Below are 55,749 nucleotides of genomic sequence, written 5' to 3'. Positions count from 1 at the left end.
CCGGGCAGCGCCGGAGCGCCGGGGCGGTCGCGCTGCACCGAGCCGCACCAGCCGGTCGCGCCGGTGCCGGTGCCGACCAACAGACCCGAGGACGCCTGCCGTTCGCTGCGTTCGTCGGGCGTGTCGAGGCGGTAGCGGGCGGTCTGGTGGGTCGGGTGGCCGAGGTAGATCTCGTTGAGTGCGGTCAGCGTCCGGCCGTCGTCCGTGCGCGCTTCCGCCATCGTGCGCAATTCGCACGGTGCCGAGCCGGCCTCGACCGCGCGGAACAGCCGTGCGCAGTCCGCGGGCCGGTGCGGGGTGAGGAGCATGCCGCCGCCCGGGTCGGCGTGTACGCCGATGACCGGCTGGCCGTCGAGGTACTTGGCGGCGTTGGCGACCAGGCCGTCCTGGCCGACGACGACCACGACGTCGTGCTCGTCGAACAGGAACCGATCCAGGTCGCCGCGCTCCACGGTGCCGCGCCGCCAGTGCGGCGGCACGGCGGCGCCCGCCACGGCCAACGCGTCCTGCACGGCGTCGGCTTGCGTCACCATGCTCTTCGCGCTCAGGCCGCGGTTCTTCAGGAAGAAGCTGCCTTGGTTGTAGGTGCCGTGCCGGTTGATCAGCTCCTGCAGCGGCGGGAGGCGGTGGACGAAGACGGCCCTGGGGACCGGCGCCATGCCGGGTCAGCCTCGGGCGGGGGGTTGGCCCATACCCGGTGGGGTCCAGCCGGGCGGGTACGGGCTCGCCGGCATGGCCATGCCCGGCGGGTACGGGCCGCCTGGCGGGGGCATGCCGGGCGGCGGGCCGAATCCTCCGAAGCCCTCGGGCGGGCGGGGCTTGTGCGGGGCCCCGGGGTGCGGGCCCTGCGGCGGTTCGCCGTCGGTCCCGGTGAGCTTGCCCAGCGCGGTGCTCAGCAGATCGGGAGTGATGTTGAGTGTGCCGATCCGCGGGAACTGCTCCGCGAGTTGCTGGGCGGCGAGAGCGAGGAGAACCGTCGGATTCGCGTCCGCGTAGGCGGCGACGTGTGCCGCGTGCGCTTCGGCCTCGGCGGCGCCGAGGGCGCGGCGGTTCTCCGCGGCGGTCGTCGCCGCGAGTCGGTCGCGTTCCGCGCGGGCTTCGGCCTCGATGCGGGCCGCGGCGGCGGCTTCCTCCGCGCGGCGGCGCTCGTTGAGGCCTTTGCGTTCTACCAACTGCTCTTCCCGGCGGGCGAGTTCGATCTGGTTCTGCAGCTCGTTCTCGGCGATCGCCCGCTCGCGTTCGACGGCGAGGGCGCGGCGTTCGAACCCGGCCGCGTCGGCGGACTGCTGGACGCGTTCCCGGGCGGGTGCCTGGAGGGCGCGCTCCAGGTCGGCGTCGGGGCGTATCGAGGTGATGCGTACGCCGATCACCGTCACGCCGGTGTCGCCAAGGCGGCTGTCGTCGGCAAGGCCTTCCGCGATACGGGTGCGGACCTCCGTCGGGCCGCGGGTCAGCGCGTCGGTGAGGTCGAGCGCGGCGAGTACGTCGACGGCGTGCTGCTGGGCGCTCTCCGTGAGCAGCGACGCGAGCTGGTCGAGGGGCGTCGAGCGCCAGCGGCCGGTGGCCGGATCCACGCCGAAGTCGAGCCGGGACGCGGCCAGCCCCGGATCGGTGACGCGGTAGGTGACGGTGCCCTGCACGGTCGCGTCCTGGAAGTCGCGGGTGCGGACGTGGAACAGCACCGGGAGTTCCCGGTCGTCGACCGGCACCTCGCTCAGTGCCGCGGTCAGCGGCCGGAACCAGAACGCGAGCCCCGCCCCCTCGTGGACCACCGCGCCGCTGCGCTGGTGGCGCACCCACTGCACCGGATCGGCCCGCAGGTGGCTCACGAACGGGCGACGCTGGATATGGACCATCGGATCCCCCATCGTTATTTCGTCACAATGACGATAAAAGGCGGGCGGCGGTGCCGTCAACGGTTTTCGGTCGCCGCCTCGGGTGGTGACACCGGGCCCCAGCGGGTATCGGGCCCGTGGACCTGCCTTGACCTGTGGAGAAGCACGTGAACACTGCAGTCCAGACCACGCCCCCGCAGCAGTCGCGCGCCCGGCGCCCCGGCCCCGGCCTGGTGGTCGCCGGCACGGACGGCTCCGAGCCAGGCACCCGTGCGGTCCTGCGGGCCGCCGCCGAAGCCGTCCGCCGGGGTGCCGCGCTGCGGATCGTGCACGCCGTCCGCGTCCCCACCGCCGCCCCGCCGCAGCGCGGCAACGCCGACCCGGCCCCGGGCGCGCAGGAAGCCGGCGCCCGGCTCGTGGAGGCCGTGGCCGGGCAGGTGCTGAACCGCCACCCGGACCTGTCCGTGGACGGCAAGGTCGTCGTCGGCCTGCCCGGCGACGTCCTGCTGGAGGCCGCCGCCGACGCCGAACTCGTCGTCGTCTCGGCCCGTGGCCGCGGCGGCTTCGCCGACCTGCTGCTCGGCTCCGTCGCCCGCTTCCTCGCCTCCCGCACCACCTGCCCCCTGATGGTCGTCCGCGGTGACCACGGCGCACCCAGCGACGCCGGCGACCTGGAGCTCGACGGCGACCGCGTCGTCGTCGGCATCCAGGGCGAAGGCGACGCCCCCACGGCCCGCGCGGCCTTCGCCGAGGCCCGCCGCTGGCAGCTGCCACTGTATGCCGTACACGCGTTCGACTGGCCCGGTTTCGCCGGACTCTCCGGCCCCAGCCCGGACGACCTCAAAGCCGTCACCGAAGCCCACCAGGTCTGCCTCGACTCGGCCCTCGGCCCGGCCCGCGAGCTGTACCCGGACGTCCTCGGCGCCGAAGACGCCATCCACGGCGACGCCGCCGGCACCCTCGTCTCCGCCTCCGAAGACGCCACCGTCGTGGTCGTCGGCGTCCGCCACCACCACGGCCTCCTCCGCCACTGGGTCGGCCACGTCGCCCACTCGGTCATCGAGCACGCGCACTGCCCGGTCTTGGTGGTGCCGCTGAGCTGAGCGGGTGGCGGGAAGTGGCCGGATTCCGGCCGCCGGCATTTTTCAATCAGTGATTGAAAAGGTTGGGGAACCGTGCTCTCATGTCCCGCATGGGCAAGGAACGGGTGCCGAATGCCGCGTCGCCGGTGACGCGGGGGCGGTTGGTGGCCGAGGCCGAGCGGCTGTTTTTGGCGCAGGGGTACGACAAGGTGTCGGTCCGGGCGGTGAATGCGGCGGCGGGGATGAACCCGGCCGCGGTGCACTACCACTTCGGGTCGAAGGAAGGCCTGGTCGCCGTGGTGCTGCAGCAGCGGCTCGTGCCGCTGTGGGCCGATCGGCTGGGGGAGCTGGGCGAGCGGCGGGATGCCGGGTGGAAGCCCGGGATAACGGAGCTCGCCGACATCATCGTCAGCCCGTTCGACCAGCTCGTCGCGGCCGAGGACGGCCGCATGCTGGTGCACCTGCTGGCCCGTGTCGTCCTCGGCAACGTGGAAGTGCCCTGGGACAACCCGTGGTTCCGCTACGAACCGTGGTGCGCGCTGCTGCGCGCGACCCGGCCCGACCTGTCCGAACGTGTGGCGGACCAGCGTTGGCGCCTGGCCTTCGCGCTGCTGCTCCAGACGTACGGGCAGCCGCTCGTGCCCGCCGACCGACTCGGGGCCCTGCCGCCCCCCGACCCGCGCCAAGTCGCCGCGTTCATCGCCGCCGGACTCGACGCGCCCGCTCCCGGAGAGGAATTCCGATGACCACGCCGGACCCCACCCCCGACGTCTTCGCGCCCGCCAAGCTGGGTCCGCTCACGCTGCGGAACCGCATCGTCAAGGCGGCCACGTTCGAAGGCGCGACCCCGGACGCGCTGGTCACCGACTCGCTGATCGAGTACCACCGCAAGCCCGCCGCGGGCGGCATCGGCATGACGACGGTCGCGTACCTCGCCGTCGCGCCGGAAGGCCGCACCGACCGGCACCAGATCTACTGGCGTCCCGAGGCGATTCCGGGCCTGCGCCGCCTCACCGACGCCGTGCACAAGGAAGGCGCCGCGGTGTCCGCGCAGATCGGGCACGCCGGTCCGGTCGCCAACGCGAAGTCCAACGGGCTTCCGGCGCTCGCGCCGTCGAGGTCGTTCAACCCGATCAGCATGAAGGCCACGCGCGCCGCCACCGAAGACGACATCAAGCGCATCGGCGAAGCCCACGCGAACGCCGCCAAGTACGCCATCGAGGCGGGCTTCGACGCGGTCGAGATCCACCTCGGGCACAACTACTTCGCCAGCTCGTTCCTCAGCCCGAAGATCAACAAGCGCAAGGACGGCTACGGCGGCAGCCTCGCCAACCGCGCCAAGGTCGCCCGCGCCTCGGTCCGCGCCGTGCGCGACGCGGTCGGCGACCGCATCGCCGTCACCGCCAAGCTGAACATGTCGGACGGCGTCCCCGGCGGCATCTGGCTCGACGAGAGCATCCAGACCGCCAAGTGGCTCGAGGAGGACGGCGGCCTCGACGCCCTCGAACTCACCGTCGGCAGCTCGCTGCTCAACCCGATGTACCTGTTCCGCGGCGACGCCCCGATCCCCGAGTTCGCCGCGACCTTCCCGCAGCCGCAGCAGCTCGGCGTGAAGCTGATCGGCAAGAAGTTCCTGCACGCGTACCCGTACCAGGACGCCTTCCTGCTGGACTACGCCCGGCAGTTCCGCGCCGAGCTGAAGATGCCGCTCATCCTCCTCGGCGGCATCACCAACCGCGAAACGATGGACCTCGCGATGCGCGAAGGCTTCGAGTTCGTCGCGATGGGCCGCGCGATCCTCCGTGAGCCCGACCTGATCAACCGGATCGCCGCCGACGAGAGCCGCACCGCGGTCAAGTCGCTGTGCATCCACTGCAACAAGTGCATGCCGACGATCTACAGCGGCACCCGCTGCGTCGTCATCGACCCGGAGCCCCCGGCGACGTTCTGACCCCGTCCGGTCCTTTCGCGCCGGGTCGACCCGCCACCCCCCGAGCCCCCGACTCGGGGGGTGGCGGGGTCCGCGGCAGGCCGCGGATACCGGCTAATCTCTGCGGACCGGCCGCTCGGGCCGGGGCGGGCGGGGAGGAACTCGATGGACGGCATGGCGCGCGGCGGCACCCGGACCCGGATACCCGGGAGGGCCCGGCTCGCCGGGGCGGTCGCGGCGGCGCTGTTCGGGGCGGTGGCGTTGAGCGGCTGCAGCGACGACAACGAGAAGCTGGGTGCGCCAGGTGGCGACCCGTTCGGCACGTCGGGCCCGCCCGCTGCCCCGACCGGCGACGCCACCCCGACCAAGAAGCCGAAGACGCCGACGACGGAGGCCTCCACGCCGGCCACGACGGGCCCGACGGGCGGTGCGACCGGTACCGGCGCGGCGGCCGGGTTCCCGGCCGGCCCGGGCGCGGACGCGCCGAAGCTCACCGCGGACGTCACGCCCAAGCAGGTGGACAGCCCGATCGCGGGGGTGACCGGGTACACGGCGTCGCAGCAGCACGACAAGACCAGCAACATCGTCTACCCGCAGACGCCCCCGGTGGGCGGGCAGCACGATCCGCGGTGGGCGAACTGCGGGATCTACCGCGGGCCGGTGCCGAACCGGAACGGCGTGCACTCGATGGAGCACGGGGCGGTGTGGGTGACATACCGGCCGGACCTGCCGCAGGACCAGATCACGGCGCTGGAGACGGCGCTGCGCGGCAAGCCGTACATCCTGCTGAGCCCGTACCCGGGGCTGCCGAGCCCGGTCGTCGCGTCGGCGTGGGGGCTGCAGCTCAAGCTCGACTCGGCGCGGGACCCGCGGCTGGGGCAGTTCGTCACGATGTACGCGCAGGGGCCGCAGACCCCGGAGCCGGGGGCGGTCTGCGACTCGGGGGTCGGGAAGCCGGTGATGTGAGCCGGGCGGGACCTGCCGCGGGGCCCGTACGGTGTCGTACGGGCCCCGCGGCGTTGCCGTCGCGCCGCGCGCTCAGGCGAGGTAGCGGGTCAGCGACTCGATGATGCAGGCCGGCTTGGCCTCGCCGTCGATCTCGATGGTGATCTTGATGGTGACCTGGATGCCGCCGGGGATGTCGCTCACCGCGGTGATCTCCGCGCCGCCGCGGATCCGCTGGTTCACCTTGACGGGGCTGGGGAACCGGATCTTGTCGACGCCGTAGTTGACGCCCATCGAGATGTTCTGCACCTCGACGATCTGCGGCAGGAACAGGTTGGACAGCGACAGCGTCAGGTAGCCGTGCGCGATCGGCGCGCCGAACGGGCCTTCCTTGGCCTTCTCGACGTCCACGTGGATCCACTGGTGGTCGCCGGTCGCGTCGGCGAACCGGTTGATCCGGTCCTGGGTCACCTCCAGCCACTCGCTGTAGCCGAGGTGCTTGCCCAGCGCGTCCTTGATCTGCTGCAGATCGGTGAACGTCGTGACGGCCATGTGCTCTCCCTGTCGGATTCCGGCAGTCCTTGTATAGCAAGGCCCAAGGATCTGACGGTCCGCCAGGTGGCATATGCCACAGGGGAGATGGGGGAGATGGACGGGGAAATGCGGCGGGCTCGGCCGGCGGCGGGGCGATCCTGGCTGAGGGGGAGGGAGGGACCAGGCGCGGGCGGCCGCCAGGCGGGGGACGGCGGAACGCCGGGTGGTGGATTGCGGGGTGGCCGACCGCTTTGGCGGTGCGGGCCCGGGCAGGCGGCAAGCGCGCGGGTCGCCGGGGCTCACTGCCCGTCGGCGGGCAGGCAAGGCAAGCATCGGTCTCCGCCGCCGCGCGTGGGGGTGCCGGGGGCGTCGGCCGGGTTGCGGGAGTACCGGCGCGGCACGCGCGAACAGACCGCTCAAGCACGGCCGACGGCCACGCGGGCCGTGCGGGCACGGGCTGCCGCGGGCTGGTAGCCGGTGGTGTGTGGTCGTCGGCCCGCCATGCTCGTCGGCGACCCGCCCTCGTGTGCAAACCGTCTCCCGCCCCGCGCCCCCGACCCGGGGGCGGCGCGCTCGGCCGCAGCCGTACCGGTCGGACGCCCCCGTCCGCGGCCACAGCCTCGTCCGCGAACCGTCGCCGCCCCGGTTCCGATGAGTTTCGCCGTCCCCGGCGGTCTGTATACACAAGCGGCCCCGAGGTCGCTCGGGGTGTCGTATCCGCCGGTGGGCGCTCCTGGGTGTGGTGGCGCGGCGGCGCGGTTTTGGGGTGGCCGGTGTGTGTCCGGGTGGTTGGAGGGGAGGTGGTCGTGGCGATCGGGCCCCTGGCGCGCGGGGATGTCGCGGGGGTGTGCGCGCGGGTGCGGGCGGTGCTGGAAGGGGCGCCCGGGGCGCCGCTGGTGTGCGACGTGGGCGCGGTCGTGCGTCCGGACCTCGTCACGGTGGACGTGCTGGCCCGGCTGCGGCTCGCCGCCAAGCGGTACGGGCGGGCGTACCGGATACGCGACGCCCCTCCCGCGCTGCGCGACATGCTCGCCCTGCTCGGCCTTGAGCGCGCCGTCCCGACGGACGACCCCGGTGAGCCGGCCGGCCCCGGGCCGGCCGACCGGGCCCGGGCGTCACCCCGCGGCGGCCTCCTCGGCAACCGGCTCCAGCCGGTCCGGGAGCCCGAACAGCGGGAACAGCTTCTCGGTGTCGAGGAAGGCGTTCATGCCGACGATGCGCCCCTCTGAGATCTCGATGACCTGAAGCGCCCACGGCTCGTGCTCGCCGTTCGGCCCCGACGGCCGGTACTGCCCGAACGCGGGCGTCCCGTTCGCCGCGACCACCGGCACCAGCCGCGAGCCGCGGCAACCGACGCCGATGCCCAGCATCCACGCGGCGATCTCGTCCGCGCCCCGCAGCCACAGCTCCCACGGCGGCATCTGCAGGATGACGTCCTCGGACAGCAGGTTCGCCAGCGCCTCGAGGTCGTAGCTCTCGAACGCCGCGACGTACTTCGCGAGCAGCGCGCGCTGCTCCTCGTCGGACGGTTCGTCCAGGTCGGTGGACGCCACGTCGACCGACGCGAGGGTGGCGCGCGCCCGCTGCAGGGCGCTGTTCACCGACGCGACCGACGTGTCGAGGAGTTCGGCCACCTCGCTCGCCTGCCAGCACAGCACCTCGCGCAGGATCAGCACGGCGCGCTGCCGGGCGGGCAGGTGGTGCAGGGCGGCGACGAACGCGAGCCGCACCGAGTCCCGTGCGATCGCCACGTCGGCCGGATCGTCGCCGACCAGCACCTTGTGGTCGGGCGTGGGCGCCAGCCAGGTGGTCTCCGGGTGCTGGACGGTGGACGGCGCCGCCGTCGACCCGACCGACGTCAGGTCCATCGGGCGGACCTTGCGCTCCTTGCCGCCCAGCATGTCCAGGCACACGTTGGTCGCGATCCGGTACAGCCAGGACCGCATCGAGGCGCGGCCCTCGAACTTGTCGTAGCCGCGCCACGCGCGCACCATCGTGTCCTGCACGGCGTCCTCGGCCTCGAAGGGGGAGCCGAGCATGCGGTAGCAGTATCCGGTCAGTTCCACGCGATGCTTTTCGAGTGCCTGCTCAAGCGTCGCGGTTCCCGCGGCGGGGCCATCTGCGTCCATTGCCACAGCCTAAGCGGCCCCTCCGACAAACGGCCCGGATCGCCTCCGAAGCTACGTCAGCGCCCTTTTCCCGCCGGGGAGTTGGCGTCGGGAATCAGCTCTTGACACGGTCCTCTTCGGGCATCGGCGCCCAGACGACGCCGTTGATGTGCGAGCCGCCGCCGACGAACAGCGTGTTGCCGGTGACGTACCGCGCGTCGTCGGAGGCCAGGAACACCGCGACCCCGCCGATGTCGCCCTCCGGGTCGCCCATCCGCCCCATCGGGTTGCGCGCCTCGGCGTCCGCGGCGGCCGCCGGGTTGGCCCGCGCGTACGCCTCGAACGCCTCGGTCTTGGCGCCCGGGCAGATGACGTTCGCGCGGATCTGGTGCTGCGCCCACTCGCGTGCCGCGGTCCGGGTCAGCGCGCGCAGCGCCTCCTTCGCGACGTTGTACTCGGCGGTGTACATGTGCGCGTTGACGCCGTTGAGCGAGCAGATGTTGACGATGCTGCCGCGCCCGGCCTCGCGCATGTGCGGGAACGCCTCGCGCATCGTCCACCAGCCCGCCCACAACCCCATGTGCAGGCCGAACTCGAACTGCTCGTCGGTCTTGTTCTCCAGCCGGTTGACGCGGCCGCCTCCCCACGCGTTGTTCACCAGCGTGTCGATGCGCCCCCAGTGCTCGACCGCGGCCTTGACCAGGCCGGTGGCCTGCTCCTTGTCGGTGACGTCGGCCTCGACGGCGAGGACGTCGGTGCCGAAGTCGCGCGCGATCTCCGCGGCGGCCTGCTCGGCGGCGTCCTTGCGGATGTCGTTGACCAGGACGCGGGCGCCTTCGGCGGCCATCCGCCGGGCGATGCCGCGCCCGATGCCGGCCCCCGAACCCGTGATCACCGCAACGTGGTCCTGCAGCCGTCCCATGGCACGCCTCCCGGTCTCGCAAATACTTGACTGGGTTAAGTTTCTATGACGGTCCGTCACAAACCGCAAGGGGCGCCGGGGTGGCGCGGGGGATTCGGCAACGGCCGCCGACCTTATTATCTTTGTCACGATGGGCAGCTGACGGACGGCTGATGGACCGTATGGACCGCCCACGGACACCGGGAGCGCGCCGCCACATGGAGACCACCGACGGGATGCGCCAGCGGCAGATGCGCCAGCCCCGCCTGGCCGAGATGGTGTCCGACGACCTGCGCGAGGAGATCCTCGCCGGGCGGATCGGCCAGGGCGAGAACCTGCCGCGGCAGGAAGACCTCATGGCCCGGTTCAACGTGAGCGGCCCATCGGTGCGCGAGGCCCTGCGCATTCTGGAGACCGAGGGGCTGGTCACCGTCCGCCGCGGCAACGTCGGCGGCGGCACCGTGCACCTCCCCACCTCGGCGCGCGTCGCCTACACCCTCGCGCTCGTCCTGGAGGCCGAGCGTGCGCCGCTCGCCGACCTCGGGCTGGCGGTGCTGCAACTGGAGCCCATGTGCGCCGCGTTGTGCGCGGAGCGCGAGGATCGGGCGGGCACGGTCGTGCCGGAGCTGCGCGAGGTGCTCGCCGAGCAGCGGGAACTCACCGCGGACGCGCCCGCGTTCAACCGCACCGCGCGCCGCTTCCACGAAGTGCTGGTGGCCGGCTGCGGCAGCGCGACGCTGGCATTGGTCGTCGGCGGGCTCGAACACGTCTGGTCGGCGCACGAAGAGGAGTGGATCCGCGACGCCTCCGCGGCTGGGGACGAGCCCGCGCAGGAGGCCTTCGACGCGGGCCTGCGCGACCACGAGAAGCTCGTCGCGGCGATCGCCGCCGGCGACGCCGCCCGGGCGTCCCGCATCGCGGCCAAACACTTGGATGCCACGCAGCGCTACACCGGCCGGGAGGACGCCGCGCGGCGCGTGCGGTCCCGGCTCGTGCGCTGACCGAAACCGGTTTTCGCTCTGGATCATTCGCTCTCCCCGCGCGAGGATGCCCGCGCACCACGGCGTTCTACGTGCGGAGGAGTTCGCAATGGCCCCGACACCCCGTCAGGTCCGGTTCGGCAGCGAGGAATACGGCACCCGCAACCCCGCGGGGGAGCCGCTCGGGCTCGCCGCCGACCGCTGGGCACCGGACGGCGACCCCGTCGGCGCGGTCCTGCTGCTGCACGGCGGAGGGCAGGCCCGCGGATCCTGGACGCGCACCGCGGCCCGCCTCGCCGCCCGCGGCTGGATCGCCTACGCACTCGACCAGCGCGGGCACGGCGACAGCGACTGGGCGGCCGACGGCGACTACACGATCGACGCGTTCGTCGCCGACGTCCGCGCCGTCGCGGCGCGCATCGCCGCCGACGACGGCCACGTCCCGGTCCTGGTCGGCGCCTCCCTCGGCGGCTGGGTCTCGCTGCTCGCCGAAGGCGAAGAGCAAGGCCACACGCCGGGCCTGGTGCTGGTCGACATCACGCACCGCACCGAACGCGAGGGTGTGGACCGGATCAGCGAATTCATGCTCGCGCACCGGGCCGGCTTCGGGTCGCTGGACGAGGTGGCCGACGCGCTCGCCGGGTACCAGCCGAACCGGCCGCGGCAGACCGACCCGGAGAAGCTCGCCCGGAACGTGCGGCAGCACGCCGACGGCCGCTGGTACTGGCACTGGGACCCGGCGTTCATGGGCACCCTCGGCAGCGAGGGCGGCCGCGGGCCCGACGTGACGCCCGAGCGCCTCGCCGACGCGGCCCGCAAGGTCACCGTGCCGACGCTGCTGGTGCGCGGCCGCCAGTCCGACGTGGTGAGCGTGGAAGCGGTCCACGAAATGCTCGCGCTCATCCCCGGGTCGACCTATGCGGACGTCGCCGACGCGGGCCACATGGTCGTGGGCGACGACAACGACGTGTTCACCGAGGCGCTCGCCGGACTCCTCGACTCCGTCGCGGCCACGGGTTAGCATCGCCCCGCGACCTCTATTCTTATAAAGATAGTCATCAAAGGACCCCGCCACCGAGCCAGCCGATCCCCCAGTTCTCCGTGAACGCCAAGGCCCCGGGAGGGTGCCATGCGCAAGGACGACCTGATCCTCATCAGCGTGGACGACCACATCTGCGAGCCGGCCACGATGTTCGACGCCCACGTCCCGGACCGCTACCGCGACCGCGCACCGCGCGTCGTGCTCCGCGACGACGGGGTACAGCAGTGGATGTACGGCGACGCCCGCGGCCGCGACCTCGGCCTCAACGCGGTGGCCGGCAAGCCGCCCGAGATGTTCAACATCGACGCCAGCCGCTACGACCAGATGCGTGCGGGCTGCTACGACGTCCACGAACGGGTCCGCGACATGAGCGCGGGCGGCCAGCTCGCCGGGCTCAACTTCCCCAACTTCACCGGCTTCTCCGGGCAGGTGCTGTGGCAGGGGCCGGACCGGGACGTCAACGAGGTGATGATCAAGGCGTACAACGACTGGCACGCCGACGAGTGGTGCGGCGCCTACCCCGACCGGTTCATCCCGTGCGGGATCCTGCCGCTGTTCGACGTCGAGCGGGCCACGGCCGAGCTGCGCCGGCTGGCGGCCAAGGGCGTGCACGCGGTGACGTTCTCGGAGAACCCCGAGGCGCTGCAGCTGCCGAGCATCCACACGCGCTACTGGGACCCGCTGTTCGCGGCGGCGTGCGAGGAAGGCACGGTGCTGTGCCTGCACGTGGGTTCGTCGTCGCGGCGGGCCCCGTCGTCGTCGGACGCGCCGGCGAGCGTCAACATGACGCTGTCGTCGGTGATGTCGACGTTCTCGCTCGTCGAACTCATCTGGGCGGACATCTGGGGGCGCTTCCCCGACCTGCGGTTCTCGCTGACCGAGGGCGACATCGGGTGGATCCCCTACTTCCTGTGGCGCGCCGAGCACGTCCAGCGGCGCCATGCGGGATGGACGAAGGCCGAGTTCCCCGAGGGGCTTTCCGGGCCCGCCGACGTGTTCCGCAAGCACATGCTGTGCTGCTTCATCAGCGACGCGGTCGGCGTCGACCTGCTCGACCACTTCAACACCGACAACGTGTGCTGGGAGTCGGACTACCCGCACTCCGACAGCAGTTGGCCGCATGCGCCGGAGGAACTGGAGACCCTGTTCGCCGGACTGTCGGACGACTTGGTGGACCGCATCACGCACGGAAACGCGATGCGCCACTACCGGTTCGACCCGTTCGCCATCCGTCCGCGAGAGCGCTGCACCGTCGCGGCGCTGCGCGCGGAGGCGGGCGACGTCGACACCGTCACCCGCGTCGGGCGCCCGGCCGACGAGCGGGACCTGGCAAGTTGGCAACGACTCACGTCGGCGGGCGCGGCGTCTCCGAGGAGCAGCACGTGACCACCGAGAACACTGCCGTCATCCGTACCGGCGTCCGCCTGCGCAGCCAGGTGTGCGCCACCGAGGTCATCGTCGTCCGCCCGCCCGCGGACGGTGTCGACCTCACGTGCGGCGGGCACCCGATGATCGCTCTGGACGCCGAGGCGGCGGTCGGCCTCGTCTCCGAACCCGAGCTGTCCGGCGGGGCGTTGCTCGGCAAGCGCTACACGCTCGCGGACGACGACACGTTCGAGGTGCTGGTCACCAAGCCGGGCACCGGCACGCTCGGCGACGGCGCGGTGCCGCTGGTCCTCAAGGAGGCCAAGGCACTGCCGGCCAGCGACTGACCGGTGCAGGCGTGCCCGCCGTCCCGGGGGAGCCGGGACGGCGGGCACGGATGCGGCGAGGTGTCCGCCGCGGCACCCCGCCCGTCGAGGACGGTCAGGCGATCACGCGAACGGGATCCAGGCCCGCTCGCCCAGGTCGGCCAAGGCGTTGACCTTGAAGCCGCCGCCGGAGACCGTCCACAGCTCGTCGCCGATGACCAGGGAGCGCCGGATCGAGGAGTTCCCGGGGTGCTGGATCTGGCCGACCTGCGTGAAGGAGCCGTCTTGCAGCTTGAGCACGAGCGCGGCCGGGGTGAAGGACGGCGCGAACGACGAGGTGCCGGGTGCGCTGTTCGGCGAGGCGGACGGCACCGCGGGCATGGCGTGCGTGTTCTGCAGCGGGATGACCAGCGTGCCGGTCTGCGGCCAGTACAGGAACGCGTGCGGGTCCATTTCGGCTTCCGACGAGGCGCCTTGCAGCGCGTAGTTCGCGATGCGCCGCGGGTCGGTGAGGTTCGCGACGTCGAACAGCGAGACCTGGGTACCGAGTTTGCGGCCGCTGTCGGTGGCGTCCTGGCCGACGCCGATGAGTTTGCCGTCCGCGATCGGGTGCAGGTAGGCGGAGTAGCCGTTGATCTTCAGCTCGCCCATGACCTTGGGCGCCGCCGGGTTGCTCAGGTCGAGCGAGTACAGCGGGTCGGTCTGGCGGAACGTCACCACGAAGCCGACCGCGCCGGTGAACCGCACCGCGTAGATCTTCTCGCCCTTGCCCAGGCCGCCGACCCGGCCGACGACGGGCAGGTTCGCGTTCTTGGCGTCGAGGACGTCCACCGCGCTCTCGGCCGGCGCGGCGACGGGGGACAGCTGCGGCTTGCCGACCACGGACGAGGTCGGACTGCTCGCCGCCGAGCCGGAGTTGGCGGCGGAGCCCGGACCGCTGCCCGGCACCGCGGTCGACCGGTTGTCGGACGAGGTCCCGGTGGTACCGCGTGTGCTGCCCGCGCCGGTGGTGGCGACCCGCAGGTGGCCTTGGTACTCGGACAGCGAGTACTGGTTGAGGAGTTGCCCGTCGACGTCGCCCGCGCCGGTCTGCTTCGGCGTGCCGTTGCCGGAGATGGCGAACTGGTAGATCGCGGTGCGCGGGGCGTAGACGGCACCGGACGGCATCTTGGCGTCCGCCCGGTACTCGGGGTACTGCGGGTTGTAGCGCGCCGCGATGTAGAGGTTGTCGGACGACGCGTACACGGTCTCCGCGTCCGCGGCGACCGTCACCGGGCTGCCGGTGCCGAGGTCGCCGTTCAGGTCGAACGACAGGACGGACGTGGTGGATGCGCCGGTGTGGCCGTACGAGCCCGGCGCGGTGGCCGGGCGGCTGACGCCGGTGCAGTCGACCAGGCGGCCCGAGGCGGTGCTGCCGTCCGACTTGGCGAGCGTGTAGCCGGGCAGCCAGTCGTCGATGGTGGTCTTGGTGAGGGCTTTCTCGTAGCGGCTCTTGTAGTTGCCGCCGCCGGTGTCGTCCGTCCGGGGGCCGCGCGGGGTGGACTTGATGACGACGCGGGCGGTGGAGCCGACCTGGCGGGCGTCGAGGTAGGAACCGTCCACGGTCAGCTTGCCGAGCAGCTTGGGCGTGCCGGACAAGTCGACCAGGGCAAGGGTCGACGTTCCGGCAGGCGCGTAGGACTCGGTGGTGCGGGCACTGCCGGGGCCGGCCCCGTAGGCGTACACCCCCGCCGGGATGACCAGCAGGGCGCGGTTGCCGGACAGCAGCATGTCGGTCGCCGAGCCCGCGCCGCCGAGGTCGAGTTTCCCGGTCTCCTTGTGGGTGGCCGCGTCGACGATGTGCAGCTTGCCGTCCGCGACGGTGTAGACGCGTTTGCCGTCGGTCTTCACCAAGTCCGGTTCGTCGACGCCTTGTTCCTGCACGTTCGTACCGGAGAACGCGGGCGCCTGGGAGGATTGGTCGGCGGGGGTCTGCGGGGCGACGGCCTTCGCGGCGTCCTCGGCGGAGTTCGCGCCGGGCGCGGCGTCCACGGCGTTCGGCGCGGCGGCGGCTCCGGGGGGTATCGCCCCGGCACCCGCGGCTTCGCGCGTCGTCACAGCGGCCCGGGACAGCGCGGCCTTGCGGAAGTCGTCGAGGAGCGTCTCGCACGAATCGAACTTCGTGAGCGTCAGCATCTTCGCGCGGGCTTCCGTGGCCGCTTTGCTGAGACCCTCCACGCCTATGCCGCCGGGCGGGGCGCTCGGTTCTTTGCCGGCGTCGGATCCGGCGGACGTGCAGCCGGACACGGTCAGGCCGGCCGCGAGGAGCAGGCCGGCCACGGCCCGGCCGCGGCGGGCGGCGGGCGCAGCGAGGGGCCGGTCGGCGGGAGCCGCCGCCGGTGGCAAGGAGCCGTCGTGGGTTCGCATGGCGGTGTGACGGGGCGTCCCCGGATCCGGTTCCCGTGCCGTCCGGACCGTCCGCCCGCACCGTCCGCCCGGCCCTTCCGGCGCGCCCGCGCGGTGCGCCGCCGACCGAGAGGAATCCGCCCGTGAAGGCGAACCCGGCAACCGGCCCCGCGGCCACCCCGGCGACCACGGCCGAGGACCGCGAGGCGCTGCGCGGCACCTTGCGCGCGTTCTTCACCGAGCACGGCGCCGAGGACGCGGTACGCCGTCTCATGACCGTCGAGTCCGGCCATGATCCCGTGGTCTGGACGCTGATCACCCGTCAACTCGGCCTCACCGCGCTGGGGTTGCCCGAGGAGTACGGCGGCGTCGGAGGACCCGCCGAGCTGGCCGTCGCCTGTACGGAGGCGGGCCGGGCCCTGCTGGGTGCGCCGCTGCTGTCCACGCTGCTGGCCGGGCAGGCGGTGCTGACCGCCGGTGATCCCGCGGCCTGCGCCGACCTGCTCCCGCGCATCGCGGACGGCACGGTGACCGGCACCGTCGCGGTCGCCGAACCGGACGGGCGGTGGCGGCCCGACGCCTATGCCACGGCGGCCCGGCTCGCGGGCGGGGCGTGGGAACTGCACGGCACCAAGACCTTCGTCCTCGACGCGCTGACCGCGGACCTGATCGTGGCGGTGGCCCAGACCGACGAAGGCCCCGGCCTCTTCGCCGTCGAAAACGCCTCCGTCGCAATGGGGTTGACGCGCCGCGGTCTGGCCACGCTGGATCTGACGCGGCGCCAAGGCCGCCTCGACTTCGCGGGAACCCCCGCGCGGCGGCTCGACCGCGGCGACGGGGCGGCGGCCGTGGGCCGGGTCCTCGACATTGCCGCGGTGCTGCTGGCGGCCGAACAGGTCGGCGGGGCCCGGTACGTGCTTGAGCAGACGGCCGAATACGCCCGCACGCGCGTGCAGTTCGGCCGTCCCATCGGCTCGTTCCAGGCGGTCAAGCACAAGCTGGCCGATGTGCTGATTCGTGTGGAGTCCGCCGATTCGGCCGCCTTCGGGGCGGTGGCGGCGTGGGAAGCCGACGATGCCGAGCTGCCGCTGGTGGCGGCGCTGGCGAAGGCCTATTGCTCCGAGGCGTATGTGCATGCCGCGCAGGAAGCCGTCCAGGTGCACGGCGGGATCGGCTTCACCTGGGAGCACTGGGCGCATCTGTATCTCAAGCGTGCCCGGTCGACGCACGAACTGTTCGAGGCGCCACGGGTGCACCGCGAGCGGATGGCGGGACTCCTGGTGAACACCCCTTGAACTCGTGAACTCTTGAACTGTTAATCATTATAAAGATAGCCTCGGGCGACCCGCCCCGGCAGGAGGTAGCGATGCCCGCTCAGCACGGTGTGATCACCGAGGAGGCGATCGCCCGCCTGCGGGCCCGCATCGGGATCCCTGAGCCGCACACCGCGCCGCCGCACTATCTGCGCCCCGGCACGGACGCCTTCCGGCACGTCGCCGAGGCCTACGGCGACGACAACCCGCTGTGGGGCGACCCCGACTACGCGGCCGCCACCCGCTGGAAGGGCGCCATCGCACCGCCCACGCTGGTCGGCGGCGACACGCTGATCGGCGAGGACGAAGTCACCCGGGTCGCCGACGAGCACCGCGACCTGATGAAGGGCGATCCGCTGCGCGGCGTCCACGCCTTCTACTCGGCGAGCCTGCGCGAATGGTGGGCGCCGCTGCACCCCGGCCACCGGGTCTTCCGGCGCAACGCCCTGGTCGGCGTGCACGACAAGTCCAGCGCGTTCGCCGACCGTGCCGTGCACGAGTGGACGGGGCAGGTGTTCGCCGACGACACCGGCACCCTGCTCAGCGCCCAGTACCGGCTGATGATCCGCGCCGAACGGTCCAAAGCCCGCGGAAAAGCCCGCGAGAAGCACGTCGAGCCGGCGACCTACACCGAGGACGACATCGCCGCCATCGAGGCCCAGTACGCCGCCGAACGCCCGCGCGGCGCGGAACCCCGCTGGTGGGAGGACGTCGTGGAAGGCGACCCGGTCGGCCCGCTCGTCAAAGGCCCCTTCACCGTCACCGACCTGGTCTGCTGGCACGTCGGCATGGGCATGGGGATGTACGGCGTCAAAGCCCTCCGCCTCGGCGCCGCCAACCGCCGCCGCATCCCGCGCTTCTACCACCGCGACCCGCAGGGCATCCCGGACGTGATGCAACGCATCCACTGGGACCCGGAGTTCGCCAAGCGCTCGGGCAACGCCACCACCTTCGACTACGGCCGCATGCGGGAGAACTGGCTCATCCACCTCTGCACCGACTGGATGGGCGACGACGCCTGGCTGTGGAAGCTCGACTGCGAGTTCCGGGCCTTCAACTACACCGGCGACACGCAATGGCTAAGCGGCACGGTGGCCCGCAAGTACCTCGCGGACGACGGGCGTCCGGCCGTCGACCTGGACATCGCCGCGGTCAACCAGCGCGGCGAAACCACCACCCCCGGGCACGCCACCATCCTGCTGCCCAGCCGCGAGCACGGGCCGGTGCGGCTGCCGGACCCGCCCGGCGGCGCCACCGACCTGCCCGGGGCGCTGGAAGCCGCCGTCCGGCAGTTCGCCGAGCGCGACGAGAAGGGGGCCGGCCAGTGACCTACCACTCCGTACCGGGCCTGGACGCGGACCTCGACTCCGGCGTGCTGCGCCTCACCCTCGACCGCGCCGCCAAACGCAACGCCCTCGACGACACCATGGTCGCCGGCCTCATCGACGCCCTCGACACCGCCGGACGCGACGAAGCCGTCCGCGCCGTCCTGCTGAGCGCCCGCGGCCCGCACTTCTGCACCGGCGCCGACATCGTGCAGCGCAACGCCGCCGACGAGACCCAAGGCCCCGGTGTGAAGCCGCGCGTCGGCAGCATCCAGCGGCGGCTGCCGTCGCAGGCGCACCGGCTGATCCCGCTGATGCTCACCGTCCAGGTGCCGGTGGTGTGCGCGGTGCGCGGCTGGGCCGCGGGCATCGGTCTGGCGCTCGCGGTGGCCGCGGACGTCACGGTGGCCGCCGACGACGCGCGCTTCTGGGCGCCGTTCGCCACCCGCGGGTTCACCCCGGACAGCGGCGTCACCTGGCTGCTCCCGCGCCGCGTCGGCGAGGTCCGGGCCCGGCGCATGCTCCTCTTCGGCGAGCGCGTCCCGGCGGCCCAGGCCGAGGAATGGGGCCTGATCCACCGCACCGTCCCGGAACCCGACCTGGACAAGACGGCCGCCGACCTGGCCGCCGAACTCGCCGCGGGGCCGACGGTCGCCCTCGGCCTCACCAAATGGCTGCTGCACAACGGCAGTTCGGCGACCTTGGAGCAGCAGCTCCGGGACGAGGGGTTCGCCATGGAACTCTCGTCGCGCAGCCGCGACTTCCGCGAAGGCATGGCCGCGTTCCTGGGCAAACGGGCCGCCGACTTCCAGGGGCGGTGAGCCGGGGTGGCCGATCTCGTCGACGCCGACGGCAAACTGCTGCTGCCGTCCGACCGCACGCGCATCGCGGAGACCGTCGCCGCGTGGGTGGAGCGCTACGTGCCCGCCGCGTGGATCGAGGCGGCGCCGCACGGCCGCGCGGCGATCCGGGAAGTCCGCAGCCGGGCCGCGTACGAGGCCTGGTACCCGGTGTTCGGACGCTCCGGGCTGGTCGCCGCGACGTGGGAACCCGAGTACGGCGGGCTCGGCCTCAGCCGCGCCGAAGCCCGCAGCGCCGACGCCGTACTGCGCCCGTACAACCTCGGCCGCCTCAACCCCCTCGGCCTCGGCAACGCCGCCCCAGCGTTGTTCGCGCACGGCACCGACGCGCAGAAGCTCCGCTTCCTGCCGCCGATCGTGCGCAACGAGGAGTTCTGGTGCCAGCTCTTCAGCGAACCCGGCGCCGGATCCGACCTCGCGTCGCTCGCCACCCGCGCGGAGCGCGACGCGGGCGGGGACTGGCTGGTCACCGGGCAGAAGGTGTGGACGACGTGGGGGTTCCGCGCCGACTTCGGCGTGCTGCTGGCCCGCACCGATCCCGACCGGCCCAAGCGGCGCGGGCTCACGTACTTCCTCCTCGACCTGCGGCAACCCGGAGTCGAGGTAAGGCCGTTGCGGACGATGACCGGCGAGGCGGAGTTCTGCGAGGTCTTCCTGGAACGCGCGTTCGTGCCGGACGCGCACCGCGTCGGCGCGGTCGGCGACGGCTGGAAGGTCGCCGCCGCGACACTGTCCGGGGAACGCCAGATGGTGTCCGGGGCGGGCTCCGGCGGCGTCGACCGGATCGGCGGATCCGGCATCGCCCACCTGCTGGCGCTCGCCCGGCGGATCTCCGCCGAAGGGCGCCCGGGCGGCTGGGACGAGCCGTCCGTGCGGCAGGAACTCATGCGGCTCTACAGCGAGGAACGCATCCGCGCGTGGACCAACGACCGCGTCCGCGCCGGCTTGCAGGCGGGGCGCCCGCCCGGTCCGGAAAGCTCCATCGGCAAGGTCCACCAGGGCGAACTCAACCAGCGCATGCAGGCGTTGGCCGCGGAACTGCTGGGCGCCTACGGGCAGGCCTGGGACGCTGCTGCCGAGGCCGACTATGAGGACACGCTGCCACACGAGGTCAAAGGCATGCTGCGCAGCCGCGCCAACACCGTCGAGGGCGGCACCTCCGAGGTGAACCGCACGATCCTCGGCGAACGCGTCCTCGGGTTGCCGCGCGAGCCCGATCCGTGGCTCGACAGCGCGTGGCGCGACGTGCCGAGGAGCTGACCGCCATGACCGCTCTTGTGACGGGCTCGCCCGGGGGTTTCGAGACGCTGATCGTGGAGCGCGACGGCCCGGTCGGCTGGCTGATCTTCGACCGGCCGACGCACGGCAACGCGATGGACGCCGTGATGCTCGCCGAACTCGAACGGGCATGGCAGGAGTTGGACGCCGACCCGGACGTGCGGGTCATCGTCAACACCGGCTCGGGACGCTCCTTCCAGACCGGGCTCGACGTGCGGCAACTCGCCCGGGAACCACAGGCGTTGCGCGAACAGTCACGGCGGACCAAGCGCTCCGAACTGCGGCTGACCGCGCACCACAACCGGGTCGCCAAGCCGGTGATCGCCGCGGTCAACGGGGTGTGCGCGGGTGGCGGACTGCACTTCGTCGCGGACGCGGACGTGGTGCTGGCGGCGTCGGACGCGGTGTTCCTCGACCCGCACGTCACCGTCGGGCAGGTGTCGGCCTCCGAAGCGATCACGCTGGCGCGGCGGATGCCGTTCGAGCCGGTAATGCGGATGGTGCTGACCGGGCGGCACGAGCGGATCTCCGCGGACCGGGCCCGCGAGCTGGGCATGGTCGGCGAGGTCGTCGACCCGCCCGACCGGCTCCGCGAGGCGGCCCGCGCGCTCGCGGCGACGATCGCCCGCAATCCCCCCGAGCACCTGGCCGCGGTCAAACGCGCCTTGTGGCAGGCCTTGGAAAGCCCCGGCGTCGGAAGGACGAGCCCGTGACCTACCCCGAGTTGGCGTATCTGAAGCTGGAACGGCGGGGCCCCGTAGGGTGGCTGATCAACAACCGGCCGGACCGGCTGAACGCGATGAACAGCGCGATGCGCGACGAGTTCGCGGTGGCGTGGAAGGCGTTGGACGCCGACCCCGAGGTGCGGGTCATCGTGCACACGGGGGAGGGCCGTGCCTTCCAGACCGGGGTGGACGTCGCGGAGATCGCGGGCGACGGGGTGGGGATGGAGCGGTACCGGCAGTCCATGGAGGACTTCGACGTCCACTTCACCGCCTGGCACCAAGGCATCGCGAAGCCGGTGATCACCGCGGTGAACGGGTTGTGCGCGGGCGGGGCGTTCCATTGGGTGGCGGACGCGGACATCGTGCTGGCGGCGTCCGACGCGCAGTTCTTCGACCCGCATGTGTCGGTGGGGCAGGTGGTCGCCATCGAGGCGATCGGGCTGCTGCGGAAGATGCCGTTCGAGGCCGTGATGCGGATGGCGCTGACGGGTCGGCACGAGCGGATGTCCGCGCAGCGGGCGTACGAGCTGGGCATGGTCGGTGAGGTCGTCGACCCGCCGGAGCGGCTGCGCGAGGTGGCGCAGGAGTTGGCGGAGAAGATCGCCCGCAACTCGCCCGCCGCGATGGCGGCGACGAAGCGCGCGCTGTGGGGCGCGCTGGAGATGGGTCTCACCGACGCCTGCAAGGCGGGCGCGAAGGAACTGGTCTCGATGTGGGGGCATCCGGACCAGGAGGAAGGGCCGAGGGCGTTCGCCGAGAAGCGCGAGCCGCGATGGGTGGCACCGGAGGGGGCAGCAGCCGCGGGCGGCGCAAGCGCACCGCGATCCCCCGCCGCCGACTCCGCGCCGCCCGACTCCGCGCCGCCCGACGGCGGCCGCGCCGCCGGGGAGCCCTCGTGAGCGTTGACTCCCCCCGACTCCGGCTCACCGCGCTCCTCGACCCCCGTCCCGGAGACACCGACACGGTCGCGGTCCACTCCGAGGCCCGTGAGGTCACGCGGGCCGAACTGCGCGTCGGGGCCCTCGCGCTCGCCGACCGCTTGCGGGCCGTCGGGGTGCGCCCGGGCCAAGCCGTCGCGGTCATGTCCGCCGACGGGGCCGACACGGTCGCGGCACTGTTCGGCGTGTGGTTCGCCGAGGCCGTGTACGTCCCGCTGAACCCGCGTTTGACCGACCGCGAGTTGGCACACGTGCTCGGCGAGGTGCGTCCGGCGGCGATCGTCGCGAGCGGTGCGGGGACGGAGCGGTTTCCGGGGCGGCAGGTGATCGAGGCGTGCGGGCGCGGCGGCTCGTACGCGTGGTCGGCGCGTGCCGCGGATTCCACGCGGTCCCCGGACGCCGCCGCCCCACCCCCCTCCGCCCACACCCCCGACACCGCCCTCATCCAGTTCACCTCCGGGACCACCGGCCCGCCCAAACCCGTCCTCCTCCGCCACTCCGGCATCTCCGCGCTGCTCGAACCCGTGCTCGCCAAGCTCGTCGGGGCCGGCCGCAAGCCCCGGGCCGATCCGATGCCGAATCTGATCCCGACCTCGCTGTCCCTCTGGGCCGGCATCTACAACGTCCTCTTCGCGTTCCGGGTCGGGGCGCCGGTGGTGCTCATGGAGCGGTTCGACACGCGGCGGTTCGCCGGGTACGTGCGCCGGTTCAAGATCCGGTCCGTGGTCCTGCCGCCCGCCGCGATGATGATGCTCACCGACGACGCGGCCGTCGCCGACCTGGCCCCGCTCGCCTACGTCCGCAGCATCACCGCCCCGCTGTCCCCGTTCCAGGCCCGCCGGTTCCGCGACCGGTTCGGCATCACCGTGCTCAACTGCTACGGCCAGACCGAGATCGGCGGCGAGATCGTCGGCTGGAACGCCGCCGACGCGCGCGCCCACGGCGAAACCAAGCTCGGCGCCGTCGGCCGCCCGCACGACGGCGTGGCGCTCGCCATCCGGGACGACGACGGCACCGACCTGTCCCGCGGCGCCTCCGGCGAACTGTGGGTCCGCACCCCCGCGCTCGCCGACGGCTACGCGAACGGCTCCGGACTCGCCGACCGCCTCGACCCCGACGGCTGGTTCCGCACCGGCGACATCGGGCGCGTCGACGCCGACGGCTTCCTGTGGATCGACGGCCGCGCGTCGGACATGATCAACCGCGGCGGCCTCAAGGTGTTCCCGGCCGAGGTCGCCGAGGTCCTCGGAGCCGCGCCCGGGGTCGCCGAGGCCGCGGTGGTCGGCGTACCGGATCCGCGCCTCGGCGAGGTGCCGTGGGCGGTCGTGGTGCCGCGTACCCCGGGCGGGATCGACGCGGTCGTGCTGGACGCCTGGTGCCGGGAACACCTCGCCCCCTTCAAGGTTCCGGTGCGCTATGCCACGGTGGATGCGCTCCCGCGGACCGAGGCGGGCAAGGTGCGCACCGCGGAACTCGCCGCACTCGCCCGGGACGCGCCCGATGCCCCCACTCCGGGAGGGACTGCTCCGTGAGACAGACCGTCGCACATCTGGTCCGCGCGGCCGGCGACCGTTACGGCGACGCCGAGGCGGTGGTGGACGGAGAAACGGTCCTGTCGTTCCGTCGGCTGGCCGACGAGGTCCTCGAGTTCGCCCGCGCCGCCGGCGCGCACGGCATCGTGCCGGGCGACCGGGTCGGCATCTGGGCGCCGAACTCGGCCCGCTGGCTCGTCGCATCACTCGGGGCGGTGACGGCGGGCGCGACCGTGGTGCCGATCAACACCCGCTACCGCGGCGGCGAGGCGGCGGACCTGCTGCGCCGGTCGCGTGCCGTCGCGGTATTCGCGCACGACGGCTTCCTCGACTACGACTACCTCGGCGCCTTGGCCCGCGCCGCCGAAGACGAGCCGCTGCCCGACCTCCGCCTCACCGTCGACCTGGGCCCCGGCTCCGCTTCCTGGGACGACTTCCTGTCCGGGGCGGACGCCCTGACCGATGACTACGCCCTCGCGACGATGGACTCGATCCGGCCGAACGACCACTCACACATCATCTTCACCTCGGGGACCACCGGCACTCCCAAAGGCGTTCTGCTCAACCACCGGGCCCTGGTGCGGTTGTACGCGGCGTACAGCGGCATCTGGGGAATCCGCGAAGGCGACCGCTACCTCGTCCCGCTGCCGTTCTTCCACACGGGCGGCCAGTCGGCGGTGCTGTCGTGCCTGACGCGCGGCGCGACGATCCTGCCGCTCGCGGTGTTCGACCCGGGCAAGGTGCTGGAACTGGTCGACCGGCTCAAGGTGAGCGTGCTGATCGGCGCGCCGACGATCTTCGCGTCGCTGCTCGACCACCCGGACCGTGACGCGTACGACCTGTCGTCGCTGCGGCTGGCCGCGACCGGGGCCGCGGTAGTGCCCGTCCAACTCGTCGAACGCTGCCGGGCCGAACTGCCGTTCGAGCGGTTCATCACCGCCTACGGCCTCACCGAATGCCACGGCACCGCGACGATGTGCCGGGAGGACGACGACCCGGAGACCGTGGCGACGACCAACGGCAGCGCGCTGCCGTCCGTCGAGGTCCGCATCGTCGGCCCGGACGGCAGCGACCTGCCGACCGGCGAGCCGGGCGAAGTGTGGGTCCGCGGCTACAACGTGACCGAGGGCTACCTGGACGACCCGGCGTCCACCGCGCAGGCCGTCGACCCGGACGGCTGGCTGCACACCGGCGACATCGGCACGCTCGACATCCGCGGCAACCTGGCGATCACCGACCGGCTCAAGGACATGTTCATCGTCGGCGGGTTCAACGTCTCCCCGGCCGAGGTCGAGCAGGTGCTGACCCGGCATCCGGCGGTGTCGGAGGCCGCGGTGATCGGGGTGCCGGACGGGCGTCTCGGCGAGGTGGGGCAGGCGTACCTGATCCCGAAGCCCGGCGCGGCCGTGCCCGAACCGGCGGAGATCGACGCGTGGTGCCGCGAACGGATGGCGAATTTCAAGGTGCCGCGGAGCTTCGTCGTGGTGGACACGCTGCCGCGCAACGCGACGGGCAAGGTGCAGAAGACGGAACTGCGGGAGGCGGCGGGCCGGGACAGGGGGTGACGCGCTCCGGGGCCGCCAGGTTCCGGCCCACGGCCGACCTCCGTGCCTAGAGTTGCTCCGTGCCGCTCTCCTCCCGTATGCCCGATCTGCCCGTCCGGAAATTGCCGCTCGCCGTCGGCCGCCGCGGGCCGCTCGGCCGGCGCGCGACCGGTCCGGCCCGCGAAAATCCGGCACTTACGCTGCGCACAGATCCCGGCTGACCGGCCTCCGGCCGATCACCGCAGGCTCCCGCCCCTGTCCGTCTGTCCGTCCGCCCGCCGCGTTGCGCAAAGGACCACCCATGGCCACCGGCTACTCCGGTACCCCGCTCGCCCGGAAGCTCGGCGTGCAGCCCGGGCACACGCTCGTCCTGCGGCACGTGCCCCGCGGCTGGCTGCTGCCGGACATCCCCGACGGCGTCCAGACCGTCCGCGACGCCGTCGGCGAGGCGGACGTGGCCCTGGCGTTCTTCCGCGAGAGGGCCGCGCTCACCGCCGAGGTGCCCGCACTGGCCGCGGCGCTCCGCGACACCGCCGCGCTGTGGATCCTGTGGCCCCGCAAGGCCGCCGGGCACGTCAGCGACATCACCGAGAACGACCTGCGCGACCTCTTCCTCCCCACCGGCCTCGTCGACGTCAAAGTGGCCGCGGTGGGGGAGGACTGGTCCGGACTGAAGTTCGTCCGGCGCAAGGAGAACCGGCGGCGCTGACCGCCTGGCGCGGTTCAGAGCGCCAACGGCCCCTCGCAGCACGGGCGCCGGGGGGCGCCGTCGTGGTGCGGGTGCGTCTCGACGACGATCGCGCCGGCCGCGTGCAGGGCGTTCGCGACGTCGGCGTCCCGGCCCGGGCGTACCTGGGGGACGACGATGTGGTGGGTGCCGGTCGGGCCTTCGTGGGACGAGTAGCCATAGCTGTGGTTGTGCTGCGAGACGGCTGCGCTCAGCCGGGTGGTCTCGGTGGGCTCGGACGGGAACACGGCGAAGACGTCGGTCAGTTCCTCCACGGGAGTGGCGGTCGTGGTGATGCCGTCCGCGGCCGCGACGAGCGTCGTCACCGTTGTCGTCGTCCCGATGGCGCAGTGCGTCCCGGCGGCGTGGGCGGCTTGGACGAGGCCGCGCGGGCCGCTCGCCTTGGCGATCGCCGTGCCGTCCGCATCGAGGAGGTTGACGTCGAAGGTGCCGACGACCCAGATGCGGTCGTCGTCCGCGGGCATCGCGAACGCCCCGTAGTCGGCGAGGAGCTTCCGCGGTCCGTCCGGGGTGAGTCGGAAGACCAGCGTGTCGCGGGCGGCCCAGCGGGCGGTGGCGAGGACGCCGTGCGCCGTGGCGTAGCCGAGGAGTTCGGTCTCGTCGACGCCGCCCGCGTACCACAAGCCGACCAGGTCGAGGCCGGTGTCGAAGTGCGCGACGACCCCGCGCTGCCCGTCCGCGACGACGATGCCGTGTGCGGTGGCGGTGAGTGTCGGGTCGCCGCCGACCTCCCGGGACACGGGCCGGTCGCCGGTCATCGCCATGCCGACGCCGGGGTCGCGGATGTCGTGCAGGTCGGCCAGGACCACCTCGCGCTCCCACGCCCCCGGCAGGCCGACCGCCAGGCGACACGCCTCGCTGCCCGCGCGCGGCGGCAGGACGGCGGCGAGCCGCCCGTCGCCGAGCGCGGCAAGACGGAGGACCACGTCACCGCCGGCCTCCCACGGGGACGCGTCGGCGAACCGGTACGTGTCCGCGTGGCGGCCGGCCCAGATGCGGTCGGCCGCCGGGTCGACGGCGAGCGGGGTCTTCCACGGGAGCGGGCGTTCCGGAGTGGTCTTGCCGACGCAGGCGCCGGAACGGAACACGCGGATCTCTCCGGCGGTGTCGCAGGCCTGCACGATGGTCGTTCCGTCGGTCCAGATCTCCATGCGCCCGCCTTCCCTCCGTCGTCTGCCGTGAATGGCCGTGAACGGCCGTGAATGGAGCGGGAGACTAGCGAAGCCGTGGGACAACGCGGTTGATTCAGTCCGCGGAGCGCTCGGAGCGTTGCGCCGACCGGACTATGCGGCGCGCGGCTCAGACCTTGCGGGCCACGAAGCCCCAGCAGCCGACGTCCGCCGGGTCCGGCGTCTCCGTGCCGGGCGCCGCGACCGCCGCCCCTCGCCCGGTGTCGGCGGCCTACCGCGGCCGCCTCGTCGGCTGAGCGCGGCCCGCTCCCCGATCGCCCGTGCTGCCGCCCCGCCCTGCTCTGCCGCCGTCGGCCCGGTCCGTCCCACCCCGGATCCCCGCAGGCCGGAGCCGATTTCCTGGTCCCGGCCCGGTCCTGGCCCGGTCCCGGCCCGGTGCCGTGGCCGCCGTCCCTCGCCCCCGATCCCCCCTCCGGGGCCCGGTCCGGAACGATCTTCCGGAAAGGCTTTAGGCTGGCATGCCATGAGGTCCCTCGTGCCGACGCCGCCTGAGGGATCGGCGTTGGCGGAGCCGGCCACCCGGCGGGCTTTGCGGGGGTACCGGCTGCGGGCCTGTGCGCTGATGCTGGTCGGGGCGATGCTCTACGCCGCCGGGTGGAGCGTGGAACGCTACGCCGACCTGCCCGCCGCCTGGACGCTGCTCCTCATCCTCGTCTCCGGCTGCTGCGTGGTCTTCGGTCTCGTCGCGCACGTGCAGGCCACCCGCATGCGCCGGGTCCTCACCCGGCGCCCCTGGGTCGCCTGCACCTGCCGCTTCCACGAGCCGCCGACCGTGCCCGGCGGCGGGAACCAGTCCGTGCTCGTCCTCATCGACCCGGCAGGCGACGGCGCCCAGCACGTGCTGGCCGTGGTCGCGACCGCCCGCCGGGCCCGGCGGCTCCGCCCCTACGACGGCACCAAGGTCTGGTACGCGGGCAACCCCGCCCGCGGCGGCGTCGTATCGCCCCCCGGCGGCGGTTTCCTGCTGTGGACCCGGCCCATCCTGCTGCGCCCGTGGAGCCGGTACGTCAAGCAGAACGCCACCGGCACCAACCCCGCCGGCGCCTGACGGGCGGAAACCACCGCCCCGCCCTACGACCTGACCAGCCGGGCGATCGCCGCCGACGCCTCCCGCACCTTCGCGTCCGCGTCCTCGCCGCCGGCGGCGATCGCCTCCGCCACGCAGCAGGCCATGTGCTCGTCCAGCAGCGCGAGCGCGAACGACTGCAACGCCCTTGTCACGGCGGACACTTGCGTCAGCACGTCGATGCAGTACGTGTCGTTGTCCACCATCCGCTGAAGCCCGCGCACCTGCCCCTCGATCCGCCGCAGCCGCTTCAGCACGTCGTCTTTGTGGTGGCTGTACCCGCTCATCACCGTCCCCCTCCGGTCGCGTCCCCCAAGTGTGCCCGGCCGGCGGAAGAGCGGACGACCCCGGAAACCGGAGTCGCCCCATGACGAACACCCCCGAGGCCCGACCGGCGAAGCCGGGCCTCGGGGGTGCCGCCCGCGTCGGATCCGGATCAGTACGACAATCCGTGTCCGAACTCGAAGACCGCGTCCTGGCCGTCGCTCGGCACGTCCGACCGCTGCCGCTCGACGTCCGCCATCGACCGCGGCAGCTGGAACGGCAGCTTGCCCTCCGGCGCCCGGCGCCCGAACAGCACGTCCAGCAGCGGGCCGTCGGCGGCGCCGTAGTTCGCCACCAGGGCGGCCGACCCGTCGGCGATCTCCGGAATGACGGCCGGGCGCTCCAGGTAGATGTCGACCACCGTCGGCACCTTCGCGCACAGGTCGAGGATGCGCGCCAGCTCCGCGTCGCCGAAGGCGAGCGTGCCGGAGTGGAAGAAGCTCTGGAAGAAGCCGGGGCGCTCGTCGTACGGCGTCCGCAGGCGCACGATCGCCACGTCCGCCTCCTCCGGCGTGGCGACGACCGTGCCGTAGCCGTCGGCGACGTCCGCGGCGACGCCCTCGACGTAGACGCGGGTGCCTTCGGCCAGCGGCAGGACCGGGCCCGCCGGGGTCTCCGCGTTCTTCAGGAGGGTGATCGACCGGCTCTGCGCGATCCGGCCTGCCTCGACGCCCTCCGGCGTGCCGACCACCGCCGCGGTCGCGTCGACGTCGACGAACGGCTCGTCGAACAGGCCGAGCACGAACTTCTCGCGGAGCAGGCGCCGCACCGATTCGTCGATGCGCTCCTCCGTCACCTTGCCGGTCCGCACCAGCCCGACGACCAGCTCGGGGACGTCCTCGCCGCCGAACTGGTCGCAGCCCGCCTCGATGACCTTCTGCACACGCTCGGACTCGCTCAGGTGCTCGACGCCCCACGCGCGGGCCACGTGCATCTCGCCCATGATCGGCGCGTCGCAGATCAGGCCCCAGTCGGTGCACACGATGCCGTCGAAGCCGAGTTCCTCGCGGAGGAGCCCGGTGACGACGCCCTTGTTGAAGCCGAAGCCGACCGGCTCCATGTCGGTGTCCACCGGCATGCCGTAGTACGGCATCATCTGCGACGTGCCGGCCTCGAGGGCCTTGCGGAACGGCGCCAGGTGGTACTCGAAGTTGTCGCCCGGGTAGACCTGTTCGCGGCCGTTGGGGAAGTGCGGGTCCTCGCCGTCCTTCTGCGGGCCGCCGCCGGGGAAGTGCTTGGTCATGGTGGCGACCGACTCGGCGCCCAGCTCGTCGCCCTGGAAGCCGCGGATGTAGGCGGCGACCATGCGGCCGGTCAGCTCGCCGTCCTCGCCGAAAGTGCCGTTGATCCGCGACCAGCGCGGCTCGGTGGCCAGGTCGATCTGCGGGTGGAGCGCCAGGCGGATGCCGACCGCGAGGTATTCGCGGCGGGCGAGGTCGGCGAACTCGCGGACGAGCTTCTCGTCGCCGACCGCGGCAAGGCCGCAGGTCTCCGGGAACTGCGAGAAGCCGGTGGCCATGGCCGCCGTGCCGGGGTTGTCGGTGAAGTGGTGGCGCGGGTCGGTGGAGAGCGTGATCGGGATGCCGAGGCGCGTGCCGAGCGCGATCTCCTGGATCCGGTTGTGCCAGGCGGCGATCTGCGCGGGTGCCGCGCCGCCGAGCAGGTTGAAGTGCGTCATGTTCAGGTCGTCGACCATCTGACGCACCGTCGGCCCCATGCCGGAGGTCGCCGGGTCCTCCGGATCGTCGAGGAGGGCGCCGTCGGGGCCCATCATCGCGATCGTCTGGAACATCAGTCCGGCCTTCTCCTCCAGCGTCATGCGGCCGAGGAGGTCCTCGACGCGCTCGGCGACGGGGAGCGACGGGTCTTCGTACGGGGCTGCGGCGGGGCCGCGGAAGCGGTGGCGAGCGGTGGTCATGGACGTATCGTGACATGAAAACCTAGTGGTCGGTAGGTTTTCGTCGGCGGGTGTCCCCGCGGCAGCCCCCGCCCCGCCCGTACAATCGCCAGGTCACCCGACCCAACCACCACCGAATCCCGCCCGCGCCCGGCCTCAGGGGGAACCGGCCATGCCCGATGCCGTCCTCGATGCCTGGCATGCCGTCGCCGGCACTGCCGACGAGGTGCTCACCACACTCCGCGACTTCCTCGACCACGGCTTCTGGACGCACTATCCGACGCCGGTCGTCATGCTCTTCTTCGTCGCGATATGCACCGTCGGGGTGGCGTTCTTCATCCCGAAGACGCTGTTCGCGCCCGCCGCCGGCGCCCTCTTCGGGGCGTTCCTCGGCACCGTCGTGGCGATGGTCGGCGCGACCCTCGGCAGCCTGCTCGCCCTCGCCGTCGGCCGCCGTCTCGGCCGGGCCCGGGTGCGCCGCTGGCTGCACCGCAAGCAGGCCCTCGCCGACCTCGACGCGCGGCTGACCCGGCACGGCGTCGTCCCTGTCATCCTGCTGCGGCTCGTGCCGATCATGCCGGGCTTCGTCGTCAACTACGGCTCGGCGGCCACCGGCATCCGGACCAAGCACTTCGCCGTCGGCACCGTCATCGGGCTGCTGCCCGCGACGATGGTGCAGGTCGCCGCGGGTGCGTCGGTCCGCAACGGCCTGTCGATGCCGGTCGTCCTCACCGCCGCCGTCGGCATGCTCGCCGTGGTCGGCGCGGGGCTGTGGTTCCGAGGCCGAGGCAAGGCCTCCGCGGCGGAGGAGCCGGCGGACGCGGACGCGGCGGCCGACGACGCGCCGGCTAAGGATGCTCCCGCCTCCGCTGCTTGATCCGGTCCATCGCGACCGAGGCACCGGCGCCGAGGAACACCAGGTTGAACGCGATGTTGATCATCACGGCGATCCGGGCACCCTGGCCGGCCGGATGGATGTCGCCGTAGCCGACCGTCGCCGCCGTGACGAGCGTGAAGTACAGCCCGTCGGTGCGGGTCACCAGGCCGCTGAACTGGCCGGGCTGCTCCGACAGCCGGTAGTACACCGTCGCGAAGAACGCGACCGAGATGAGCGCCGTGATCAGCAGCCCCTCCGCCCGCGCCGGAACGCCCCCGGTCGGCGGCCGCAGGATCAGGTAGAGCATCAGCGCGGCCAAGCCGATCACGCACACCACGAACCCGCCCGCCCGGATGCCGTCCGCGGTGGAGCGCAACTCGTCCGGCAGTACGTAATAGGCGACGACCACCAGGACGACCGTCGCCAGCGACCGGAACAACGCCCACGGCCACGCCGGAGCGAGGGGCGTCCGGGCGGGCGCCTCGCCGGAGGGCGCGTCGTTGCTGTCCATTCCGACCCATGCTCGGACAGCAACGCCCCCGCGGCCAGGCGACACGACGCAGCGAAAAGTGGGAAATGTCCCGGTTTATCGCGTCGGGCGATCACCCGTCGGCTACACCCCGACCGTCACGCCCCGTCGAAGCCCAGGTTGAACGTCTCCGGATCCGGCCCGGTCCGCCGCCCCCGGTCCAGCCCCGCGATCGCCGCCATGTCCGCGTCGTCCAGCGCGAAGTCGAACACCGCGATGTTCTCCCGGATCCGCGACGGAGTGACCGACTTCGGGATCACGATGGTGCCGAGCTGGAGGTGCCACCGCAGCACCACCTGCGCCGTGCTGCGCCCGTGCTTGGCCGCGATGTCCGCCACGACCGGGTCGGTCAGCAGCGCGCCGCCCTTGGCCAGCGGGCTCCATGCCTCCGTGCGGATGCCGAATTCCTCGTGGAACGCCCGGAGTTCCTTCTGCTGCAAATACGGATGCAATTCGACCTGGTCGACCGCGGGAACCACGCCCGAGCTTTCGAACAGCCGCTCGAGATGCGGAATCTGGAAATTCGACACCCCGATGGCCCGGATCCGCCGGTCGGCGTACAGCTTTTCGAACGCCTGCCACGTGTCGATGTACCGGTCGGCGGCCGGCATCGGCCAGTGGATGAGGTACAGGTCGACATAGTCCAGGCCCAGTTTCGCGAGACTGTCGTCGAACGCGCGCAGCGTCGTCTCGTAGCCCTGGTTCCGGTTCCACAGTTTCGTGGTGACGAACAGGTCCTGGCGCGGAATCCCGGAGTCCGCGAGGGCTTCGCCGACCCCGCTCTCGTTCTCGTACGCCGCCGCGGTGTCGATGCTGCGGTAGCCGGCCTCCAGCGCCGTCCGCACCGCCGCCCGGGTCTCGGCGGGCGGCACCTGCCACACGCCGAAACCCAGCTGCGGAATCGAAACCCCGTTGTTCAGAATGATGTTGGGTACGCTCACGCTCGCACTCTACGCACGGGCCGCGGCTCCCCGCGCGGGTCACGGCCGCAGCAATCCCATGCTCCGCGCCCGGTTCAGCCAGTCGGGGTACTCCTCCATCATCAGGTCGAACAGCATCTCGTCCGAGATGTTCGCCGGGTCGGTGACCGCGAAGAACGCCGCGTTGTCGGTGTAGCGGCCGGGCATGTTGTCGAGTTCCTCGAGGAACCCGAAGCCGCCGCCGAGCTTCTCCACGAGCTTGTTCGCCAGGCGCTCGGACAGCTTCATCTTCTTCTTCGGCGCGCCCGGCGCGTCCGCGTCGCCGTCGGCCTTCTGCAGGTCGACCGCCTTCGGCGACGGGCCGATGCCCATGAACTGCCAGAAGAGCGGCTCGTAGCTGGAGTGCATGACCTGCTGGCGGGTGGCCTCCTGCGACGACGTCATGCCGTCCGTGATGAACATGACGTACACCGGCAGCCGGTCCGGCACCGGACCGTGCCGCGGCGCCGACGTCTTGAAATAGCTCTCCCGGACCAGCTGCATCGCCTTCGCGTAGTCCGTGCCGCCTTCCAGCGGGTACTTGCGCAGGATCACGTCGGCCCAGCCCTGGTACTGGCCGAGGCCGAGCGTGCCGGCCTCGTGGCCTTCGACGCCGAACAGGAAGACGTCGACCTCGCCGTTGTCGTCGAACCGCAGCCCGAGCGACAGGACGCGCTCGATCAGCGCCTGCACCTTCCCGCTCTCGAACAGCTTGTGCATCGACGCGGAGATGTCCAGGCACAGCGCCACGCGGGCGGTGTGCTCGCCGAGGCCGCGCTTCTCCAGGCTTACCGCAGCCTGCTTGGTGAGGCTCAGCAGACGCGGGTGCCCCTCGTCGGCGAGACGTTTCTCCATGCTGACGAGCTTTTGCTTCTTGAGACTCACCGGCGCCGAGCCGGACGCCGCGGGCGCGGCCGCCGGAGCCGCGGCCGGAGCAGCGGCCGGCGGTGCGGCGGCGGGCGTGGGCGGGGCCATCGTCGGCCGCGGCGGAGCGGCGGGTGCGGGGCCGCTCGGCACCGCGCGCACCGCCGGGTTCGGCGCGGTCTGCACCGCGGACGGCGGCAGCGTCGGCGGAGTGTACGGAGTCGCCGCGGCGGGCGGCTCCTCCTCGACGTTGATCCCGAAGTCGGTCGCGAGGCCCGCGAGCCCGGACGCGTACCCCTGCCCGACCGCCCGGAACTTCCAGGCGCCCTGCCGCCGGTACAGCTCGCCGAACAGGTACGCCGTCTCCGTGGTGGCGTCGGTGATGTCGAACACCGCGTGCTCGCGCCCGGCCTCGTCGAGCAGCTTGAGCACCAGGCCGGGCACCTGGCCGAACGTCCCGCCGTCCGCCGACGCACCCACGACGATCCGCACGACCTCCGCCGGGACCCGGGTCAGGTCCACCCGGATCGAGTCGCTCGCTGTGCCGTCGCCGCCCTGCTGCTTGCCGGTGTGCGCGACCGCGCCGGACGGGTGCGCGGGCTGGTTGTAGAAGACGAAGTCGTCTTCGCCGCGCACCTTCCCCGCGTCGTCGAGGAGGAGCGCGGACACGTCGACATCCGGCGCGCCCCCGGTGCGCCAGGAGACGACCGCACGCAGCGAGCCGGCGGTGACGGGAATGTTCGCGCCTTTGGACATCGTGGTCATGCACGCCATCATGCCGCGTCCGGGGCGCTGCCGGGCGGACCGGCGCCGGGTCCGCGCACCACGGAGGCGCGGCGCCGGGGCGCGGCTATTTCCAGCGGTCGAACGGCCGGTCGAGGGCGTAGCGGCCGTCCGGGCCGCGCAGCAGGATCCGGGTCTCCGCGTTCCCCGGGTTCGAGAGGCACTCGAACTCCTCGACGCTCCAGTGGAACCAGCGCATGCAGAACAGCCGCATGGTGAGGCCGTGGGTGACCAGCAGGATGTTGCGGTCGGGGCCGTACCGGACGGCGTGCCGGACGAAGTCGCGGTGCATCGTCTCCAGGAAGCCGCTGACCCGGTCGTACACGTCGGCGCCGGATTCGCCGTGCGCGAACCGGTAGTAGAAGTGCCCATACGCGTCCCGCGCGGCCTTCTGCCGGGTCATGTCGGCGAGGTCCTGGATGTTGCCCCAGTCCTGCTCGCGCAGCCGCGGCTCCTCCTTGACCCGGGTGTGCGCGGGGTCGAGGCCGAGCAGCCGGAACGTCTCCCGGGTGCGCCGGTACGGCGACACGAACGCGGTCACGTGCTCCGGCCCGAACAGCTCGCGCAGCCGCTTGCCGGCGTCCGCGCACTGGGCGCGGCCGCGCTCGGTGAGGTCCAGGGCGTGGTCGGGGACCCGCTCGTAGATCTCCGGGTCGATGTTCCCCACCGACTCGCCGTGCCGGAGCAGAACGATACGTTTGGGCCGCGCACCCGCGTCGATGGGCGCCGCCGTGGGCCGCGGCGGCCGGCTGTGATCCATTCCGGCACTCTAGACACGCGGGTCCCGCCGGGGCCGCCTCTCCGGCCGCCCCACTCCGGGGTGCCCCGCGCCGCGACGCTCCGACCTGCGGCGATTCCGGCATTTCGCGGTTCGGCGGGCGGGTGTGCTAATGTCGGAGTCGTTGCAGTTGTGGTTCCCAGCGAAATCTGTGTGCACCTGTCGAGTTGTAACAGACAGGTGCATTTTTTGGTTTCGGTGGATGTATTCGGTGCCGACGTTCGCGTCGTTTCCCGAATTCAGGGTGATCATCACGGCGACACCGGGTCCGCGAGGTGCGGATTCGTGGTTCTCTCCCTGAAGGAGCGGAATATGGCTACCGGCATCGTGAAGTGGTTCAACTCGGAAAAGGGCTTCGGCTTCATCGCCCAGGACGGCGGCGGCGACGACGTCTTCGCGCACTTCTCGGCCATCAACTCCACGGGCTTCCGTGAGCTGGTCGAGGGCGAGAAGGTCGAGTTCGACATCGTCCAGGGCCAGAAGGGCCTGCAGGCGGAGAACATCCAGCGCATCGGCTGAGCCAAGCCACCCTACGCATCCGAAGGGCCCGTTCCGCGACTTCGTGTCGCCCGGAACGGGCCCTTCGGCCGTTCTTGCGCGGCTATCCGGCTATCCGGCTATCCGGCCTTGGAAGCTTCCGTGGCCTCGAGCTCGGCCAGCTCGGCCGCGACCCTCCGCTCGTGCTCGGCGGCGTCCTCCGCGGCCTTCTTCGGGTTCCAGCGTCCGGCCATCAGGAACACGGTGGGCAGGAACAGCGCCTGGCAGACGATGGTGAACCACCACCACCGCATCCACTCGTCGGGCGCGCGTTTCTGCGCGGCCTGCACGTCCCGCCCGTACTTGTCGAGCACCAGCAGTTCGTTCTTGGCGGCCTGCGCCTTCGTCAGGTTGTCGAGGCCGACTTCCTTCAGCGCCCGGCCCAGCAGCTCGGGCGGCATCTTCGCGGGGTCGTCGTACTTGGACAGTTCCGCGAACAGCTCCTGGTGCTCCGCGACGACCTCCGCGACCGGCCCCGCCTTGGCCGCCGCGACCTGTACCTCCTCGCCGTGGTTCACCAGCGGCGTCACCGCGGTCACGATGATCGGCGTGAAGATCGCCGACACCGACACGACCACGCGCAGCACCCAGCCCCACACGGCCAGACCGGTCGCGGTCGCCGCCGGGTTGTGCTTCTCGATGGTCTCGGTGAACGCGGCCATCCACGGCGCGAACGTGAAGCCGCTGAAGATGCCGATGCCGACCAGCAGCCACGCGAAGTGGTGGTACGACGTGCCGACTTCATCGGTGCGGAAGGCGAAGACCAGGGTCAGGACGACCGTGCCGACGCCGCCGACCAGCATGAACGGTTTTCGCACCTTGGCGAGGTCGGACACGATGCCGACGAACACCAGCGACGCGGCGTTGGCGATCCAGTACCAGTTCGCCAGCGCGTTGGTGCGCTGCTCGTCGTAGTCGAACACCGTCGCGTAGTAGACGACCAGGTTGCCGACGGCCGAGTAGTAGAACATCAAGTGCAGCGCGATGCCGAGCGACGGGGCCACGATGTCCAGGCGCAGCATCTGCCGCCACTGGCCCTTGAGCAGGTCCTCGGTATCCAGGCCGCGCGCCTTGGCTTCGATCAGCGCACGGTCGCGCAACGAGACCATGAGCTGGTCGCGCAGCACGGGGGACAGTTCGCGCAGGCCGAACAGGGCGATGACGAAGACCGCGAGGCCCGCGTAGCCGGCGAACCGGAACTGGTCCTCCCAGCCGTGGCTGTCCAGCGTGTGGCTGGTGACCATGGTGGCGACGAGCGAGCCGAGGACCGGGCCCAGCGTCCAGAAGCCCATTGCCGCGGCGCGCCCGACCTGCGGGGAGAAGTCGCGGATCAGGGCTGGTGAGGCGACGAGCACCATGCCTTCGACGAAGCTGACGATCGCCATGTAGATCATCAGCTCGTACTTGCCGTTCGCGTTGGGCACCGCGAAGACGATGAGCAGGCCGACCACGAGCAGGCCGTACACGACGAGGTTCGCGCGGCCCCAGCGGTCGGCGAGGCCCGCGATGAGCGACGCGAACGCACCGGCCAGGTTGCCGACGACGGAGATCATCGTGGTGAACATGTACGTCATGCCGAACTGCTTGATCAGCGAGGTCGACACGGAGTACTGCACGTACAGCTCGTAGTAGAGGACGATGCCGGCCATCGTCGAGATGAACAGGTAGAACACCCGGGGGGCGGTCTCCGGGTAGTGGTTCAGCTGCCGGTCCCAGAGCCGGGCGAGCGGCGTGGCCGCCGGGGCTGCGGGACGGGGTTCGATCGCCGGCGCGGGGGGTGCGGCGACGGCGGTGCCGGCGGCTTCGCCGCCGGATTCCGGCGATGCCGCGGGGGCGGCTTCGGTACCGGATTCCGGTGTGGCGGCCGGGTCGGCTTCGTGGGGTTCTCTGGCGCTGTCGCCACTCGGCGACGTGGACTCGGGCATGCGGCCTCCTCGTGGCGCCGGATCGGAGCGGGGACGGACTGCCGAACAATTGCCGTGCGGAGCGGTGCTGCGCAGAGGTGCCTGCGGGCGTGCGGTGGAGCCGTCGTGCGGCGGAGCCGTGCCGGTGCTGCGTGTCGGGCCGAGCACAGAGCGTGCATGGGGGGCAGCACGCTGTTCCCGCGGAGAGTTCACAAGTTCACGCGGGGGGTGGGGCTCAGCGAGCGTAGTACTCGCGGGTAGCGCGTACCAGAGTCCGAGGGAACGTTCGCTCGGATCGTGACCGTACGGTCGTCCAGGTCGCCGCTTGCGGTCAGTTCGCGGCGACGACCGCCGGGCGGCGCGGGTCGTCCCAGCGGACCACCACGTCGGCGCTGTCCTCGGGCAGGCATTCCTCGGCGTAGCGGCGATACGCGGGCAGCGTCCAGCGCTCGTCCTCCGGAGTGCGGCGCCGGAGTGCGCCGTCGGAGAGGCTCAGGTGCACGGTGAAGTCGAGCGGGAGGCCGCGGCCGAGCAGCACGGGGCCGTCGAGGACGAGGACGCCGCCGGGCGGGAGCTCGACGTAGCCGGCACGGGTGGCGCGGTCGCGGGCCGCGTCCCACAGGCTCGGCAGGACGCGGCCGGTGCCGTCCGGGCCGAGAGGGTCGAGGACTTCGCGGGTGAGGCCGCCTTCGTCGAGCCACGTCCAGTAGAAGGCGTCGGCGTCGTGGCGGCCGTGCTCGAAGCGGATCGAGGCGGGGCGCAGGAAGTCCGTCGCGGAAACGCGCTGCACGGCGTGTCCGGCGGCCTTGATCGGCGCGACGAGCGCGTCCGCGAGCGCGCCCGGGTCGGCGGCGGTGGCGCCGTCGATCGCGGCGCGCAGCCACCGGCCTTCGGGCACCCGGCCGGCGAGCTGCCCGGCCAGGGACTCGGCGAGGGCGTCGGGCGTGGTGGGACGTACCTGCACCGGATCATCCTGCCCGATCGCGGACGCCGGGGTCAGGCGGCGACGAGTTCGGCGACCAGGCGGGGGAGGGCGGTGCCGATCGGCTCGCGGACGATCTCCGTCGCGAAGTCGTCGTACGGGGTCTCCTCGGCGTTGACCACGACGAGATCCGCGCCGGTCTCCACGGCGGTCGTACACAGGCTGGCTGCGGGTTCCACACACAGCGACGAGCCGACCGCCAGTACCAGGTCGCACATCGCGGCCAACGCCACCGCGCGGCCGAACACGTCGCGGTCGAGGTGGTCGCCGAAGAACACCGTGTCCGGCTTGAGCGTGCCGCCGCAGAACAGGCAGAGCGGCTCGGCCTCGCCCTCCCGCACGCGTGCGACGACCTCGGCGGTGGCCACGCGGAGGCCGCAGCGCAGGCAGCTGGTGGTGGCCATCGTGCCGTGGACTTCGTGGACGAGGGCCGGGCTGCTGCCGGCGTCCTGGTGCAGGCGGTCGACGTTCTGCGTGACGATGCCGATGAGGCGGCCCGCCTGCTCCAGGTCGACGAGGGCGTGGTGGGCGGAGTTCGGTGCGGGAAGCGCGCGTTCGTACGCGCCGCGGCACATCTGCCAAAAATCGCACCGGACCTGACGGTCCGCCAGGAAATCCTTCCGGGTGACGCTCCGCACCGCCGCCGGGTTCGTCGTCCAAACCCCTTGAGGGCCACGGAAGTCCGGCACCCCCGAATCGGTCGAGATGCCGGCCCCGGTCACCGCGAGGACTCTCCGGTAGGTCGTGCGCATGCCCGGACGGTAGCGGCCTTCGCGGGAGGTTTCGACCCCTTTCCGGGCCCGGCGCGCGGTGCGGGCTGCGTTGTTTCTCTCACCGCGGTGTCCCCGACCGCCTCGCCCGGGCACAATCGTCGCCCATGACCACGCCCCCGCGCCTCCTCGCACTCGGTTTCCCCGGACCCCTGCGCGACCGGCTGGTCGCCGCGGTCCTCGACGGCACCAAGACCTCCACGACCGGCCTCGTCGAGGACTATGCCCACGAAGGCGAGCCGCTGCCCTGCAGCGGCGACCGCTACACCGTCGTCGACTCCCACAACCGCCCGGTCGCCGTCGTCGAGGTCGCCGAGGTCCGCACCCTCCGCCTGGCCGACGTCGACTGGCCCCACGCCCGCGACGAGGGCGAAGGCTTCGCCTCGGTCGCCGAATGGCGCACCGACCACGAGTCCTTCTGGCACAGCGACGCCATGCGCGACGCGCTGGACGACCCTGCCTTCACCGTCACCGACGACACCCTCGTGGTAGCCGAACGCTTCCGCGTGGTCGAGGTCCTCTGACGACTGCCACCCTGGTTGTCCGGCAGGCCGAGGCATCCTTCGACTGCTTGTTCGACGCCCACGACCTTGGGGAGCCGCAAGGTGACGACAGCGGTGGACGACGCGACTCGATCCGTGCCCCGCACTTCCGGGCGTCGAGCCCGGGCGCTGCTGCACACACGTCTGGAGCGTCAGGCTGCCCGGCCGCCGGAGATGCAGGCGGCCTACGACGATGCCCGTGCCGCGGCGCGCTTCGGCGAAGCCGTGTACCAGCTTCGTACGGCGAAAGGCTGGAGCCGGCGGCAGCTTGCCGACGCGGCCGGAATGAAGCAGCAGAGCATCTCGCGGATCGAGGAGAGCGCCTCCGCGCTGCCCACCTTGGCGGTCATCCACAAGATCGCCAAGGCGCTCGGCGCGGACGCGCGCGTCGATATTCACACCGGCGAAGGTGCGGACACCTTCGAGTTCACCCTGACCCCGCAAGCCGCCTAGGCGTCCGGCGCCCAGCGCGGGGGGCGGTGTTCGGCGAAGGCGCGCATACCCTCGGCGGCTTCTTCGGAGCCGAAGAGTTCGGTGGAGAGGCGGACCACGCCCGGGCCCTCGTCGGCCACGCGGGCGGTGAGGGCGGTGTTCAGGAGGCGCTTGGTTTCGGTGAGGCCTTGGCGGGAGGCGAGGCGGAGGCCGGACAGGAGGTGCTCGGCGGCGGCGTCGGTGCCTTCGATGCCCTCGCCGCAGAGGGTGAGGAGGCCGATGCGCTGGGCCTCGAGGCCGTCGAATTCCTCGCCGGTGAGGAAGTAGCGCGACGCGGAGCGCGGGTCCAGGCGCGGCAGCGTGGTGAGCGAGATGATCGCGGGTGCCAGGCCGAGGCGGACCTCGGAGAACGCGAACGTGGTCGCGGCGGGCGCGACGGCGAGGTCGCAGGCGCCGACCAGGCCGAGGCCGCCCGCGCGGGCGTTGCCGCGCAGGTGGGCGAGGACCGGGACGGGCAGGTCGACGATGCGCTGGAGCAGGCCGAGGAGCCGCCCGGTGCCCCGCTCCATGCCGCCGTCGGCGGCCTCGCGCAGGTCGGCGCCGGCGCAGAAGGTGGGGCCGGTGTGGGTCAGCACGACCGCGCGCACGGACGTGTCGACCGCGACCGCGGACAGCACTGTGTCGAGTTCGTCCATGAGTGCCGCGGACAGCGCGTTGCGGTTCTTCGGGGAGTCGAGCGTGATGGTGGCGACGGCCGCGTCGTGCGAAAGGGTGACGAGAGGCATGCGGACTCCGTGAGTGGGTGGGGACTGGGTCGGTGCCGCGGGACAAGTGAGGGGCGCGGTCCGCGTTTGAGCGCGCGACGCGGGCGCGACGCGAGCACCATCGCCCGTCCCTAGGCCGCGCCGGCCGCCGCGAACGCTCCCAGGGCGAGCGTCCGCAGGAGTTCCCCCATCGCCTCCGGCGACGGGGGCCGCGGACCGCGGGCCGCGGCGCTGTGCGGGGTGGAGTTGAGCAGACCGAAGACGGCGTGGACGGCGGCGCGGGCACGCGCTTCGCCCTCGCGGGACGTCTCCGGCGCCGCGGCCGCAGCGGCCGCGCCGTCGTCGAAGCCGGGATAAGCCTCCCGGACCACGTCCACCCATATCTCGACGTATGCCCGCTGCAGCCGCCTTACTCGCCGCTGATCCGCGTCGGACAGGCTCGCCAAGTCGCGGTCGTGCAGCACGATCAGCGCCCGCTCGTTGAGCGCGAAGTCGATGTGCCCGCACACCAGCGCGTCCAGCCGCGCGGCCGCGGACTCCGCCTCGGCGACCCGCTGCCGCCCGCCCGCCAGGAGCTGCTCGCTGATGCCGACCAGGAGTTCGGCGAGCATCGCGTCCTTGCCGCGGAAATGCCGGTAGAGCCCCGGCCCGGTGATCCCGGACGCCGCGCCGATCTCGTCGACGCTCACCCCGTGGAAGCCGCGCGCGGCGAACAACTGCGCCGCCTCGCGCAGGATCTGGGCGCGGCGCGGGCTCGTGGGGGCGGGTTCGCGCACCTGGTCGACCGACATGCCCACCATGCTAGACAGCGACGTTAACGATCGCTAACGTCGGGGGCATCAAGTCTTGTTAACGATCGCTAACGTACGCCGCTCGGGGCGGTACCGCGGCGGTCGACACGCGGAGGCAGGCGGCATGCGGGTGACCCCCACGAACCCCGGCATCCGGGCGGCGGACCCGGGCGGGCAGCGCCCCACGATCGGACCGCGCCTGGCCACGCGCGCGGACGTGCACGGGGACGCCTATCGGAGCAACGAGAAGGCGCACCGCGCCGAGGCCGACGAACTGCGCGAGCGGCTCGCGCAGGCGGCCGAAGGCGGCGGCCAGGCCGCCCGCGACCGGCACACCGCACGCGGCAAGCTGCTGCCCCGCGACCGGGTGGACGCGCTGCTCGACCCGGGCTCGCCGTTCCTGGAGATCGCCCCCTTGGCCGCGTACGGCATGTACGACGGCGCCGCCCCCGCCGCGGGTGTGGTCGCCGGGATCGGCCGGATCGCCGGCCGCGAAGCGCTCGTGGTCGCCAACGACGCCACGGTCAAGGGCGGCACGTACTACCCGCTCACCGTGAAGAAGCACCTGCGCGCGCAGGAGATCGCGTACGAGAACCGCCTGCCGTGCGTCTACCTCGTCGACTCCGGCGGCGCCTTCCTGCCCATGCAGGACGACGTGTTCCCCGACCGCGACCACTTCGGCCGGATCTTCTACCACCAGGCCCGCATGTCGGCCGCCGGTATCCCGCAGATCAGCGCGGTCCTCGGATCCTGCACGGCGGGCGGGGCGTACGTCCCGGCGATGAGCGACCAGACCGTCATCGTCCGCGACCAGGGCACGATCTTCCTCGGCGGCCCCCCACTGGTGAAGGCCGCGACCGGGGAGATCGTCACCGCGGAGGAACTCGGCGGCGGCGACGTGCACGCCCGCGTCTCCGGCGTCGTCGACCACCTCGCCGAGGACGACGCGCACGCGCTGCGCACCGTCCGCGACATCGTCGCCGGGCTCGGGCCGCGCGCGGCGCGCCCGTGGGACGTGGCACCGGTCGAGGAGCCCGCCGTCGACCCGGCCGGGCTCTACGGCGTCGTCCCCGCGGACAACCGCACGCCCTACGACGTGCGCGAGGTCATCGCCCGGATCGTCGACGGCTCCCGCTTCGCCGAGTTCAAAGCCGAGTACGGCACGACCCTGGTCACCGGCTTCGCCCGGATCCACGGCCACCCGGTCGGCATCGTCGCCAACAACGGCATCCTGTTCTCCGAATCGGCGCTCAAGGGTGCGCACTTCATCGAACTGTGCGACCAACGCGCCATCCCCCTGCTGTTCCTGCAGAACATCACCGGCTTCATGGTCGGCAAGGCCTACGAGAACGGCGGCATCGCCAAGCACGGCGCCAAGATGGTCACCGCCGTCGCGACGACCCGGGTGCCGAAGCTGACCGTGGTGATCGGCGGTTCGCACGGTGCGGGCAACTACTCGATGTGCGGGCGCGCGTATTCGCCGCGCTTCCTGTGGATGTGGCCCGGCGCGAAGATCTCGGTGATGGGCGGCGAACAAGCCGCGACCGTGCTCGCGACCGTCAAACGCGACCAGATCGAAGCGCGTGGCGGGGAGTGGCCCGCGGACGAGGAAGCCGCTTTCCGGCAGCCGATCCTCGACCAGTACGAACGGCAAGGCAGCGCCTACTACGCGACCGCCCGGCTCTGGGACGACGGGATCATCGACCCGCTCGACACCCGCACCGTGGTCGGACTCGCCCTGTCCGCGTGCGCGAACGCGCCGCTGGCCGACCCGGGCTTCGGCCTCTTCCGGATGTGAGCGCGATGCCCGAGAACCCCACCCCCCGCAGCATGTTCACCACGGTCCTCATCGCCAACCGCGGCGAAATCGCCTGCCGCGTCATCCGCACGCTGCACGCGAACGGCATCCGCGCCGCCGTCGTCTACACCGACCCCGACGAACGCGCCCGGCACGTCCGCGACGCCGACATCGCGGTGCGCGTCGGCGACTACCTCGACATCGACGCCGTCGTGGACGCCGCGGTCCGCGCGGGCGCCCAAGCCGTCCACCCCGGCTACGGATTCCTCGCCGAGAACGCCAAGTTCGCGCGCGCCGTGAGCGAGGCAGGGCTGACCTTCATCGGCCCGCCCGCCGAGGCGATCGACCTCATGGGCGACAAGATCCGCGCCAAGGAGACCGTCGCCGCGTTCGGCGTCCCGGTCGTCCCCGGCAGCCGCGGATCCGGCCTGACCGACGAGCAACTCGCGGACGAGGCCCGCAAAGTCGGTCTGCCGGTGCTGATCAAGCCGTCCGCGGGCGGCGGCGGCAAAGGCATGCACCTGGTCCGCGACGAAGCGCGCCTCGCCGACGAGATCGCCGCGGCCCGCCGCGAAGCCGCGGGCGCGTTCGGCGACGACACGCTGCTGATCGAACGCTGGATCGACCGGCCCCGGCACATCGAAGTCCAGGTCGTCGCCGACACGCACGGCCACGTCGTGCACTTCGGCGAACGCGAATGCAGCCTCCAGCGCCGCCACCAGAAGATCGTCGAAGAAGCCCCGTCCGTGCTGCTCACCCCGGCACAGCGTGAGGCGATGGGCACCGCGGCGGTCGAAGCCGCCCGCTCCTGCGGGTATGTCGGCGCGGGCACCGTCGAGTTCATCGTCCCGGGCGGCAACCCCGACGACTTCTTCTTCATGGAGATGAACACCCGGCTCCAGGTCGAGCACCCCGTCACCGAAATGGCCGTCGGCGTCGACCTGGTGAAGCTGCAGCTCGACGTCGCCGCCGGACTGCCGCTCGACTGGGACCAGAACGAGGTCTCCTACGACCGGCACGCCGTCGAAGTCCGCGTCTACGCCGAGGACCCGGCCCGCGGCTTCCTGCCCAGCAGCGGCCGCGTCCTCGTCCTGCACGAACCGGAGCTCGCCCGCGGCGACGGCGACACCGAAGTCCGCGTCGACTCCGGCCTGGTGCGGGGCTACGAGGTCGGCACCGGCTACGACCCGATGCTCGCCAAGATCGTCGCGTGTGCCCGGGACCGCGAGACCGCGCTGCACGCGCTGCGCCAAGCCCTCACCCGCACCACCGTGCTCGGCGTCCGCACCAACATCGGTTTCCTGCACCGTCTCCTCGCCGACGACGACGTGGTCGCCGGGCGCCTGGACACAGGGCTCGTGGAAGCCGTCCAGGACCGCATCAGCGGCACCGACCTGCCGCCCGGCGCGGTCGCGCTCGCGGCGCTCGTCGGCCAGGCCGGGCTGGAGCCGGAGGCGGACGCCGACGGCTGGGTCGACCCGTTCTCCGTCCCCACCGGCTGGCGCATTGGCACCGCCGCACCCACCGTCCACGAGTTCCGCGTCGACGGCGGCGAACCCGTCGAGGTGCGCGTGTACGGGCGCGGCCGGCACACCACGGTCGCCGTCGCCGGGCGGCCCGCCGAGCCCGCGCACGTGGCGTTCGACGGCCCCGACACCGCGCGGCTCACGTTCGGCGGCCTGACCGAGACCTACCGCCACGCGCGCGCCGACGACGGCAGCCTGTGGCTGTCGCGCGGCGCCGACACGTGGCGGGCCGTGCCGTTCGACCCGGTCGAGGCCGGGCCGGGCGCGGCCGGAGCGGGCGGCGACGGCACGCTCGTCTCGCCGATGCCCGGCACCGTCACGGTGGTCAAGGCGGCCGCCGGCGACCGGGTGACCGCGGGGCAGGCGGTCGTGGTCGTCGAGGCGATGAAGATGGAACACGCCGTGGCCGCACCGTTCGACGGCACGGTCGCCGAACTGCGGGTCGACGCGGGCGCCCGCGTCGCGCTGGACGAAGTCCTCGCGGTCGTCCACCCGGTGGAGAGCGACTCCGCGAGCGCACCCGACGAGGAGGTGGCCGGATGAACGGCCTGCCCATGGTCGTCCCCGAGCCGGGGCTTCCGGCGGAGGTGACGATCCACGAAGTCGGCCCGCGCGACGGGCTGCAGAACGAGTCGGGGATCGTCGCGGCGGCGGACAAGGCCGCGTTCGTGCGGCGCCTGGCGGACGCCGGGCTGACGACCATCGAGGTCACCAGCTTCGTCCCGCCCGCATGGGTTCCCCAACTCGCGGACGCCGAAGAGGTGTTCACCGCGGTACGAGACGATCCGGCGGTCTCGCCCGCGCTGAACCTGCCGGTGCTGGTGCCGAACATGCGCGGGCTCGACCGGGCGCTCGGGCTCGGTGCGCAGCAGGTCGCGGTGTTCGCGAGCGCCACCGAGACGTTCGCGCAGCGCAACCTGAACCGGTCGTTGGACGCGGCCCTGGAGATGTTCGAGCCCGTCGTGCGGCATGCGTCCGAAGACGGTGCGTGGACGCGCGGCTACCTGTCGATGTGCTTCGGCGATCCCTGGGAAGGCCCCGTCGACCCCGCCAAGGTCGTCGACGTCGGTGTGCGGCTGCTGGAGATGGGCTGTTGGCAGCTGAGCCTCGGCGACACGATCGGTGTCGCCACTCCCGGCCAAGTCGGCGCATTGATCGGCGCGTTCGCGCGTGCCGGGGTCGGCGTCGGCAAGCTCGCCGTGCACTTCCACGACACCTACGGCCAAGCGCTGGCCAACACGCTCGCCGCGCTCCGGCTCGGCGTGACGACGGTGGACGCGTCCGCGGGCGGCCTCGGCGGCTGCCCGTACGCGAAGAGCGCCACCGGAAACCTCGCCACCGAAGACCTGGTGTGGATGCTGACCGGTCTCGGCATCGACACCGGCGTCGACCTCGGCCGCCTCGTCGCCACAAGCGCGTGGATGGCCGACCGATTGGGCCGACCCAGCCCGTCCCGTACCGTCCGCGCACTCGCGGGGGCCTCCGCAGGGGAGAAGCAGTGACCATGCTCGACCACCGGCTCGGCGAAGAACACGATCTGTTGCGCGAGACCGTCCGCGAATTCGCGAACGACGTCGTCGCGCCCGTGATCGGGGACTACTACGAACGGCACGCGTTCCCGTACCCGATCATCCGCGAGATGGGGAAGATGGGGCTGTTCGGCCTGCCGTTCCCCGAGGAGTACGGCGGCATGGGCGGCGACTACCTCGCCCTCGGCATCGCGCTGGAGGAACTCGCCCGCGTCGACTCGTCCGTCGCCATCACCCTGGAAGCCGGCGTCTCGCTCGGCGCCATGCCGATCCACAAGTTCGGCACCGAGGAGCAGAAGCGGACGTGGCTGCCGCGGCTGTGCGGCGGCGAGATCCTCGGCGCGTTCGGCCTCACCGAGCCCGACGGCGGATCCGACGCGGGCGCGACCCGCACCACCGCGCGCCTCGACGAAGCCACCGGCGAGTGGGTGATCAACGGCAGCAAGTGCTTCATCACCAACTCCGGCACCGACGTCACCGGATTCGTGACCGTCACCGCGGTGACCGGCACGGACGCGGACGGGCGGCGGCAGATCTCGACGATCATCGTGCCGTCGGGGACACCGGGGTTCACGGTGGCGCCCGGTTACTCGAAGGTCGGATGGAACGCGTCGGACACGCACGAGCTCGCGTTCGACGACTGCCGGGTTCCCCAGGCCAACCTGCTCGGTGAACTCGGGCGTGGATACGCCCAGTTCCTCAACATCCTCGACGAAGGCCGGATCGCCATCGCGGCATTGGCGACCGGTCTCGCACAGGGCTGCGTCGACGAGTCGGTGCGCTATGCGGGCGAGCGCAAGGCGTTCGGCAAGCCCATCGGTGCGAACCAGGCCATCGCGTTCAAGCTCGCCGACATGGAACTCCGGGCGCACACGGCGCGGTTGGCGTGGCGGCATGCCGCGTCGAAGCTCGTGCACGGGGAGCCGTTCAAGCACGAGGCGGCGCTGGCGAAGCTCTACACCTCGGAAGCGGCCGTCGACAACGCGCGCGAGGCCACCCAGATCCACGGCGGCTACGGGTTCATGAACGAGTACCCGGTGGCGCGGTTCTGGCGGGACAGCAAGATCCTGGAGATCGGCGAGGGCACGTCGGAGGTCCAGCGGATGCTGATCGCCCGCGGGCTGGGCGTCGGCGGCTGACGCTGCCGGGGAGACTGCGGGGAGTGCCGTCGGGGGTGCTGTCGGGAGGGCAGACGGGAGGGCAGACGGGAGTGCCCCGGCCGAGTGGTGCTCGGCCGGGGCACTCGCGTGTTCACCGGGCGGCGATGACCCGCCGCAGTCGGGCGCAGATCACCGCCGTGACCACGGACAGGCCGCACAGGACGGCGACGACCGTGAGCGTGCCGGTGCGCCAGTCGCCGTCGTCGGGGTGGTCGCCGATGACCGCGAACAGGGTGGAGCCGACGGCCGCGGCACCGGTGGCCAGGCCGATCTGCATGGCGGTGGTGAGGACGCCGCCGGCGAGCCCGGCCCGGTCGACGGGGAGCGCGGAGAGCGCCAGCCCGAGCAGCGGCACCAGGACCAGGCCCCAGCCGAGGCCGACGACGAACAGCGGCGCGAGCGTCTCCGGGAGCGTCAGTGACCCTTCCGCGTTCGCGGCGACCGCGGCGAACGCGGCCAGGCCGCCGCCGAACAGCAGGGCGCCGACGACCAGCACGGCGGCGCCGAAGCGGGCCACGAGGGGCTGGGCGTACACCGCGACCGCGAAGAAGCCGATCGCCGTCGCGGTCATCGCGAGCCCGGAGCGGATCGGCGTGAAACCGTGGCCCACCTGGAGCACCATCGCGAGGCTGAACATGAAGCCGCCGATGGCGATGGCGAAGATCAGCATGGCGCCCAGCGCCAGGCGGGCCGCCGGGAGCCGCAGCAGCGACGGCGGGAGCAGCGGCGTGCCGCCCGCGCGTTCCATCCGCCCTTGGGCGAGGGCGAACGCGGCCGCGGCGGGCAGGACGAGCGCGAGCGCGACCCAGGTCCAGACCGGCCAGTCCTCCGCGCGGCCGAGGGTGAGCGGGATCAGGAGGAGGGCGATGGTGGCGGCCAGGGCCAGCGCGCCGCGGATGTCGATCCGGGCCGCGACGGGTGCCTTGGTCTCCGGCACGAGGCGGAGCGCGAGGAGGAACGCGGTGATCCCGATCGGCACGTTGACCAGGAACAACGGGCGCCAGCCGGTGCCGAAGAGGTCGGCTTGGAGCAGCAGGCCGCCGGCGATCTGGCCGATCGCCCCGGCGGAGCCGGCGACCAGGCCGAAGATGCCGACCGCGCGCTGCCGGTCCGCGCCGTCGAACCCGGCCTGGATGGCGGCCAGGACCTGCGGGGACATGAGCGCGGCGGTGAGGCCCTGGAGGATGCGGAACACGATGAGCGAGGTGACGTTCGGGGCGAGCCCGCAGGCGGCGGACGTCACGGTGAAGCCGACGAGGCCGGTGAGGAACAGGCGGCGGCGGCCGAAGCGGTCGCCGAGGCGGCCGCCCGCGACGAGCGTACAGGCGTAAGCCACCCCGTAACCGGACACCGTCAGCTCGAGCTGGGCTTCGCTCGCGTGCAGGTCCTTGCCGATGTCGGCGAGCGCGACGTTGACGATGAACGCGTCGAGGATGGGGAGGAAAGCGCCGAGGAGAAGGATGGGGAGGGCGCGCCACCAGGTCGAGGGGGCGCCGTTTCCGGCCGCGACCGGGGGCGGTGCGGCGGGGAGGACAGTGGTCGAGTTCGCCATGGCGTCGAGCTTGGCCGCGCTCGGTAACTGGTACCGAGAGCCTGGCGATACTGGTAGTGGCCGAACCTGGATACCTCGGCGGGAAGGGGTGAGGATGGTCGGGTACCCCGTCACCGCTCCGGAGGCTTTTCACCATGCCGCAGGAATCCACTCGGGGAGAACCCGCACCGTTGACCGCCGACTGGGGCGGCTCGCCCGCCGACTGGAGCGGTGGTGCGGCTCCTCCCGCATCGCCGGCCCGACGCGTCCGGCCGACCCGTGAGCAGACCGCCGGGCGGCGGCGGGACCTGGGCGACTTCGTCCGGTCGCGGCGGGAGCGGACGACGCCGGAGATGGTCGGACTGCCGCCGGGACCGCGGCGGCGCACGCCCGGACTGCGGCGGGAGGAAGTGGCGCTGCTCGCGGGTATCGGCGTGACCTGGTACACGTGGCTGGAACAGGGCCGGTCGATCAACGTGTCGGCGCAGGTGCTGCTGTCGGTGGTGCGGGTGCTGGGGCTCGACGACGTGGAGCGTGCGCACGTCTTCCGGCTCGCCGAACTGCCCGATCCCGAGCTGGTGGTGTCGGTGCCTCAGGTCGGGGAGGGGGTGCAGGCCGTCCTCGACCAGCTGTCGCCGTTCCCGGCGGCGGTGATCGGGCCGCGCTGGGAGATCCTGGCGAGCAACCGGGCGCACGTGGGGTTGATGGGGGACTACCCGGCGTTGCCGGCCTGTTCGCGCAACATCATCTGGCTGGTTTTCACCGACCCGGGGTGGCGCGCGTTGACCGCGAACTGGGAGCTCGCGGCGCGGTCGCTGGTCGCCAAGATGCGCGGGGCGAGCGCGGCGGACGCGGGCGATCCGGGGTGGGCGCAGTTGCTGGACCGGCTGCGGTCCGCGTCCCCGGAGTTCTGCGAAATGTGGGACCGGCAGGACGTGTTGGGCTTCGACAACGCGATCAAGTGCTTGTACCACCACGAGCTGGGGACGCTGAACCTCCAGACCGTGAACATGGTGATGGGGGATCAGCGGGGGGTGCGGGTCACCGTGTACACGCCCCGGGACGAGGAGACGCGGGAGAAGCTGGCGGGGCTGCCGACGGTGACGCCGCGGAAGATCGAGCAGGCGCCGGAGGCGGTGGCCCGGGAGTATCTGCGGGGAGAGGTTTTGGTGTCGGCTTAAGGGCGTGGCGGTCCGTGGTCGGCGGGTTTCGCCGGCGCGGGCCAGGTCCCGCGGGACTCTTGATTCCCGTAGCGAAAACAGGTTGTCTCTAGGTGGGCGTGCGGTACCCGGGCCGCGCCACGCTTACGGAGGTCAACCGTGTCTGAGATCCGCTTCGACGGGCAGGTCGCCTTGGTCACCGGCGCGGGGCGCGGCCTCGGCCGCGAGCACGCGCTGCTGCTGGCGGCACGTGGCGCGAAGGTCGTCGTCAACGACGTGCGCGATGCCGCGGGGGAGAGCCCGGCGGACGAGGTGGTCGCGGCGATCGTGGCGGCGGGGGGCGAGGCGGTCGCCGACACGCACAGCGTCGCGGAGGAAGCCGACGCCGTGGTGGGGACCGCGGTGGACACGTTCGGCGGGCTGGACGTGCTGGTCAACAACGCGGGCATCTCGCACGGGGGGATGTTCGACCAGATCCCGGTGGAGATGTTCGACCGGATGATCGACATCCACCTGCTGGCCACGGTGAAAGTGACACGTGCCGCGTGGCCGCATCTGCGGGAGCGGGGTGGGCGAATCGTCAACACGACGTCGAACTCCCTGTTCGGCATCACCGGGACGACGCACTACATCACCGCCAAGGGCGGGGTGCTGGGACTGACCAAGTCGCTGGCGATGGACGGCCGGTCGGCCGGGATCAAGGTCAACGCGATCATGCCGTGCGCGTACACGCGGATGACGGCGAATATCCCGGACGAGGCGTTCCGCGGCTTCCTGGAGAAGCACTTCACCGCGGACAAGGTGGCGCCGTTCGTGGTGTGGCTGGCGTCGGCGGGCGTGCCGGTCAGCGGGGAGGTCTTCAGCGTGGGCGGCGGGCGCGCGGCCCGGGTCGTGCTGGGTGTTGCGGGGGACGCGGTGGGGGCGACGCCGGAGGCGTACGCGGAGCGGGTCGACGAGCTGATGGACATGGGGGCGGTGGAGTTCCCGCGGGACGCCACGGCGGAGGTGCGGCTGGCGGCGCGGGGGTTGGGGTTGGGGGAGGGGTTGGATGGGGCTTGGGAGCAGTAGGGGGTAGGTCACCGGCCCGGTGAGTTCTCACTCGCCCTCATCGGGCCCTCCCTCCTCCCACCAATTCGGGCTGAGAGTCTGCGGGCGCCCTCCCCCACCCCCGCCACCGCCGGATCTCTCCGACACCCCCACCTTCACCCGCCACCCCCACCCCCGTCGAATCGCTTTCGCGCCCCCTGTGGATAACCCCCTACTCCCTCAACTTGAGTACCCCTACTCAGGCCCTCCCCGCCCCGCTCCCGCCACCATGCATGCATGACAACGCCCTTGCAGCCGAAGAACTCGGCGATGTTCTACATGCAGGCGTGGATCTCCTTCGTCGTCGCCATGGCGGCGATGGGGATCGGCATCGCCTACCTCCCGGTATCGGCCTGGATCCGCGGCTTCGTCGCGCTCGGCGGCCTGTACCTCGTGACGTCCTCGTTCACCCTCGCCAAGGTCATCCGCGACCGGCAGGAGACCGAGACGATGGTCAACCGTGTCGACCAGGCCCGGTTGGAGAAGCTCCTTTCCGATCACGACCTCTTCCGGCCCGAGTCGGTGTGACCCGTGGCGCGCGCGGCGCGATGGCGGCACCTTCGAGCGGCGCGGCACGTCGGCGCGACAGCGCGTGGCGTGCCGCCGACCCGCGCTAGGCTGCCGCTCATGACCACTCCGCTCGAACGTGTCGCCGCGGACCTGGCCCGCCACGGGATCACCGGTGCGGTCCGCGAACTCCCGCAGGACGTCCCGACCGCCGCGGCCGCCGCGGAAGCCCTCGGCTGCGAGGTCGGCGCGATCGCGAACAGCCTCGTCTTCAACGCCGACGGCGCGCCGCTCCTGGTCCTGACCAGCGGCGCGCACAAGGTCGACACCAAGCGCGTGGCGCGCCTGATCGGCGCGGCGAAAGTCCGCCGCGCCGACCCGGAGTTCGTCTTCGAGGCCACCGGCCAACGGGTCGGCGGCGTCGCCCCGACCGGCCACCCCGCCCCGATCCGCACCGTCGTGGACGCCTGGCTCGGCAAGTACGACGAGGTCTGGGCAGCCGCCGGACTCGCCCACACCGTCTACCCGACGACCCTCGACGAACTCGTCCGAGTGACAGGCGGAACCGTGGCCGAGGTGGGGGACTGACCGGCTGGACCTTCGGCGGTCGGGACGTATCGCCGGTCGGGGACTGACCACCGGGACCATCGGCGCCTGGGCGTACCGCCCTTGGGCTTACCGCGCCTAGACGTATCGCGCCTTGAGGATCCGCTTCACCAGCTTCCCGGTCGGCGTACGCGGCAGCTCGTCGACGAAGTCCACACTGCGCGGCGCCTTGTAGTGCGCAATGCGGCTGCGGACGAACTCGACCAGCTCGCGTTCCAGTTCGTCCCCGGGCACCGCACCCGCGGCCGGCTGGACGACGGCCTTGACCTGCTCGCCCATCTCCTCGTCCGGCACCCCGATGACCGCGACGTCGTGCACCTTCGGGTGCAGCGCAAGCACGTTCTCGATCTCCTGGGGATAGATGTTCACCCCGCCCGAGATGATCATGAACGCCTTGCGGTCGGTCAGGAACAAGAACCCCTCGTCGTCGACGTACCCCACATCCCCGGTCGTCGTCCACGTCGGATGCTGCGGGTGCCGCGCGGCCCGCGTCTTCTCCGGATCACCGTGGTATTCAAACGGCGCTTCCTCCCGCTCGAAATACACCGTCCCCGTCTCACCCGCGGGCAGTTCCTCACCCTCGTCCCCGCAGATCCGGATGACACCGAGCCCCGCCCGCCCCACCGACCCCGGCTTCGCCAGCCACTGCGCCGCGTCGATAAGCGTGACCCCGTTGGCCTCGGTCGCCGCGTAGTACTCCTGCAGGATCGGCCCCCACCAGTCGATCATCGCGCGCTTCACCTCGACCGGACACGGCGCGGCCGCGTGGATCGCCACCTTCAGCGACGACAGGTCGTACCGCTCCCGCACCTCCGCCGGCAGCTTCAACGTCCGCACGAACATCGTCGGCACCCACTGCGAATGCGTGACGCGGTGCTCCTCGATCGCCGCCAACGCCCGCTCCGCATCGAAGCGTTCCATCATCACCACGGTCCCGCCGGTGCGGTGCACGATCCCGGCCGCGAACCGCAGCGGCGCCGCGTGGTAGACGGGCGCCGGCGACAGATACACCGTCGACTCGTCGAACCCGTACAACGCCCCGAACACGCTGACCAGGGATTCCCCCGGGTCGTCGATCTGCCGCTCCGGCAACGCGCCGCGAATCCCCTTGGGCATCCCGGTCGTTCCCGACGAGTACAACATGTCGGCCCCACACGGCTGCTCGGCCAACGGCTCCGCCGACACGCCCTTCAACGCATCCGCATAGTCCGCATGCCCCGTCACCGGACCATCCGCGGACTGGTCGAACGCGAGCCGCACCTCCACCCCCGGCGTCTCCGCCACGATCGCCTCCGCCAACCCCCGCAGCGACGCGGCAGCCACCAGCGCCCGCGCACCGCAGTCGTTCACGATGTACGCGATTTCGCCGGCCGACAGGTGGTGATTGACCGCGGTGATGTACAGCCCCGACCGCAGCGCCGCCCAATACACCTCGAAACACCGCGGGTTGTTGTCGCTGAGCAACGCAAGCCCATGCCCGCGGCGCAGCCCGGCGTCGTACAGCAGCCGCGCCAACCGCACGGATTTCTCGTCGAGTTCGCGATACGTGACGGTGCGGCCGGAGCCGGCCATCACGACGGCGGGCTTGTCGGGCGTGGTGCGGGCGTACGTTCCGGGATACATCGGACTCCTCGCCGTCGCAGGATCGCACTTGTCGACACGCGCTTACCGAGACTTGCCCGAGCCCTCGGGCCGAAGGCCCGAGGCCCAGGGCCTGAGGCTTGCATGGCTTACGAGGCTCACAAGGGCTTACAAGGGCTTACAAGGCGGAGCTGGAACGCCCACAACGGTGCCAGACATAGCCCGCTTCCGGGAGGACATGCGACACGATCAGGCGACTACGCGGGTCCGCGGGCTGCGTAGGTTCCGCGGGCTGCGCGGCTCACCCACGCGGCCGATCCCGCACTCGGTGACGCCGCCCAACCACCCAAACGCCGCTCCATCATCCGATCGCCCTTACCCGCAGCACCCGATCGCACCGCCCCGCAGTCCCCTTCACCACCTCCCCATTGGGCCGATCGCTCCGCTCCACCCAATCCCGCGCCGCGGCCGCATCCCGCCCGCCGGCCCGCTGCCGTGCGAACAACCGCTGCTCCCGCACCTCGTCGGGTGCATCGACGTACCACAGCAGGTCCAGATGACGGCGCACCGCCCGCCACTCCGGCGCATCCACGGCGAGGTAGTTCCCCTCCGCCACCACCAGCCGCACCGAAGGCGCCACGACATGCCGCGCGGCGATCGGCTGATCCACCACCCGGTCGTAATCCGGCACGAACACGTCGTGCCCCGGCTCGCTCACCAACCGCCCGAGCAGCGCCGCGTACCCCCACGCATCGAACGTCTGCGGCGCCCCCTTGCGCTCCAACCATCCGATCCGCGCCAGCTGTTCGTTCGACAGGTGGAACCCGTCCATCGGCACGTACGCCGCGACTCCCGGCCCCAGGACACCCCCGACCCCGTCCACCAAAGCCCGCGCCAACGTCGACTTCCCCGCCCCGGGCGCCCCGACCAGCCCGACCACCATCCGGCCACTCCCACACCGCCGGACGAGCGCCACCAACTCATCCACCAACCCGTCCGCGGTGACGTCCTCCACCACCCCGTTCACTTCCACGCCGCGGCCGCAGCCTCCGCACACGCCACGTCATCCGCCGCATCCGGAGCCCCGCTCACCCCCACACCCCCGACAACCCGCCCCTCCCACCGCAACGGCACCCCGCCGCCGAACACCACGTACCGCCCCCCACCGGCCGCCTGCAACCCGTACAACCCACCTCCAGGCGCCGCCGCCTCCGTCAACTCATGCGTCGCACAACTATTCGCCACCGCCGTATACGCCTTCCCCACCGCCAACTCCGGCCCGGCAATCTCCGCCCCGTCCATCCGCTGAAACGCGACGAGATTCCCCCCGGCGTCGACCACACCCACCGACACCTTCACCTCACGCCGTCCCGCCTCCTCCAACGCCGCCGAGCACAACGCCAACGCCTCGCCCAACCCGACCTGCCGCACCATGACGATTTCCATGCGCGGCAGCATGCCAGGGCGGTGGTCACGGTGAGCAGAGGCGCGGGTCAGTGGCCCCAGTCGCGTGTCCCGGTCAGGAGTCCGGGGGCGTCGGCGGACAGGACCGGGGCGAGGGCTTGCACCCCGGGGGTTTC

Annotated in this window: 53 protein-coding genes and 1 pseudogene (2 of these 54 running past the window's edge); 31 read left to right on the top strand and 23 right to left on the bottom strand. The window is 72.2% G+C overall.

Annotation, left to right across the window (positions count from 1 at the left end; all coding sequences use genetic code 11):
• Together ACPA54_RS03825 and ACPA54_RS03820 are read right to left on the bottom strand one after the other, a co-directional pair.
• Nucleotides 1-659, bottom strand: partial view of an NAD(+)/NADH kinase gene (locus ACPA54_RS03825; RefSeq protein ID WP_423526709.1) — the 5' portion only. 232 nt of this gene lie to the left of the window's left edge; 659 of the gene's 891 nt are visible here — the first part of the coding sequence; its start codon is at nucleotides 657-659; its stop codon lies off the left edge, out of view.
• 198 nt (nucleotides 660-857) lie between these two features.
• Nucleotides 858-1,856, bottom strand: a pseudogene (locus tag ACPA54_RS03820) (SPFH domain-containing protein); the annotation flags it as partial.
• Nucleotides 1,857-2,002: 146 nt separating this feature from the next.
• On the opposite strand from ACPA54_RS03820, the gene ACPA54_RS03815 reads away from it, so the two are divergent.
• The 4 genes from ACPA54_RS03815 to ACPA54_RS03800 all read left to right on the top strand — a co-directional run bounded on the left by ACPA54_RS03815 (nucleotide 2,003) and on the right by ACPA54_RS03800 (nucleotide 5,813).
• Nucleotides 2,003-2,938, top strand: a complete 936-nt coding sequence (locus ACPA54_RS03815; protein ID WP_423526707.1) for a universal stress protein — start codon at nucleotides 2,003-2,005, stop codon at nucleotides 2,936-2,938.
• 80 nt (nucleotides 2,939-3,018) lie between these two features.
• Nucleotides 3,019-3,663, top strand: a complete 645-nt coding sequence (locus ACPA54_RS03810) for a TetR/AcrR family transcriptional regulator (RefSeq protein WP_423526705.1) — start codon at nucleotides 3,019-3,021, stop codon at nucleotides 3,661-3,663.
• Complete coding sequence (locus ACPA54_RS03805) at nucleotides 3,660-4,868, top strand: NADH:flavin oxidoreductase (protein WP_423526703.1); 1,209 nt, start codon at nucleotides 3,660-3,662, stop codon at nucleotides 4,866-4,868. Before ACPA54_RS03810 ends, ACPA54_RS03805 begins: the two co-directional genes overlap by 4 nt.
• Before the next feature lie 144 nt (nucleotides 4,869-5,012).
• On the top strand, nucleotides 5,013-5,813 hold the full coding sequence (locus tag ACPA54_RS03800; RefSeq protein ID WP_423526701.1) for a DUF3105 domain-containing protein: 801 nt from the start codon (nucleotides 5,013-5,015) through the stop codon (nucleotides 5,811-5,813).
• A gap of 72 nt (nucleotides 5,814-5,885) precedes the next feature.
• Here the strand turns inward: ACPA54_RS03800 and ACPA54_RS03795 are convergent, their stop codons facing one another.
• A complete protein-coding gene (locus tag ACPA54_RS03795; protein WP_345677250.1) occupies nucleotides 5,886-6,344 on the bottom strand; it encodes a MaoC family dehydratase in 459 nt (152 codons plus the stop codon).
• Between the two features lie 788 nt (nucleotides 6,345-7,132).
• Here ACPA54_RS03795 and ACPA54_RS03790 point away from each other — a divergent pair.
• A complete protein-coding gene (locus ACPA54_RS03790) occupies nucleotides 7,133-7,555 on the top strand; it encodes an STAS domain-containing protein (protein WP_423526699.1) in 423 nt (140 codons plus the stop codon).
• Here ACPA54_RS03790 and ACPA54_RS03785 read toward each other — a convergent pair.
• Nucleotides 7,442-8,455 carry a sigma-70 family RNA polymerase sigma factor gene (locus tag ACPA54_RS03785; RefSeq protein ID WP_423526697.1) on the bottom strand — a complete coding sequence of 338 codons (1,014 nt, stop codon included), beginning with the start codon at nucleotides 8,453-8,455 and terminating at the stop codon, nucleotides 7,442-7,444. The two genes, ACPA54_RS03790 and ACPA54_RS03785, sit on opposite strands and share 114 nt — an antisense overlap.
• 94 nt (nucleotides 8,456-8,549) lie before the next feature.
• A complete protein-coding gene (locus tag ACPA54_RS03780) occupies nucleotides 8,550-9,356 on the bottom strand; it encodes an SDR family NAD(P)-dependent oxidoreductase (RefSeq protein ID WP_345677247.1) in 807 nt (268 codons plus the stop codon).
• Nucleotides 9,357-9,553: 197 nt separating this feature from the next.
• Here ACPA54_RS03780 and ACPA54_RS03775 point away from each other — a divergent pair, with 197 nt between their 5' ends.
• The 4 genes from ACPA54_RS03775 to ACPA54_RS03760 all read left to right on the top strand — a co-directional run bounded on the left by ACPA54_RS03775 (nucleotide 9,554) and on the right by ACPA54_RS03760 (nucleotide 13,069).
• The gene (locus ACPA54_RS03775) at nucleotides 9,554-10,336 is read left to right on the top strand and encodes a FadR/GntR family transcriptional regulator (protein WP_423526696.1); all 783 of its coding nucleotides are present in this window, start codon (nucleotides 9,554-9,556) and stop codon (nucleotides 10,334-10,336) included.
• A gap of 88 nt (nucleotides 10,337-10,424) precedes the next feature.
• The gene (locus ACPA54_RS03770) at nucleotides 10,425-11,336 is read left to right on the top strand and encodes an alpha/beta fold hydrolase (RefSeq protein ID WP_423526695.1); all 912 of its coding nucleotides are present in this window, start codon (nucleotides 10,425-10,427) and stop codon (nucleotides 11,334-11,336) included.
• A 108-nt stretch (nucleotides 11,337-11,444) separates the two neighbouring features.
• On the top strand, nucleotides 11,445-12,743 hold the full coding sequence (locus tag ACPA54_RS03765) for an amidohydrolase family protein (protein ID WP_423526694.1): 1,299 nt from the start codon (nucleotides 11,445-11,447) through the stop codon (nucleotides 12,741-12,743).
• Nucleotides 12,740-13,069: a hypothetical protein gene (locus tag ACPA54_RS03760; protein ID WP_423526692.1), complete on the top strand. Its 330-nt coding sequence runs from the start codon at nucleotides 12,740-12,742 to the stop codon at nucleotides 13,067-13,069. The genes ACPA54_RS03765 and ACPA54_RS03760 overlap by 4 nt, the downstream gene beginning before the upstream one ends.
• A gap of 102 nt (nucleotides 13,070-13,171) precedes the next feature.
• Here the strand turns inward: ACPA54_RS03760 and ACPA54_RS03755 are convergent, their stop codons facing one another.
• Complete coding sequence (locus tag ACPA54_RS03755) at nucleotides 13,172-15,454, bottom strand: beta-propeller domain-containing protein (RefSeq protein WP_423526690.1); 2,283 nt, start codon at nucleotides 15,452-15,454, stop codon at nucleotides 13,172-13,174.
• A gap of 122 nt (nucleotides 15,455-15,576) precedes the next feature.
• Between ACPA54_RS03755 and ACPA54_RS03750 the strand changes: the two genes are divergently transcribed.
• From ACPA54_RS03750 to ACPA54_RS03710, 9 genes are all read left to right on the top strand, one after another.
• Nucleotides 15,577-16,728, top strand: coding sequence for an acyl-CoA dehydrogenase family protein (locus ACPA54_RS03750; RefSeq protein ID WP_423526689.1), 1,152 nt, complete (start codon nucleotides 15,577-15,579; stop codon nucleotides 16,726-16,728).
• A gap of 71 nt (nucleotides 16,729-16,799) precedes the next feature.
• A complete protein-coding gene (locus ACPA54_RS03745) occupies nucleotides 16,800-18,074 on the top strand; it encodes an FAS1-like dehydratase domain-containing protein (RefSeq protein WP_423526687.1) in 1,275 nt (424 codons plus the stop codon).
• Nucleotides 18,071-18,892: an enoyl-CoA hydratase/isomerase family protein gene (locus ACPA54_RS03740; protein WP_345677239.1), complete on the top strand. Its 822-nt coding sequence runs from the start codon at nucleotides 18,071-18,073 to the stop codon at nucleotides 18,890-18,892. Before ACPA54_RS03745 ends, ACPA54_RS03740 begins: the two co-directional genes overlap by 4 nt.
• Before the next feature lie 6 nt (nucleotides 18,893-18,898).
• On the top strand, nucleotides 18,899-20,191 hold the full coding sequence (locus tag ACPA54_RS03735) for an acyl-CoA dehydrogenase family protein (protein WP_423526685.1): 1,293 nt from the start codon (nucleotides 18,899-18,901) through the stop codon (nucleotides 20,189-20,191).
• Between the two features lie 5 nt (nucleotides 20,192-20,196).
• Nucleotides 20,197-20,922 carry an enoyl-CoA hydratase/isomerase family protein gene (locus ACPA54_RS03730; RefSeq protein WP_423526683.1) on the top strand — a complete coding sequence of 242 codons (726 nt, stop codon included), beginning with the start codon at nucleotides 20,197-20,199 and terminating at the stop codon, nucleotides 20,920-20,922.
• Entirely contained in the window at nucleotides 20,919-21,833 is a 915-nt protein-coding gene (locus ACPA54_RS03725) for an enoyl-CoA hydratase/isomerase family protein (RefSeq protein ID WP_423526681.1), read from the top strand. Before ACPA54_RS03730 ends, ACPA54_RS03725 begins: the two co-directional genes overlap by 4 nt.
• Entirely contained in the window at nucleotides 21,830-23,404 is a 1,575-nt protein-coding gene (locus ACPA54_RS03720; protein WP_423526679.1) for a class I adenylate-forming enzyme family protein, read from the top strand. Before ACPA54_RS03725 ends, ACPA54_RS03720 begins: the two co-directional genes overlap by 4 nt.
• A complete protein-coding gene (locus tag ACPA54_RS03715; RefSeq protein WP_423526677.1) occupies nucleotides 23,401-24,969 on the top strand; it encodes an AMP-binding protein in 1,569 nt (522 codons plus the stop codon). The genes ACPA54_RS03720 and ACPA54_RS03715 overlap by 4 nt, the downstream gene beginning before the upstream one ends.
• A 280-nt stretch (nucleotides 24,970-25,249) precedes the next feature.
• On the top strand, nucleotides 25,250-25,657 hold the full coding sequence (locus ACPA54_RS03710; RefSeq protein WP_423526675.1) for a DUF3052 family protein: 408 nt from the start codon (nucleotides 25,250-25,252) through the stop codon (nucleotides 25,655-25,657).
• A gap of 14 nt (nucleotides 25,658-25,671) precedes the next feature.
• Here ACPA54_RS03710 and ACPA54_RS03705 read toward each other — a convergent pair whose 3' ends face one another.
• Nucleotides 25,672-26,847, bottom strand: coding sequence for a hypothetical protein (locus ACPA54_RS03705; protein ID WP_423526673.1), 1,176 nt, complete (start codon nucleotides 26,845-26,847; stop codon nucleotides 25,672-25,674).
• Between the two features lie 502 nt (nucleotides 26,848-27,349).
• On the opposite strand from ACPA54_RS03705, the gene ACPA54_RS03700 reads away from it, so the two are divergent.
• Entirely contained in the window at nucleotides 27,350-27,934 is a 585-nt protein-coding gene (locus ACPA54_RS03700; protein WP_423526672.1) for a hypothetical protein, read from the top strand.
• A gap of 23 nt (nucleotides 27,935-27,957) precedes the next feature.
• Here the strand turns inward: ACPA54_RS03700 and ACPA54_RS03695 are convergent, their stop codons facing one another.
• Complete coding sequence (locus ACPA54_RS03695) at nucleotides 27,958-28,239, bottom strand: metal-sensitive transcriptional regulator (RefSeq protein ID WP_423526671.1); 282 nt, start codon at nucleotides 28,237-28,239, stop codon at nucleotides 27,958-27,960.
• 149 nt (nucleotides 28,240-28,388) lie between these two features.
• A complete protein-coding gene (locus tag ACPA54_RS03690) occupies nucleotides 28,389-30,194 on the bottom strand; it encodes a glycoside hydrolase family 3 protein (protein WP_423526669.1) in 1,806 nt (601 codons plus the stop codon).
• A 151-nt stretch (nucleotides 30,195-30,345) separates the two neighbouring features.
• Between ACPA54_RS03690 and ACPA54_RS03685 the strand changes: the two genes are divergently transcribed.
• Nucleotides 30,346-31,050, top strand: coding sequence for a TVP38/TMEM64 family protein (locus ACPA54_RS03685; protein WP_423526667.1), 705 nt, complete (start codon nucleotides 30,346-30,348; stop codon nucleotides 31,048-31,050).
• Here the strand turns inward: ACPA54_RS03685 and ACPA54_RS03680 are convergent.
• From ACPA54_RS03680 to ACPA54_RS03665, 4 genes are all read right to left on the bottom strand, one after another.
• Nucleotides 31,022-31,561: a potassium channel family protein gene (locus tag ACPA54_RS03680; RefSeq protein WP_423526665.1), complete on the bottom strand. Its 540-nt coding sequence runs from the start codon at nucleotides 31,559-31,561 to the stop codon at nucleotides 31,022-31,024. The genes ACPA54_RS03685 and ACPA54_RS03680 overlap by 29 nt on opposite strands.
• Nucleotides 31,562-31,677: 116 nt before the next feature.
• Entirely contained in the window at nucleotides 31,678-32,520 is an 843-nt protein-coding gene (locus ACPA54_RS03675) for an aldo/keto reductase (RefSeq protein WP_423526663.1), read from the bottom strand.
• A gap of 39 nt (nucleotides 32,521-32,559) precedes the next feature.
• On the bottom strand, nucleotides 32,560-34,167 hold the full coding sequence (locus tag ACPA54_RS03670) for a VWA domain-containing protein (protein WP_423526661.1): 1,608 nt from the start codon (nucleotides 34,165-34,167) through the stop codon (nucleotides 32,560-32,562).
• Between the two features lie 85 nt (nucleotides 34,168-34,252).
• A complete protein-coding gene (locus tag ACPA54_RS03665) occupies nucleotides 34,253-34,945 on the bottom strand; it encodes a histidine phosphatase family protein (RefSeq protein ID WP_423526659.1) in 693 nt (230 codons plus the stop codon).
• Nucleotides 34,946-35,275: 330 nt separating this feature from the next.
• Here ACPA54_RS03665 and ACPA54_RS03660 point away from each other — a divergent pair, with 330 nt between their 5' ends.
• Nucleotides 35,276-35,482, top strand: a complete 207-nt coding sequence (locus ACPA54_RS03660; RefSeq protein WP_345681073.1) for a cold-shock protein — start codon at nucleotides 35,276-35,278, stop codon at nucleotides 35,480-35,482.
• Nucleotides 35,483-35,580: 98 nt separating this feature from the next.
• Here ACPA54_RS03660 and ACPA54_RS03655 read toward each other — a convergent pair whose 3' ends face one another.
• From ACPA54_RS03655 to ACPA54_RS03645, 3 genes are all read right to left on the bottom strand, one after another.
• Complete coding sequence (locus tag ACPA54_RS03655) at nucleotides 35,581-37,425, bottom strand: MFS transporter (RefSeq protein WP_423526657.1); 1,845 nt, start codon at nucleotides 37,423-37,425, stop codon at nucleotides 35,581-35,583.
• Between the two features lie 310 nt (nucleotides 37,426-37,735).
• Nucleotides 37,736-38,368, bottom strand: a complete 633-nt coding sequence (locus ACPA54_RS03650) for a nucleoside/nucleotide kinase family protein (RefSeq protein ID WP_423526656.1) — start codon at nucleotides 38,366-38,368, stop codon at nucleotides 37,736-37,738.
• A 32-nt stretch (nucleotides 38,369-38,400) separates the two neighbouring features.
• Entirely contained in the window at nucleotides 38,401-39,138 is a 738-nt protein-coding gene (locus ACPA54_RS03645) for an SIR2 family NAD-dependent protein deacylase (protein WP_423526654.1), read from the bottom strand.
• Between the two features lie 125 nt (nucleotides 39,139-39,263).
• Between ACPA54_RS03645 and ACPA54_RS03640 the strand changes: the two genes are divergently transcribed.
• Nucleotides 39,264-39,680 (top strand): ASCH domain-containing protein, encoded by a 417-nt coding sequence (locus tag ACPA54_RS03640; protein ID WP_423526652.1) that lies wholly within the window; start codon nucleotides 39,264-39,266, stop codon nucleotides 39,678-39,680.
• A 114-nt stretch (nucleotides 39,681-39,794) separates the two neighbouring features.
• The gene (locus tag ACPA54_RS03635) at nucleotides 39,795-40,151 is read left to right on the top strand and encodes a helix-turn-helix domain-containing protein (protein WP_423526651.1); all 357 of its coding nucleotides are present in this window, start codon (nucleotides 39,795-39,797) and stop codon (nucleotides 40,149-40,151) included.
• On the opposite strand, the gene ACPA54_RS03630 is transcribed toward ACPA54_RS03635, so the two are convergent.
• Together ACPA54_RS03630 and ACPA54_RS03625 are read right to left on the bottom strand one after the other, a co-directional pair.
• Complete coding sequence (locus ACPA54_RS03630; RefSeq protein WP_423526649.1) at nucleotides 40,148-40,915, bottom strand: enoyl-CoA hydratase family protein; 768 nt, start codon at nucleotides 40,913-40,915, stop codon at nucleotides 40,148-40,150. The two genes, ACPA54_RS03635 and ACPA54_RS03630, sit on opposite strands and share 4 nt — an antisense overlap.
• Before the next feature lie 110 nt (nucleotides 40,916-41,025).
• Entirely contained in the window at nucleotides 41,026-41,685 is a 660-nt protein-coding gene (locus ACPA54_RS03625) for a TetR/AcrR family transcriptional regulator (protein WP_423526647.1), read from the bottom strand.
• A 124-nt stretch (nucleotides 41,686-41,809) separates the two neighbouring features.
• Between ACPA54_RS03625 and ACPA54_RS03620 the strand changes: the two genes are divergently transcribed.
• The 4 genes from ACPA54_RS03620 to ACPA54_RS03605 are packed head-to-tail and all read left to right on the top strand — an operon-like array spanning nucleotide 41,810 to nucleotide 47,677.
• Nucleotides 41,810-43,483, top strand: coding sequence for a carboxyl transferase domain-containing protein (locus tag ACPA54_RS03620; protein WP_423526645.1), 1,674 nt, complete (start codon nucleotides 41,810-41,812; stop codon nucleotides 43,481-43,483).
• Nucleotides 43,484-43,515: 32 nt separating this feature from the next.
• A complete protein-coding gene (locus tag ACPA54_RS03615) occupies nucleotides 43,516-45,552 on the top strand; it encodes an acetyl/propionyl/methylcrotonyl-CoA carboxylase subunit alpha (protein WP_423526887.1) in 2,037 nt (678 codons plus the stop codon).
• The gene (locus ACPA54_RS03610; RefSeq protein WP_423526643.1) at nucleotides 45,549-46,511 is read left to right on the top strand and encodes a hydroxymethylglutaryl-CoA lyase; all 963 of its coding nucleotides are present in this window, start codon (nucleotides 45,549-45,551) and stop codon (nucleotides 46,509-46,511) included. Before ACPA54_RS03615 ends, ACPA54_RS03610 begins: the two co-directional genes overlap by 4 nt.
• A 2-nt stretch (nucleotides 46,512-46,513) precedes the next feature.
• On the top strand, nucleotides 46,514-47,677 hold the full coding sequence (locus ACPA54_RS03605) for an acyl-CoA dehydrogenase family protein (protein WP_423526885.1): 1,164 nt from the start codon (nucleotides 46,514-46,516) through the stop codon (nucleotides 47,675-47,677).
• Nucleotides 47,678-47,789: 112 nt separating this feature from the next.
• Here ACPA54_RS03605 and ACPA54_RS03600 read toward each other — a convergent pair whose 3' ends face one another.
• On the bottom strand, nucleotides 47,790-49,250 hold the full coding sequence (locus ACPA54_RS03600) for an MFS transporter (RefSeq protein WP_423526642.1): 1,461 nt from the start codon (nucleotides 49,248-49,250) through the stop codon (nucleotides 47,790-47,792).
• Between the two features lie 134 nt (nucleotides 49,251-49,384).
• Here ACPA54_RS03600 and ACPA54_RS03595 point away from each other — a divergent pair, with 134 nt between their 5' ends.
• From ACPA54_RS03595 to ACPA54_RS03580, 4 genes are all read left to right on the top strand, one after another.
• Nucleotides 49,385-50,410: a helix-turn-helix transcriptional regulator gene (locus ACPA54_RS03595; protein ID WP_423526640.1), complete on the top strand. Its 1,026-nt coding sequence runs from the start codon at nucleotides 49,385-49,387 to the stop codon at nucleotides 50,408-50,410.
• Nucleotides 50,411-50,548: 138 nt separating this feature from the next.
• Nucleotides 50,549-51,457, top strand: a complete 909-nt coding sequence (locus ACPA54_RS03590; protein WP_423526638.1) for an SDR family NAD(P)-dependent oxidoreductase — start codon at nucleotides 50,549-50,551, stop codon at nucleotides 51,455-51,457.
• 255 nt (nucleotides 51,458-51,712) lie between these two features.
• Nucleotides 51,713-52,003, top strand: coding sequence for a YiaA/YiaB family inner membrane protein (locus ACPA54_RS03585; protein WP_345681086.1), 291 nt, complete (start codon nucleotides 51,713-51,715; stop codon nucleotides 52,001-52,003).
• A 99-nt stretch (nucleotides 52,004-52,102) separates the two neighbouring features.
• Complete coding sequence (locus tag ACPA54_RS03580) at nucleotides 52,103-52,570, top strand: YbaK/EbsC family protein (protein WP_423526636.1); 468 nt, start codon at nucleotides 52,103-52,105, stop codon at nucleotides 52,568-52,570.
• Nucleotides 52,571-52,666: 96 nt separating this feature from the next.
• On the opposite strand, the gene ACPA54_RS03575 is transcribed toward ACPA54_RS03580, so the two are convergent.
• The 4 genes from ACPA54_RS03575 to ACPA54_RS03560 all read right to left on the bottom strand — a co-directional run.
• A complete protein-coding gene (locus ACPA54_RS03575) occupies nucleotides 52,667-54,211 on the bottom strand; it encodes an acyl-CoA synthetase (RefSeq protein ID WP_423526634.1) in 1,545 nt (514 codons plus the stop codon).
• 319 nt (nucleotides 54,212-54,530) lie between these two features.
• Complete coding sequence (locus ACPA54_RS03570; protein WP_423526632.1) at nucleotides 54,531-55,202, bottom strand: nucleoside/nucleotide kinase family protein; 672 nt, start codon at nucleotides 55,200-55,202, stop codon at nucleotides 54,531-54,533.
• Nucleotides 55,193-55,615 (bottom strand): GlcG/HbpS family heme-binding protein, encoded by a 423-nt coding sequence (locus ACPA54_RS03565; protein ID WP_423526631.1) that lies wholly within the window; start codon nucleotides 55,613-55,615, stop codon nucleotides 55,193-55,195. The genes ACPA54_RS03570 and ACPA54_RS03565 overlap by 10 nt, the downstream gene beginning before the upstream one ends.
• A gap of 47 nt (nucleotides 55,616-55,662) precedes the next feature.
• Nucleotides 55,663-55,749, bottom strand: the 3' end of a protein-coding gene (locus ACPA54_RS03560) for a protein NO VEIN domain-containing protein (RefSeq protein ID WP_423526630.1). The gene runs 771 nt beyond the window's last position; 87 of the gene's 858 nt are visible here — the last part of the coding sequence; its start codon lies off the right edge, out of view; the stop codon is at nucleotides 55,663-55,665.

This window comes from Uniformispora flossi, assembly GCF_049534875.1.
In the GTDB taxonomy this organism is placed as follows: Bacteria; Actinomycetota; Actinomycetes; order Streptomycetales; family Streptomycetaceae; genus Yinghuangia; species Yinghuangia aomiensis.
This window is presented reverse-complemented; position numbering and strand designations above follow the sequence as displayed.

Bases quoted from the DNA above. Each gene is read 5' to 3' on its own strand.
- ACPA54_RS03810 (WP_423526705.1), top strand. From the start codon at position 3,019: ATGTCCCGCATGGGCAAGGAACGGGTGCCGAATGCCGCGTCGCCGGTG.
- ACPA54_RS03805 (WP_423526703.1), top strand. From the start codon at position 3,660: ATGACCACGCCGGACCCCACCCCCGACGTCTTCGCGCCCGCCAAGCTG.
- ACPA54_RS03800 (WP_423526701.1), top strand. From the start codon at position 5,013: ATGGACGGCATGGCGCGCGGCGGCACCCGGACCCGGATACCCGGGAGG.
- ACPA54_RS03795 (WP_345677250.1), bottom strand. From the start codon at position 6,344: ATGGCCGTCACGACGTTCACCGATCTGCAGCAGATCAAGGACGCGCTG.
- ACPA54_RS03785 (WP_423526697.1), bottom strand. From the start codon at position 8,455: ATGGACGCAGATGGCCCCGCCGCGGGAACCGCGACGCTTGAGCAGGCA.
- ACPA54_RS03780 (WP_345677247.1), bottom strand. From the start codon at position 9,356: ATGGGACGGCTGCAGGACCACGTTGCGGTGATCACGGGTTCGGGGGCC.
- ACPA54_RS03775 (WP_423526696.1), top strand. From the start codon at position 9,554: ATGGAGACCACCGACGGGATGCGCCAGCGGCAGATGCGCCAGCCCCGC.
- ACPA54_RS03770 (WP_423526695.1), top strand. From the start codon at position 10,425: ATGGCCCCGACACCCCGTCAGGTCCGGTTCGGCAGCGAGGAATACGGC.
- ACPA54_RS03765 (WP_423526694.1), top strand. From the start codon at position 11,445: ATGCGCAAGGACGACCTGATCCTCATCAGCGTGGACGACCACATCTGC.
- ACPA54_RS03755 (WP_423526690.1), bottom strand. From the start codon at position 15,454: ATGCGAACCCACGACGGCTCCTTGCCACCGGCGGCGGCTCCCGCCGAC.
- ACPA54_RS03745 (WP_423526687.1), top strand. From the start codon at position 16,800: ATGCCCGCTCAGCACGGTGTGATCACCGAGGAGGCGATCGCCCGCCTG.
- ACPA54_RS03730 (WP_423526683.1), top strand. From the start codon at position 20,197: ATGACCGCTCTTGTGACGGGCTCGCCCGGGGGTTTCGAGACGCTGATC.
- ACPA54_RS03710 (WP_423526675.1), top strand. From the start codon at position 25,250: ATGGCCACCGGCTACTCCGGTACCCCGCTCGCCCGGAAGCTCGGCGTG.
- ACPA54_RS03705 (WP_423526673.1), bottom strand. From the start codon at position 26,847: ATGGAGATCTGGACCGACGGAACGACCATCGTGCAGGCCTGCGACACC.
- ACPA54_RS03700 (WP_423526672.1), top strand. From the start codon at position 27,350: ATGAGGTCCCTCGTGCCGACGCCGCCTGAGGGATCGGCGTTGGCGGAG.
- ACPA54_RS03695 (WP_423526671.1), bottom strand. From the start codon at position 28,239: ATGAGCGGGTACAGCCACCACAAAGACGACGTGCTGAAGCGGCTGCGG.
- ACPA54_RS03690 (WP_423526669.1), bottom strand. From the start codon at position 30,194: ATGACCACCGCTCGCCACCGCTTCCGCGGCCCCGCCGCAGCCCCGTAC.
- ACPA54_RS03685 (WP_423526667.1), top strand. From the start codon at position 30,346: ATGCCCGATGCCGTCCTCGATGCCTGGCATGCCGTCGCCGGCACTGCC.
- ACPA54_RS03680 (WP_423526665.1), bottom strand. From the start codon at position 31,561: ATGGACAGCAACGACGCGCCCTCCGGCGAGGCGCCCGCCCGGACGCCC.
- ACPA54_RS03670 (WP_423526661.1), bottom strand. From the start codon at position 34,167: ATGACCACGATGTCCAAAGGCGCGAACATTCCCGTCACCGCCGGCTCG.
- ACPA54_RS03665 (WP_423526659.1), bottom strand. From the start codon at position 34,945: ATGGATCACAGCCGGCCGCCGCGGCCCACGGCGGCGCCCATCGACGCG.
- ACPA54_RS03660 (WP_345681073.1), top strand. From the start codon at position 35,276: ATGGCTACCGGCATCGTGAAGTGGTTCAACTCGGAAAAGGGCTTCGGC.
- ACPA54_RS03655 (WP_423526657.1), bottom strand. From the start codon at position 37,425: ATGCCCGAGTCCACGTCGCCGAGTGGCGACAGCGCCAGAGAACCCCAC.
- ACPA54_RS03645 (WP_423526654.1), bottom strand. From the start codon at position 39,138: ATGCGCACGACCTACCGGAGAGTCCTCGCGGTGACCGGGGCCGGCATC.
- ACPA54_RS03640 (WP_423526652.1), top strand. From the start codon at position 39,264: ATGACCACGCCCCCGCGCCTCCTCGCACTCGGTTTCCCCGGACCCCTG.
- ACPA54_RS03630 (WP_423526649.1), bottom strand. From the start codon at position 40,915: ATGCCTCTCGTCACCCTTTCGCACGACGCGGCCGTCGCCACCATCACG.
- ACPA54_RS03625 (WP_423526647.1), bottom strand. From the start codon at position 41,685: ATGTCGGTCGACCAGGTGCGCGAACCCGCCCCCACGAGCCCGCGCCGC.
- ACPA54_RS03620 (WP_423526645.1), top strand. From the start codon at position 41,810: ATGCGGGTGACCCCCACGAACCCCGGCATCCGGGCGGCGGACCCGGGC.
- ACPA54_RS03615 (WP_423526887.1), top strand. From the start codon at position 43,516: ATGTTCACCACGGTCCTCATCGCCAACCGCGGCGAAATCGCCTGCCGC.
- ACPA54_RS03610 (WP_423526643.1), top strand. From the start codon at position 45,549: ATGAACGGCCTGCCCATGGTCGTCCCCGAGCCGGGGCTTCCGGCGGAG.
- ACPA54_RS03605 (WP_423526885.1), top strand. From the start codon at position 46,514: ATGCTCGACCACCGGCTCGGCGAAGAACACGATCTGTTGCGCGAGACC.
- ACPA54_RS03600 (WP_423526642.1), bottom strand. From the start codon at position 49,250: ATGGCGAACTCGACCACTGTCCTCCCCGCCGCACCGCCCCCGGTCGCG.
- ACPA54_RS03595 (WP_423526640.1), top strand. From the start codon at position 49,385: ATGCCGCAGGAATCCACTCGGGGAGAACCCGCACCGTTGACCGCCGAC.
- ACPA54_RS03585 (WP_345681086.1), top strand. From the start codon at position 51,713: ATGACAACGCCCTTGCAGCCGAAGAACTCGGCGATGTTCTACATGCAG.
- ACPA54_RS03580 (WP_423526636.1), top strand. From the start codon at position 52,103: ATGACCACTCCGCTCGAACGTGTCGCCGCGGACCTGGCCCGCCACGGG.
- ACPA54_RS03575 (WP_423526634.1), bottom strand. From the start codon at position 54,211: ATGTATCCCGGAACGTACGCCCGCACCACGCCCGACAAGCCCGCCGTC.
- ACPA54_RS03565 (WP_423526631.1), bottom strand. From the start codon at position 55,615: ATGGAAATCGTCATGGTGCGGCAGGTCGGGTTGGGCGAGGCGTTGGCG.